Annotated in this window: 50 protein-coding genes, 3 pseudogenes and 1 riboswitch (1 of these 54 running past the window's edge); of the genes and pseudogenes, 48 read left to right on the forward strand and 5 right to left on the reverse strand. The window is 40.8% G+C overall.

All coding sequences use genetic code 11. The features are described from left to right. Window positions 1–144: 144 nt before the first annotated feature. Window positions 145–189: riboswitch (PreQ1 riboswitch) on the forward strand. Between the two features lie 112 nt (window positions 190–301). The 7 genes from LJE11_RS09080 (at window position 302) to LJE11_RS09110 (ending at window position 6180) form a co-directional block, all read left to right on the forward strand. Further along, window positions 302–1291, forward strand: coding sequence for a nucleoside hydrolase (locus LJE11_RS09080; RefSeq protein ID WP_008706070.1), 990 nt, complete (start codon window positions 302–304; stop codon window positions 1289–1291). Continuing rightward, window positions 1288–1845, forward strand: a complete 558-nt coding sequence (locus LJE11_RS09085) for an ECF transporter S component (RefSeq protein WP_008706068.1) — start codon at window positions 1288–1290, stop codon at window positions 1843–1845. Before LJE11_RS09080 ends, LJE11_RS09085 begins: the two co-directional genes overlap by 4 nt. Continuing rightward, window positions 1845–2495 (forward strand): SDR family NAD(P)-dependent oxidoreductase, encoded by a 651-nt coding sequence (locus LJE11_RS09090; protein WP_008706066.1) that lies wholly within the window; start codon window positions 1845–1847, stop codon window positions 2493–2495. Before LJE11_RS09085 ends, LJE11_RS09090 begins: the two co-directional genes overlap by 1 nt. A 124-nt stretch (window positions 2496–2619) precedes the next feature. Next, the gene (locus LJE11_RS09095; RefSeq protein ID WP_008706063.1) at window positions 2620–3978 is read left to right on the forward strand and encodes a M20 family metallopeptidase; all 1359 of its coding nucleotides are present in this window, start codon (window positions 2620–2622) and stop codon (window positions 3976–3978) included. A gap of 39 nt (window positions 3979–4017) precedes the next feature. After that, a complete protein-coding gene (locus LJE11_RS09100; RefSeq protein WP_008706061.1) occupies window positions 4018–4572 on the forward strand; it encodes an alpha/beta hydrolase in 555 nt (184 codons plus the stop codon). Window positions 4573–4728: 156 nt separating this feature from the next. After that, on the forward strand, window positions 4729–5352 hold the full coding sequence (locus tag LJE11_RS09105; protein ID WP_008706060.1) for a helix-turn-helix domain-containing protein: 624 nt from the start codon (window positions 4729–4731) through the stop codon (window positions 5350–5352). A gap of 6 nt (window positions 5353–5358) precedes the next feature. Further along, window positions 5359–6180 carry a hypothetical protein gene (locus tag LJE11_RS09110; RefSeq protein ID WP_008706058.1) on the forward strand — a complete coding sequence of 274 codons (822 nt, stop codon included), beginning with the start codon at window positions 5359–5361 and terminating at the stop codon, window positions 6178–6180. A 106-nt stretch (window positions 6181–6286) separates the two neighbouring features. On the opposite strand, the gene LJE11_RS09115 is transcribed toward LJE11_RS09110, so the two are convergent. Beyond that, window positions 6287–6460: a hypothetical protein gene (locus LJE11_RS09115; protein WP_008706056.1), complete on the reverse strand. Its 174-nt coding sequence runs from the start codon at window positions 6458–6460 to the stop codon at window positions 6287–6289. 197 nt (window positions 6461–6657) lie between these two features. On the opposite strand from LJE11_RS09115, the gene LJE11_RS09120 reads away from it, so the two are divergent. From LJE11_RS09120 to LJE11_RS09205, 18 genes are all read left to right on the forward strand, one after another. Continuing rightward, window positions 6658–6873: a hypothetical protein gene (locus LJE11_RS09120; RefSeq protein ID WP_020993478.1), complete on the forward strand. Its 216-nt coding sequence runs from the start codon at window positions 6658–6660 to the stop codon at window positions 6871–6873. Next, window positions 6873–7772 (forward strand): hypothetical protein, encoded by a 900-nt coding sequence (locus LJE11_RS09125; protein ID WP_008706053.1) that lies wholly within the window; start codon window positions 6873–6875, stop codon window positions 7770–7772. The genes LJE11_RS09120 and LJE11_RS09125 overlap by 1 nt, the downstream gene beginning before the upstream one ends. Before the next feature lie 238 nt (window positions 7773–8010). Next, on the forward strand, window positions 8011–10830 hold the full coding sequence (locus LJE11_RS09130) for an endo-beta-N-acetylglucosaminidase (RefSeq protein ID WP_144137267.1): 2820 nt from the start codon (window positions 8011–8013) through the stop codon (window positions 10828–10830). 50 nt (window positions 10831–10880) lie between these two features. After that, entirely contained in the window at window positions 10881–12176 is a 1296-nt protein-coding gene (locus tag LJE11_RS09135; protein ID WP_008706048.1) for a glycoside hydrolase family 125 protein, read from the forward strand. A gap of 105 nt (window positions 12177–12281) precedes the next feature. Further along, the gene (locus LJE11_RS09140; RefSeq protein ID WP_008706046.1) at window positions 12282–15401 is read left to right on the forward strand and encodes an alpha-mannosidase; all 3120 of its coding nucleotides are present in this window, start codon (window positions 12282–12284) and stop codon (window positions 15399–15401) included. A gap of 272 nt (window positions 15402–15673) precedes the next feature. Further along, window positions 15674–17263 (forward strand): sensor histidine kinase, encoded by a 1590-nt coding sequence (locus LJE11_RS09145; RefSeq protein WP_165858255.1) that lies wholly within the window; start codon window positions 15674–15676, stop codon window positions 17261–17263. Next, the gene (locus tag LJE11_RS09150; RefSeq protein ID WP_020993476.1) at window positions 17241–18758 is read left to right on the forward strand and encodes a response regulator transcription factor; all 1518 of its coding nucleotides are present in this window, start codon (window positions 17241–17243) and stop codon (window positions 18756–18758) included. Before LJE11_RS09145 ends, LJE11_RS09150 begins: the two co-directional genes overlap by 23 nt. 147 nt (window positions 18759–18905) lie before the next feature. Beyond that, window positions 18906–20399, forward strand: a complete 1494-nt coding sequence (locus LJE11_RS09155) for an ABC transporter substrate-binding protein (RefSeq protein ID WP_020993475.1) — start codon at window positions 18906–18908, stop codon at window positions 20397–20399. 95 nt (window positions 20400–20494) lie between these two features. Next, window positions 20495–21466 (forward strand): ABC transporter permease, encoded by a 972-nt coding sequence (locus LJE11_RS09160; protein ID WP_020993474.1) that lies wholly within the window; start codon window positions 20495–20497, stop codon window positions 21464–21466. A 17-nt stretch (window positions 21467–21483) separates the two neighbouring features. Further along, complete coding sequence (locus LJE11_RS09165) at window positions 21484–22401, forward strand: carbohydrate ABC transporter permease (protein ID WP_008706039.1); 918 nt, start codon at window positions 21484–21486, stop codon at window positions 22399–22401. Between the two features lie 26 nt (window positions 22402–22427). Further along, window positions 22428–23894, forward strand: a complete 1467-nt coding sequence (locus LJE11_RS09170; protein ID WP_008706038.1) for an ABC transporter substrate-binding protein — start codon at window positions 22428–22430, stop codon at window positions 23892–23894. Between the two features lie 44 nt (window positions 23895–23938). Further along, the gene (locus LJE11_RS09175; protein WP_020993473.1) at window positions 23939–26185 is read left to right on the forward strand and encodes a hypothetical protein; all 2247 of its coding nucleotides are present in this window, start codon (window positions 23939–23941) and stop codon (window positions 26183–26185) included. Next, window positions 26163–28613, forward strand: a complete 2451-nt coding sequence (locus tag LJE11_RS09180; protein WP_020993472.1) for a beta-mannosidase — start codon at window positions 26163–26165, stop codon at window positions 28611–28613. Before LJE11_RS09175 ends, LJE11_RS09180 begins: the two co-directional genes overlap by 23 nt. Before the next feature lie 24 nt (window positions 28614–28637). After that, window positions 28638–29741, forward strand: a complete 1104-nt coding sequence (locus LJE11_RS09185) for an aldose 1-epimerase family protein (RefSeq protein ID WP_008706034.1) — start codon at window positions 28638–28640, stop codon at window positions 29739–29741. Next, on the forward strand, window positions 29722–30402 hold the full coding sequence (locus tag LJE11_RS09190) for a D-lyxose/D-mannose family sugar isomerase (protein WP_008706032.1): 681 nt from the start codon (window positions 29722–29724) through the stop codon (window positions 30400–30402). Before LJE11_RS09185 ends, LJE11_RS09190 begins: the two co-directional genes overlap by 20 nt. 3 nt (window positions 30403–30405) lie before the next feature. After that, on the forward strand, window positions 30406–30693 hold the full coding sequence (locus LJE11_RS09195) for a hypothetical protein (protein ID WP_008706030.1): 288 nt from the start codon (window positions 30406–30408) through the stop codon (window positions 30691–30693). A gap of 176 nt (window positions 30694–30869) precedes the next feature. Further along, window positions 30870–31199, forward strand: a complete 330-nt coding sequence (locus tag LJE11_RS09200; RefSeq protein WP_020993470.1) for a PadR family transcriptional regulator — start codon at window positions 30870–30872, stop codon at window positions 31197–31199. Between the two features lie 3 nt (window positions 31200–31202). Further along, window positions 31203–32540 carry an FtsW/RodA/SpoVE family cell cycle protein gene (locus LJE11_RS09205; protein WP_008706026.1) on the forward strand — a complete coding sequence of 446 codons (1338 nt, stop codon included), beginning with the start codon at window positions 31203–31205 and terminating at the stop codon, window positions 32538–32540. A gap of 68 nt (window positions 32541–32608) precedes the next feature. Here LJE11_RS09205 and LJE11_RS09210 read toward each other — a convergent pair whose 3' ends face one another. After that, a complete protein-coding gene (locus tag LJE11_RS09210; RefSeq protein WP_008706024.1) occupies window positions 32609–33436 on the reverse strand; it encodes a hypothetical protein in 828 nt (275 codons plus the stop codon). Window positions 33437–33730: 294 nt separating this feature from the next. On the opposite strand from LJE11_RS09210, the gene LJE11_RS09215 reads away from it, so the two are divergent. The 8 genes from LJE11_RS09215 (at window position 33731) to LJE11_RS09250 (ending at window position 40473) form a co-directional block, all read left to right on the forward strand. Further along, entirely contained in the window at window positions 33731–34297 is a 567-nt protein-coding gene (locus tag LJE11_RS09215) for an RNA polymerase sigma factor (RefSeq protein WP_020993469.1), read from the forward strand. Continuing rightward, on the forward strand, window positions 34281–35474 hold the full coding sequence (locus LJE11_RS09220) for a DUF4179 domain-containing protein (RefSeq protein ID WP_008706020.1): 1194 nt from the start codon (window positions 34281–34283) through the stop codon (window positions 35472–35474). The genes LJE11_RS09215 and LJE11_RS09220 overlap by 17 nt, the downstream gene beginning before the upstream one ends. Window positions 35475–35563: 89 nt before the next feature. Next, window positions 35564–35824, forward strand: coding sequence for a DUF4160 domain-containing protein (locus LJE11_RS09225; RefSeq protein WP_008706016.1), 261 nt, complete (start codon window positions 35564–35566; stop codon window positions 35822–35824). Between the two features lie 17 nt (window positions 35825–35841). Beyond that, window positions 35842–36117 (forward strand): DUF2442 domain-containing protein, encoded by a 276-nt coding sequence (locus LJE11_RS09230; RefSeq protein ID WP_008706014.1) that lies wholly within the window; start codon window positions 35842–35844, stop codon window positions 36115–36117. 134 nt (window positions 36118–36251) lie between these two features. Then, the gene (locus LJE11_RS09235) at window positions 36252–36911 is read left to right on the forward strand and encodes a response regulator transcription factor (protein WP_008706013.1); all 660 of its coding nucleotides are present in this window, start codon (window positions 36252–36254) and stop codon (window positions 36909–36911) included. Window positions 36912–36916: 5 nt separating this feature from the next. Continuing rightward, window positions 36917–38200 (forward strand): sensor histidine kinase, encoded by a 1284-nt coding sequence (locus LJE11_RS09240; RefSeq protein ID WP_008706012.1) that lies wholly within the window; start codon window positions 36917–36919, stop codon window positions 38198–38200. A 123-nt stretch (window positions 38201–38323) separates the two neighbouring features. Next, window positions 38324–39697: a DUF6034 family protein gene (locus LJE11_RS09245; protein ID WP_044952349.1), complete on the forward strand. Its 1374-nt coding sequence runs from the start codon at window positions 38324–38326 to the stop codon at window positions 39695–39697. A 149-nt stretch (window positions 39698–39846) separates the two neighbouring features. Beyond that, a complete protein-coding gene (locus LJE11_RS09250; protein ID WP_022380870.1) occupies window positions 39847–40473 on the forward strand; it encodes a lactate utilization protein in 627 nt (208 codons plus the stop codon). A 152-nt stretch (window positions 40474–40625) separates the two neighbouring features. Here the strand turns inward: LJE11_RS09250 and LJE11_RS20335 are convergent. Next, window positions 40626–40832 (reverse strand): annotated as a pseudogene (locus tag LJE11_RS20335) (DUF6783 domain-containing protein). Between LJE11_RS20335 and LJE11_RS20340 the strand changes: the two are divergent. Continuing rightward, window positions 40782–40892 (forward strand): annotated as a pseudogene (locus tag LJE11_RS20340) (DUF6783 domain-containing protein); the annotation flags it as partial. The pseudogenes LJE11_RS20335 and LJE11_RS20340 overlap by 51 nt on opposite strands. Here LJE11_RS20340 and LJE11_RS09255 read toward each other — a convergent pair. Continuing rightward, window positions 40873–41778, reverse strand: a complete 906-nt coding sequence (locus LJE11_RS09255; RefSeq protein WP_022380869.1) for an AraC family transcriptional regulator — start codon at window positions 41776–41778, stop codon at window positions 40873–40875. The pseudogene LJE11_RS20340 and the gene LJE11_RS09255 sit on opposite strands and share 20 nt — an antisense overlap. A 168-nt stretch (window positions 41779–41946) precedes the next feature. Between LJE11_RS09255 and LJE11_RS09260 the strand changes: the two genes are divergently transcribed. The 3 genes from LJE11_RS09260 (at window position 41947) to proC (ending at window position 44955) form a co-directional block, all read left to right on the forward strand. Next, window positions 41947–43305 carry an MATE family efflux transporter gene (locus tag LJE11_RS09260; protein ID WP_022380868.1) on the forward strand — a complete coding sequence of 453 codons (1359 nt, stop codon included), beginning with the start codon at window positions 41947–41949 and terminating at the stop codon, window positions 43303–43305. Window positions 43306–43581: 276 nt separating this feature from the next. Further along, on the forward strand, window positions 43582–44028 hold the full coding sequence (gene dtd, locus LJE11_RS09265; protein WP_008706007.1) for a D-aminoacyl-tRNA deacylase: 447 nt from the start codon (window positions 43582–43584) through the stop codon (window positions 44026–44028). A gap of 132 nt (window positions 44029–44160) precedes the next feature. Then, a complete protein-coding gene (gene proC / locus LJE11_RS09270; protein WP_022380867.1) occupies window positions 44161–44955 on the forward strand; it encodes a pyrroline-5-carboxylate reductase in 795 nt (264 codons plus the stop codon). A 181-nt stretch (window positions 44956–45136) separates the two neighbouring features. Here the strand turns inward: proC and LJE11_RS09275 are convergent, their stop codons facing one another. Beyond that, window positions 45137–45592: a CYTH domain-containing protein gene (locus LJE11_RS09275; RefSeq protein ID WP_022380866.1), complete on the reverse strand. Its 456-nt coding sequence runs from the start codon at window positions 45590–45592 to the stop codon at window positions 45137–45139. 313 nt (window positions 45593–45905) lie between these two features. Between LJE11_RS09275 and LJE11_RS09280 the strand changes: the two genes are divergently transcribed. The 11 genes and pseudogenes from LJE11_RS09280 to truA all read left to right on the forward strand — a co-directional run. Beyond that, window positions 45906–47402 carry a M20 family metallopeptidase gene (locus LJE11_RS09280; protein ID WP_118521340.1) on the forward strand — a complete coding sequence of 499 codons (1497 nt, stop codon included), beginning with the start codon at window positions 45906–45908 and terminating at the stop codon, window positions 47400–47402. 150 nt (window positions 47403–47552) lie between these two features. Further along, window positions 47553–48113 carry a DJ-1 family glyoxalase III gene (locus LJE11_RS09285; protein ID WP_008705995.1) on the forward strand — a complete coding sequence of 187 codons (561 nt, stop codon included), beginning with the start codon at window positions 47553–47555 and terminating at the stop codon, window positions 48111–48113. Between the two features lie 274 nt (window positions 48114–48387). After that, entirely contained in the window at window positions 48388–49674 is a 1287-nt protein-coding gene (gene tig, locus LJE11_RS09290) for a trigger factor (protein ID WP_008705993.1), read from the forward strand. Window positions 49675–49769: 95 nt separating this feature from the next. Next, entirely contained in the window at window positions 49770–50351 is a 582-nt protein-coding gene (clpP, locus tag LJE11_RS09295; RefSeq protein WP_008705991.1) for an ATP-dependent Clp endopeptidase proteolytic subunit ClpP, read from the forward strand. A gap of 75 nt (window positions 50352–50426) precedes the next feature. After that, window positions 50427–51743, forward strand: coding sequence for an ATP-dependent Clp protease ATP-binding subunit ClpX (clpX, locus tag LJE11_RS09300; RefSeq protein WP_008705989.1), 1317 nt, complete (start codon window positions 50427–50429; stop codon window positions 51741–51743). A gap of 20 nt (window positions 51744–51763) precedes the next feature. After that, complete coding sequence (gene lon, locus LJE11_RS09305; protein WP_008705987.1) at window positions 51764–54076, forward strand: endopeptidase La; 2313 nt, start codon at window positions 51764–51766, stop codon at window positions 54074–54076. A gap of 57 nt (window positions 54077–54133) precedes the next feature. Continuing rightward, window positions 54134–54739 carry a ribosome biogenesis GTP-binding protein YihA/YsxC gene (gene yihA / locus LJE11_RS09310; protein WP_008705985.1) on the forward strand — a complete coding sequence of 202 codons (606 nt, stop codon included), beginning with the start codon at window positions 54134–54136 and terminating at the stop codon, window positions 54737–54739. 87 nt (window positions 54740–54826) lie between these two features. Continuing rightward, window positions 54827–55672 carry an energy-coupling factor transporter ATPase gene (locus LJE11_RS09315; RefSeq protein WP_008705983.1) on the forward strand — a complete coding sequence of 282 codons (846 nt, stop codon included), beginning with the start codon at window positions 54827–54829 and terminating at the stop codon, window positions 55670–55672. Continuing rightward, window positions 55663–56508, forward strand: a pseudogene (locus LJE11_RS09320) (energy-coupling factor transporter ATPase); the annotation flags it as partial. The gene LJE11_RS09315 and the pseudogene LJE11_RS09320, both read left to right, overlap by 10 nt. Before the next feature lie 227 nt (window positions 56509–56735). Then, entirely contained in the window at window positions 56736–57539 is an 804-nt protein-coding gene (locus tag LJE11_RS09325) for an energy-coupling factor transporter transmembrane component T family protein (RefSeq protein WP_008705979.1), read from the forward strand. Window positions 57540–57657: 118 nt separating this feature from the next. Continuing rightward, window positions 57658–57671: the 5' end (the start) of a tRNA pseudouridine(38-40) synthase TruA gene (gene truA, locus LJE11_RS09330; protein ID WP_008705977.1), read on the forward strand. Its footprint extends 727 nt past the window's final position; the window shows 14 of its 741 coding nt (coding positions 1–14); the start codon lies at window positions 57658–57660; the stop codon falls past the right edge of the window.

Below are 57671 nucleotides of genomic sequence, written 5' to 3' on the forward strand. Positions count from 1 at the left end.
AGCAGGAAGCCCCCACTTCAAAATCTGTAAGATTTAAGTGGCGGGAGCATGTCACGAGATTTCTGCTCTTAGAATATGCTGCAAATCTCAAATGGTGTATGCGCTAACTGTTGTCATGCATAAAAATATGTGTTAAAATAACCACCGAAACTGGTTCGAAACCCTCCCAGTATAAAAAACTAGGCAAAGTAAAAAATATTGCGGTCGCTTATGAGTTATCATAAGCGGTCTGTTTGCTGATGCTTTTGTTTATTGAGGGATAAACAAAAGTATTTTTTTTGCTTTGACAGAAAGGAATTAAATGAAAAAAAGAAAAGTAATTATTGATTGTGATCCGGGGATTGATGACAGTCTTGCGATTATGCTTGCACTGAAATCACCGGAGATCGAAGTGATCGGAATCACCATTGTGTGCGGAAATTCACCGGTGGAGATGGGATTTGGAAATGCAAAGAAAATCCTGAAGCAGATGAATCGTCTGGACGTTCCCGTGTACATTGGGGAAAGCACTCCCTTAAGGCGGGATTACGTGAATGCTCTGGATACTCACGGAGAAGACGGGCTTGGCGAAAGCTTTCTGCCGGAAGTAATCGGTTATCAGCAGCAGATCAGTGCTGTGGATTTTCTTGCTGATGTGCTGAAAAAAGAGAAAGTATCCATAATCGAACTGGCACCTATGACCAATCTTGCCAGACTGATCCAGAAGGATAAAGAAGCATTTTCCTGTATTGAGGAGATTGTTTCCATGGGCGGCAGCTTTAAAAGTCATGGAAACTGTTCACCTGTTGCAGAATACAATTACTGGTGTGACCCGGACGGCGCTTCTCTGGTATATGAGACACTCCATCAGAATGGCCAGAAAATCCATATGGTGGGGCTGGATGTGACGAGAAAGATTGTGCTCACGCCTGATCTGCTGGAGTATATGTGCCGTCTGAACAAGGAAACAGGGGAATTTGTAAAGAAGATTACGAAATTCTATTTTGATTTCCACTGGGAATGGGAGCATATCATTGGCTGTGTGATCAATGATCCCCTGGCAGTGGCATATTTTATCAATCCGGAACTCTGCAAAGGCTTTGATTCCTATGTACAGATTGAAACAGAGGGGATTTCTCTTGGGCAGTCTGTTGTGGACTCTATGAATTTCTATCGGAAAGCATCGAATGCGAGGGTGCTGACTGAGGTAGATGTGTATGGATTCTTTCAGATGTTTCTTTCAAGGATCCTTGATCAGGAACCGGAAAAACTGGATATTTTACAAGATTTAATACGAGGAGATTTAAAATGAAAACTGAAAAAATAAGTGTACAGAAAATCTGTATGATTGCTTTTGCTATCTGCATTAATTTTGTGGGAGGACAGATTGCTTTATTTCTGAAACTTCCTATTTATCTGGACAGTATCGGAACTGTATTTGTGGCTGCTGTCCTGGGACCCTTTTATGGAATGCTGCCCAATCTGCTCAGCGGCCTGCTGATGGGAATGACTGTAGATATTTATTCCCTGTATTATGCTCCGGTAGGAATTCTTCTTGGTTTTGTGACAGGTCTTGTGTACAGAAAATTCCAGCCGAAAAAGTGGCAGATATTTCCGGCTGCTCTTGTGATCACACTTCCATCTACCATAATCAGTTCCTGTATTACGGCATTTTTATTTGGAGGAATCACTTCTTCCGGATCCACTGTTCTTGTACAGCTTCTGGCAAAAACACCTCTGGGAATGGTAGGAAGCTGTTTTGTAGTTCAGTTTATCACAGATTACATTGACAGGGTTCTGTGTATTGCAGTAGCAGCAGTTCTTATTACAGCATTGCGTAAAAGTATGAAGGAGAATTTTGCCTGATGAAAGTCCTGATTACAGGCACAGCATCTGGGATCGGGAAAGGCTGTGCAGAATTTTTCCTGAAAGAAAATCATGAAGTCTATGGATTTGATAAAAATATATCCTCGATCCAACATCCGAAATATACTCATTTCTGTCTGGATATCAGAGACAAAAGCTCTTATCCGGAAATCGGACAGGTAGATATTCTGATCAATAATGCAGGGGTTCAGAATGGTGATGATATTGATGTAAATCTGAAAGGAACTATTTCTGTTACAGAACATTACGGCATTCATCCCAATATTTATTCCATTATTATGATTGGATCAGCAAGCGGGCATACAGGTTCTGAATTTCCGGAGTATGCAGCAAGTAAAGGAGGAGTCCTTGCCTATACGAAAAACGTGGCCATGAGGATAGCTCCTTATCAGGCGACATGCAACAGTCTGGATTTCGGTGGGGTTATGACTGAACTGAACCGGCCGGTGATGGAGGATGAAAAGCTCTGGGATCAGATCATGGAACTCACACCTCTGAAACGATGGATGTCTGTGGAAGAGGCAGCAGAGTGGATTTACTTTATGGCGGTAAAAAACCGCTTCTGTACAGGCCAGAACATTCTAATTGACGGTCTGGAGGCCGGAAACTGCAATTTTATCTGGCCATAGAGTGGGTCTGAAAAATCATTCCTGCAATCTGCTGTTATTTTGTGCCCGAATATGATAAAATGAGAAAATAGTGATAAAGATATTTCAAAGATAGAGAAAGTATTTAACAGGAGGCACAAAAATTATGGATATCAAAGAACAGATTCATGGATTAACAGAGGAGATGCTTACCAATTTGGGAAGGCTGGTTGCCATTGATTCTCAGCTTGGCACTCCCGCAGAGGGGAAACCTTTTGGAGAAGGACCTGCCAAAGCACTGGAAGAAGGTCTTAAGATTGCACAGGAGCTTGGATTTAAGACAGTCAATCTGGACAATTACTGTGGTTATGCAGAGATGGGTGAGGGTGATGAGATTGTTGGTATTGCCGGACATCTGGATATTGTACCTGTAGGCGGCGACTGGAGTTATGATCCTTTTAAACTGACACGCGAGGGTGATTATGTTTACGGTCGTGGAACAACAGATGACAAGGGACCTGTTCTGGAAGCTCTTTATGCAATGAAGCTTCTCCGCGATTCAGGTGTGAAGCTGAATAAGAGAGTACGTCTCATTATGGGATGTAACGAGGAAACAGGTTCCAAATGTATGGAACATTATAATGAAGTGGCAGAAGAATTATCCTGTGGCTTTACCCCGGATGCCAGCTTCCCGTGTATCCATGGGGAAAAGGGACTTCTGCAGATGATGGCTTATTCCAAGAACACGAAAATCATCTCTGCAGATGGTGGTTTTGTTTTTAACGCAGTGTGTGATTCCTCCACAATAGTTGTTCCTGCCGAAGAGGGACTGAAGGAGAGACTGGAAGCTGTACTTGCAGAGACAAAGCTTCAGGAATATAAGGTAACAGAGGAAAATGGACAGATCAGTATTTATGCAAAGGGAGTTCCGGCACATGCCAGTACTCCGACTCTTGGTGTCAATGCAATAGGTGTTACTTTTGAATGTCTCGAGAAAGCAGGATTTAAGGACGATTTTGTGGAATTCTATAATACACATATCGGCACATCCTGCGATGGTGAAGGCATTGGACTGAAATTTGCAGATGAGTATGGCGAACTTACTCTTTGCAACGGTATGATCAAAACAGAGAATGATGTGATCTCCTGTACAATTGATATCAGAGTACCTGTAACACTGAAATCAGATGAAGTCCGCAGGATGTGTGAGAGCAGACTTGATGATGAGAATGGACGTATAGAGATCCTGGGAATTGGTGATGCCTTATTCTTCCCAAGAGAATCTCCGCTGGTAAATGCTTTATACAAAGCTTACACAGATGTAACAGGCGATACAGAGAACAAGCCGATGGTGATCGGTGGCGGCACTTATGCAAAATCTCTTAAAAATATCATTGCATTTGGACCTGAGAAGCCGGGAATTGATTATCGTATCCACAGTGCAGATGAATTTATTCTCGTATCCGGTATGGAAGAGGCAGTTCTGGTTTATATGGAAGCAATCAAGAATCTTCTGGCAATCTGATGAAAAATGATAGAGCAGTTATTAAATGGAGAGCAGAACATGAAGGCAGCAGTATTTTTCCCTGGTATCGGGTATCATTGTGACAAGCCGCTTTTATATTATTCACGAAAGCTGGCGCAGGAATGTGGCTATGAAGAAACAATTGCATTAAGCTATACTTATGATGGCGGAAATATCCGGGGAAATGAAGAAAAAATGCAGCAGGCATTCGAAAGCCTTTATGAACAGGCAGAGAAAAGTCTTTCTGCCATTGACTTTGACAAATATGATGAAATATTATTTGTCGCAAAAAGCGTAGGCACGATCATAGCATCCGCATATGCAGAGAAACACAGCATCAGATGCCGGCAGATACTATACACACCATTGAAATACACCTACAATTTTGCTCACAGAGAAGCCATTGCCTTTATCGGAACTTCAGATCCATGGAGTATTGTTTCTGAAATACAGGCTCTTTCCAAGAAACAGCAGGTGCCAATGTATATTTATGAAAACGCAAACCATTCACTGGAAACAACAGATACACTGGAAAACCTGAAAATTCTCCAGGATGTTATGGGGAAAACCAAGGGATTTTTGGAGCGGAAATAAGAAAAAGCATATAATCATATTGAGTAGATGCGTGCAGAGAAGTGTCAAGAAATTATTTCTTGACACTTCTTTTTGCTCCATGCTATACTCGATTACACAAACTGTTCTGTGTGAAAGTGGTTTCCATAATGTCTCTTTGAAGGTGGTGATATTAATATGAATTTTAAAGACCAGATACAGCAGATTTTTGGAACAACAGATATTCATGAACTGAAGCAGATATCCAGAGATGCCGACAATTACAGATGCTTGAATGCTGATATGAATAACAGCATTATTTCTGAAAAGAAAAAAAATACCGGAAGGAAAAATTCGTTTACAGAAGAACAGCTGGCACATATTTTGGCACTGCAGGACCGGGGAGAAAAAATTACAGATATTGCCAGACAGTATCATGTTTCTCGCCAGACGATTTACAGTCAGATAAAGCGAGCCTATAATTTTTCTGATGATCCGGATGTGAAAATGCGTATGAATTTCATGAATCATGATGATCTGTGTACAACGATAGATATTGATTTCAGGCATGAAAAAATTAAGATTAAAAACTATACAGATCAGATTATTTTCCGGGCATTTGGAGTTGTAACTGATCCGGATTGGGCTGATTTTGAATATTTTCTGGAAGAACGCTGTTTTCCTAGAACACGCGATCACAGGAAAGATATTCTGAGAGAGATGGGGCTTCCATTTTATGATCCGTTATTAATTATTGAAAAAACACAGGGGCGCATGTCAGATGATCATCAATGGATTATGATTCTAAAAAAGGAGGGCTGATCAAAAATGGAAATTCGCAATTTTGATGCATATTCTCCCTTGCATAAGAGCGGTCATACTTCCAAGGGAGATCAGCTCAAATGGAAAATTGATGACAGGTGGTATAAGGCTGATTATATGGGATATGAAGGTTTATCTCAAGTTCTTGTATCTGACCTTTTGCAGAAGAGTACCTGTCCTTTTCCTTTTGTTGAGTATGATGCAGCTGTAATTGAGTATAATGGGAAAATATTTCAGGGCTGTTCCAGTTTGGATTTTCTGAAAGCAAATCAGGTTCTGATTCCGCTGGAAAAATTGTATCGTCGATATACAGGTGAAAGTCTGGCAGTAAAGCTCTCAGATTTTGCGGATGTTTCAGAACGCATTCAGTACCTGGTAACTCAGGTGGAAGAAATTACTAAAATAGATAATTTTGGAGCGTATCTGACTGCAATGCTGGAAATAGATGCGTTTTTCATGAATGAGGACAGACATACCAACAATATTGCGGTCATTTATAATGAAAAAACACAGAAATATGAACTGAGTCCTTTTTTTGATCAGGGACTTTGTATGTTTGCCGACATAAATCAGGATTATCCTATTGATCAGTCATTGGAATATTGTCTGGAAAAAATTGAGGCGAAGCCATTTAGCTCTGATTTCGACATACAGTTGGATGCAGCAGAAGAACTGTATGGCGTTCAGATTGGTTTTCAATTTACATTCAAAGATATTCAGATATACTTACAGAAGAATTCGGAAAATTATCCCAGGGAAGTAATAAGACGCGTGGAGCAGCTGTTAAGAGGGCAGATGCGTAAGTATGGGTATCTGATGAAAAAATGATATTACAGAGAGAAAGTAAAGTTACAGGCAGGTAAAGGATAAAAAAGTCATTTACCTGCCTTTGCTGATAAATTTTTGTAACGGCTGTGAGTCGGAGACTGTCAAATCAGTCAATGATACTATACTGCATCATTTCATAATGTAATCTGCATCCTTCTGTGATGTCAAAGGGCAGAAGTGCCCGTGCTACGAGCTTCAGTTCTTCTTCAGGCAGATCTGTTCTGCGAAGATGTGCATAGTCGCCGTCAATAGATTCTACAATATAATCACAAACTAACATAAAAATCCTCCATTTTACATTTGGTGTAACACAATGATCATATGATGTTAGGGTCAAAAGGCATTTTGCCCCTAACTTGATATCTATAGAATACCACAGAGAAAACAGATATCACAAGTGTCTTCGAACCATATAGACATAAAAAGAGGGCAGTGTTATAATTTTTCCTAAAGAAAATGCATATGGGAGGTATCGCAATGTCTAAAGTTGTAAAGCTTTCATCCGTAATGGAACGGGAAGAAAAATTAAAGGAAATCTATGAAGGTCTGGAAGAAATAAAAGATCAGCTGACAGCACTGATTGATGAATATGAAGAAGAGGAATCACATACAGGAAAGGCAGAGGAACTGATCGAAGCTCTGGATGCTCTTGAAGATGCTTCGGAAACCATAGAGGATGTGCTGGAAGATTAATGAGGGAGAAAGCATATTTTCACCTGCCCGGGCTGTTTGAGTTTTATGAGCTGTACCGGATGTTCCTGCCTTTATTCCGGGAACACAGGGAATATTTTTATGACTGGTGTGAAATAGGTTCCATATATGGTGCTCCGGCAGACTGTATCTGGGGTGGAGGCAGGGCTGGCTTCGGAGAGAATGACCCGGAGGAGGTTCTTGAACTGATGCAGGAATATGGGATTTCTGACCGATTGACTTTCAGCAATTCCCTGCTTCGCCAGGAGCACCTTTCAGACAGAAAATGCAATGCACTGTGCCGGTTGCTTGAGAGATACAGAAAACCGCAAAACGGCGTGATCATTTATTCAGAACTGCTTTTGGAATATCTTAAGGAGCAGTATCCGGGGCTCTATTTCGTTTCCTCCACTACCAAGGTTCTGACAGATTTTACACAGTTTGAAGAAGAAATCCGGAGAAAAGATTTCCGTTATGTTGTGCCGGATTTCCGGCTAAACAAGGCTTTTGATAAGTTAAATACATTGTCTCAGGCTGAGAAGGACAAGGTAGAATTTCTCTGCAATGAATGCTGTTGGTTTGGCTGCAGGGACAGAAAAGCTTGCTATGAAACGGTCAGCCGCAAGAATCTGGGTGAAAACTGTCCGGAGCATCACTGCAAGGCACCGGAAGGAGAGAGAGGCTATCTTTTTTCAAAAGCTATGGAGAATCCGGGGTTTATTGGAATCAATGATATCCGGGATATCTATCTGCCAATGGGATTTTCAAATTTTAAAATCGAAGGCAGAGGACTCGGCAGTGCCCTGATACTGGAATTTCTGCTCTATTACATGACCAGACCGGAATACCAGATACATGTCAGAGAAAAAATCTATCTGGACAGTATGCTGGATCTGTTTTGAGAGAATTTGAAGATGATTTTCTTAGCAGTTAAAAAATATGTTGGATAATTAAAAAAATAGATGAAATGGGGATTAGGGCGATTGAATAGTTATTCAATAGGAAAAAGGAAAGTATCTGCCTGATTGAACTGACGGAATATAAAATTTGTACAGAAATTCTAGTATCTTTACACTGTTTTTCTTAATGAACTTTCCAGTATACTATTTATTAATAAAATAGTATTGGGGAGGAAAAAGAATGCGAAGAAAAGAATTTTTAAGGAGAGCTTCTGCAATCAGTGTAGCAGCGCTGCTTACCATGAATCTTTGTGCCTGCCAAAAAGAGGAGGCTGTGATTTCTGAGGAAGAAAAGGCCAGTAACTATCAGGTTACGGAAGAAAATGAGAATAAGGAACTGGTAATGAACCGACAGCCGGAGTCCTCTTATTGGTTTCCGGAGGAGTTGCTGGAATGGAATCCGGAAGAAGATCAGGATTTGATTTACAATATCAGTAAGATACCATTGGCAAAGAGGGTGGATCATGAATATCTTACTCCGGTAAATGAAACGCAGAATAAAGATACAAGAGTAATGGCGATTTCGATCATGAATTCCAGCACCAGTGGTAATGCCCCTCATGGATTGAATTCTGCAAATTGCAATGTTTTTACATACTGGCAATATGTGGATGAACTTGTATATTGGGGCGGTTCATCAGGAGAGGGATTGATTGTTCCTCCAAGTCCGGATGTAACAGATTTAGGACATAAAAATGGTGTACCGGTAATAGGAACTGTATTTTTTCCACAAGGTGTAGCTGGTGGAAAAATGGAATGGCTGGATACGTTCCTGAGTCAGGAGAAGGACGGAAGCTTCCCACTGGCAGATAAGTTGATTGAGGTTGCAGAGATCTACGGGTTTGACGGCTGGTTTATTAATCAGGAGACAGAGGGAACAGAGGAGCAGCCTTTAACGAAGGACTATGCGGATCAAATGCAGGCGTTTATCAAATACTTCAAGGAAAAGGCACCGGAGCTTCGGGTGATTTATTATGATTCCATGACCGCCGATGGTGAAATGGACTGGCAGAATGCACTTACTGATCAGAATGAGATGTTCTTGCAGGATGAAGACGGAAATGCTGTTGCCGATGAGATGTTTTTAAATTTCTGGTGGACAGAAGAAGAACTGGCGGATCAGAAACTTCTGGAACAATCTGCTGAAAAGGCGGAAACTATGGGAATTGATCCTTATCAAGTTTATGCGGGAATAGATATCCAGGCAAATGGCTATAATACTCCGATTCGTTGGGATTTATTTGAGTCCGGTGAAAACAGTACACACACTTCTCTTGGAATTTACTGTCCGAGTTGGGCCTATGCATCGGCGTCTACATTAGATGAATTCCATCAGAAAGAAAATACAATCTGGGTAAACAGTAAAGCTGATCCGTCAGAAAAAATGGAATATTCCAAAGCAGAGCAATGGCGTGGAGTTTCTGCATTTGCCATAGAAAAATCTGTATTGACTTCTGTTCCTTTTGTTACGAATTTTAATACAGGAAGCGGATATAGTTTCTTTAAGGAAGGAGAACAGATTTCTAAGCTCGATTGGAATAACAGAAGCATTGGAGATGTTCTGCCCACTTATCGTTGGATGATTGACGATGGGGAAGGAAATGCGCTCACAGCAGCTTTTGATGTAGGAAATGCATGGTATGGTGGTAATTCTCTGAAACTTTATGGAAATATGGAAGAAGGAAGATCTTCTATAATTCATCTTTACAGCGCAGACTTACCGGTAGAAGAAACTACATACTTCTCTACCACTGTAATGGCTAACACAGAGACGGAACTGAATGCAATATTATTATTTGATGATGGAAGCCAGGAGACAATTAAAGGAGATCATAAGGTAGGTGACCAGTGGACTGCTGTTAATTTCGATATTTCCAAATATTCGGGGAAAAATATAAGAGCGATTTCTTATGAATTGAAGCCAACAGAGCAGAGTACGTTCTATCAATTCAATTTTGGAAATATTACAATTGCTGATTCTGCAGAGGAAAAGATTGCCGAGATTACAAATCTTACAGTGGATGATGCAGAATTTGATGAGGATGGTATGTATGCAGGGGTACGTCTTTCCTGGGAAAGTGATTCAGAAACATCCAATTATGAGATTTACAGAATAAATCAGGATAATAGTAAGTCTCTTCTGGGGGTATCCAATACGGAATGTTTCTATATCAATACACTGCCCCGCACAGATGAAACAAATAAGTCTGAATTTAAAGTTGTACCTGTAAATAGATTCCTGAAAGAAGGAGAGGGTGTTTCTGTATCTATGGAATGGCCGGATAACAGTCTGCCCAAGGCTGGCCTGAAAGCTTCTCAGACACTGATAGGTCCTGGCAGCACAGTGAAGTTTTCAGCTGCCTGTTCACAGAATACAGAAGAAATCACATGGTCATTACCGGGATCCAGTTCAGAGAGCGCAGAAGGTGATTCTGTAAGCGTTACTTATGATAAAGAAGGTGTTTATGATGTTACAGTTATGGCAAAGAACTCATCTGGTGAAGATACCAAGACGGTAGAGGGACTTGTGTTTGTAACTTCAGAACTTGAAAAAGATGGCGAATTGTTGCTGCTGTCTCAGGATAAAGTAACAGAGGCAACTGCTTATGTAAATGAAAATGAAGCTCCTTCATTTGCAGTAGATGGAGACGTGACTAAAAAATGGTGTGCGACAGGAATGCCTCCTCATGAACTGATCATTGATCTGGGAGAAGAGGTAGCTGTCAGTCAGGTGGCAATAGCTCACGCTGAGGCTGGTGGTGAAAGTCCGGATATGAACACCAAAGCATATACAATCTCTGTAAGTACAGATGGAACCGAATATACATCTATTGTATCGGTTACAAAAAATACATTAGCAGATACTTTGGATACATTTGCACCGGTAAATGCGAGATATGTGAAACTGTCAGTTGTGAAACCTACACAGGGGTCGGATACAGCAGCACGTATCTATGAAGTGCAGATATATGGACTCGAAAAAACATTAGCGGCAGACTGATAATTGGCAGCAGGAGCAATTACTCCTGCTGTTTTTTAAGGAGGAATACTATGAAGCAAATAGAAAAAATACCGGAATCAATCAGAAACATTCTGGACAAGGTAAAGACATTTTTTCCCGAAAATCCCCAAATTTATGAGATATTTAAAAATTGTTATACCAATACATTAAATACAGCAGTACATTCAATGGAGAATGATACGGTTTATGTTGTAACAGGAGATATTCCTGCCATGTGGCTGAGAGATTCAGCAGCATCTCTTCGTCCTTATCTTATCCCAGCGAAGGAGGATAAAAATATTGCTGATATTCTGGTGGGAGTGGTGCATCGTCAGTTCCTGTATATCTGTATTGACCCCTATGCAAATGCATTTAATCAGAAACCTAATGGAAATTGCTGGGAGAAGGATGAGACAGAGATGAACGATTGGCTCTGGGAGCGGAAATACGAAGTGGACTCTCTTTGCTATCCCATTCAGTTGGCTTACTTGATCTGGAAAAATACGGGACGTACAGACCAGTTTGATCATACATTTGTAAATGGGGCATGGAAGATTCTTAATGTATTTCGCACGGAGCAGTACCATGAAGAAAAGTCTGCCTATCGGTTTATCCGCAGAAATACGTATTATACGGACACCCTGTCCAGAGACGGAAAGGGGACTCATGTTAAGTCCGGAATCGGTATGACCTGGTCAGGATTTCGGCCTAGTGATGACGCATGTACCTATGGTTATCTTGTTCCATCCAATATGTTTGCAGTGGTAGTATTGGGATATCTGGAAGAAATTGCCCGGTTGATTGTGGAATCTTCTGATTTGGCAAAAGCTGCAGCCGAGTTGAGAAAAGAGATTTATGATGGGATTGAAAATTTTGCCATCACCTGTAAGGAAGGATACGGAGAGGTCTATGCTTATGAGGTGGACGGCTATGGTCAGTTCAATCTGATGGATGATGCCAATGTTCCAAGTCTTCTTTCTATGGATTATTTGGGATATGAGGGAAAGAATCCTCAGGTGGCAGAGAACACAAGAAATCTGATTTTAAGCGAAGCCAATCCATTTTATTATAGAGGAGCCAAGGCAGAAGGAATCGGAAGTCCTCATACACCGGTAGAATATATCTGGCATATTGCCTTGTGCATGCAGGGATTAACAGCATCCACGAGGGAGGAAAAAAAGAAAATGATCGATCTTGCAGCATCTACAGATGGCGGGAAAATGCTGATGCATGAAGGTTTTTGTGTCAAGGATGATACGCAGTATACCAGAGAATGGTTCGCCTGGGCAAATGCCATGTTCAGTGAGCTTGTGATGGACTACTGTGGATACAAAATTGAAAGATAATGTGTAATTTGTACACCAAATGTAGAATTTTCCAAATTGAGACTAGGAACGTTACATAGTAAAATGTTTTTAAAACAATAGAGACATAGCCACAAGGAGGAAATTATGTTTTTAACCGATAGAAAATTGGAACGGCGAATTGCAGAATTGAAAGAACACAGATATAGAGATATTATAAATCTCAATGAATTTACAGTACAGGAAGATACTCAGGGAGTTGTGAATCCGGTACTGCCGGAAGTCTTTACAGGATGGGATACATTGCGTGTAGGGGATACATGGAAAGGACGTGATCTTTTTCTGTGGATGCATAGAGAGATTCAGGTACCGGCCGAGTGGAAAGGAAAGAAAATTGTAGGTGTTTTTGATTTTGGTAATACAGGTGCCGGTAATAATGCCGGATTTGAGTCCATGTTGTACCTGAATGGTAAGATGTATCAGGGCGTGGATGCCAATCACAAAGAAGTATTTTTCGATGATACATTTTGCGGTACAAATATGGATGTAACCTTTCGCCTTTGGTCCGGCCTGGAAGGCGGCGGGGTACCTACACCGCAGGAACATCGTATTGCCAGAGCAGATCTTGCCTGGCTGGATGAAGAAGTGGATGATTTTTACTATTTGGCTTCTATGGTCTGGGAAACCATTAAGGAACTGGATGAATTTAATCCGGTACAGCATGATCTTCGCAAGGCACTGGACACGGCCTGCCATTGTATTGACTGGGCATATCCGGGAAGTGATACCTTCTATGAGAGTGTCCATGAGGCAGATCATTTGTTGAACGAGTCGATTGACAGTATGGATAAAAAGTCATCTGTAAATATCCGCTGTGTAGGACATACACATATCGACGTGGCATGGCTCTGGCGCCTGAAACATACACGTGAGAAATGTTCCCGTTCTTTTACCACGGTTCTGCGTTTGATGGAACAATATCCGGAATATGTTTTTCTACAGACACAGCCGCAGTTATATGAATATATGAAAGAGGAGTTCCCGGATATTTATAAAAAAATAAAGGAACGTGTAGCGGAAGGCCGCTGGGAAGCAGACGGTGCTATGTGGGTGGAAGCGGACTGTAATCTTACCAGCGGAGAATCTCTTACAAGGCAGATTCTTCTTGGAAGCAAATTTATCAAGGATGAATTCGGTAAAGATGTAGAGTACCTGTGGCTTCCGGATGTGTTCGGATATTCCTGGGCACTTCCACAGATTCTGAAAAAAGCCGGGATTAATACTTTTATGACAACAAAGATCAGTTGGAATCAGTATAACCGTATGCCTCATGATACTTTCAAATGGAAAGGAATTGATGGCAGCGAGGTTCTGACACATTTTATTACTACACCAGAACCATGGAATGAACCGGGATCCTGGTTTTATACCTACAATGGAAAGCTGATTCCAAAGACTGTCAAAGGAACCTGGGATGCATACAGTGAAAAGCAGATGAACAAGGAGCTGTTGATTGCTTATGGATTTGGTGATGGCGGCGGCGGGGTCAACCGGGATATGCTGGAAAACAGACGTCGTATTGATAAGATACCGGGACTTCCGAACCTGAAAACTTCCACGGCAGCAGAATATTTCAGAGATTTGCAGGAAACTGTGAAAAATACAGACCAGTATGTGCATACATGGGATGGAGAACTGTATCTGGAGTACCATAGAGGAACCTATACAAGTCAGGCATATAATAAGCGTATGAATCGAAAAATGGAGCTTCTGTACCGCAATACAGAATGGCTGACGGTTATGAATGCTCTGAAAATGGGAGGGCTTACATATGCCAAACAGGAAGAACTGACAAAAGGCTGGAAACACATTTTGACAGATCAGTTCCATGATATTATTCCGGGCTCTTCTATTCATGAGGTATATGAAGATTCCAGAAAAGATTATGAATATATCCAGTCTGTGGCACAAAGTGTGCAGGAAGATGCTTTGTCCCATATTATCGAGGATAAAAAGGACTGCTATACGGTATTTAATGCCTCCGGATGGAAGAGAAGCGAAATTGTGACAGTTCCAAACGAGAGAGCAGGTATCTACCGGGATGAGCAGGGTAATGAGCTGGATGCACAGCAGGCGGGAACTGTTACCTATGTGGAAGTGAAAGATATTCCGGCGATGGGAACAGGAACCATTATCTTTGAAGAAAAGAAAGCAGAAGAAACTGAGGCCGAGTTTACCATTTGTGGAAAAAACATTGAAACTCCATATTACAGCATGTCCATGAACGGATACGGACAGATTACCCGTCTGTATGATAAAACATTTGCAAGAGATGTTCTGCCAAAAGGAGAGAGGGCAAATGTGTTCCAGATGTTTGAGGATAAGCCGCTGGACAATGATGCCTGGGATATTGATATTTTCTATCAGGAAAAGATGCGTGAAATCACAGACATGACCAAATTTGAGGTGATTGAATGTGGTCCGCTGCAGATGAAAATCCATATGGAATGGAACTATATGAATTCATTTATCGCACAGGATATGGTTCTCTACAGAAATACCAGAAGAATTGATTTTAGGACAACCGTGGATTATCATGAGCAGCATCAGCTTTTAAAGGTGGCATTTCCTGTGGATATTCGCTCTACTTTTGGAACATATGATGTGCAATATGGAAATGTAAGGCGCCCGAACCACTGGAATACAAGCTGGGATCAGGCAAGATTTGAGAGCGTGGCACACAGATGGGCCGATCTTTCTGAGAGAAACTATGGTGTCAGCTTATTGAATGACTGTAAGTATGGTCATGACATTAAGGATAATGTAATCCGCATGAGTCTGTTAAAGGCTGCCACCCATCCCGATCATCTGCAGGATCAGGGTATGCATGAGTTTACCTATGCATTACTTCCTCATGGCGGAGATTTTGTTGAAGGTCGTGTGGTACAGGAAGCTTATGCATTAAATGATCCGATGTTGGTAGTGCATGGTATCAGTGATCTGGGATATGAAAGTTTTGTGCGGTTTGATAATGATCAGATTGAACTGGATGCAGTGAAAAAATCAGAGGATGGAGACTATATTGTGATCCGATTCCATGAGTTTGCGGGTTCTGCACAGAATGTGACAGTATATCCGGGATTTCATTTTAAGTCTTGGGTAGAATGTGATTTGAGGGAACGTCCTGTGGGCAGTGTATCACAGGAAAAAGAAATACATCTTTCAATGCATGCTTATGAAATTAAGACTGTTTTGGTTCAATTATAAGGAAATCAGCACATCTGGATAAAGAAGAAGAGTCAGTAAGTTCTGGCTCTTCTTCTGGCATATTGGTAAAAGATTTGTTATACTTGACAATATAAAAATTCAAGCTGAAAATGTGGTGAAAAATGGAGAGAAAAGGTTCAAAACAATTGTATAATAAGCTTTTGTTTATATATACAGCAGTTATCGTCTGTGTTGTGTTGGCATTAATGTTTTATTTTTGGAATAGTACAAGAAACAGTTATCTTGAAAGAAACCAGGAATATTTACACAGAATGCATGAAGAAGCTGTAGAATATGTCAATGATTGCAGAGATATTTCAACATATTTGCATGAAGAGTTATATAAATCCAATATGGAAATGAATGACTTGCTTCATTATCTGACAGATGCTCCTGAAAAATATCAGGAATATCGTCTTGATACATATTCGCAGTATAAGTTGCTTGATTATAATGGTATTGAAGATTTTTCAGCAACGGCATTTGAGGCGTATCCATCATTGAAACGTCTGGCTTTTGTAAGTTACAGCAAGGGTGATCTGACCTCTTTTAATGGAAGCAAGAGTATTTACCGCAGAGAAGATGGAGATGTTGCCCTGGAACGGATTAAAAGCGGAAATCTGGCAGAGTCGGGTGAATTTTCTTTTCTGAAAGAGATTCGCGATCCATTAAACATGCAAAATGTTGGCGCTATGATAGTCACTTTTCATGCGAAAAGATTTGGAAACATTTTGACTGCCTATAATCTGCCAGAGCTGATTATTTATAACGAAAGCGGCACTTTAATCTATGCTTCATGCTCAGACTGCAAAGTTGAAGAGATAGAAAAGACTGAAGGAGCTGCAGAATTAGAAGAAAAGTTAAATGCATATATTCAGAGTACAAATCTAGAGAATTATCATATTATCAGTTACCTCAAAAAAGCAAAAGCAGCAGAAATACCTTTTTCAATCATGATAATGATTGCGGGGGTAGCAGTGGCTGTATTTTTGATCAGTGAATTTCTGGTGAACTATTATCTAAAGCGTGTATCTGCACGGTTAAACAGGATATTGGATGGTATGACGCAGGTTATGGGGGGAGATTTGACAGTTCGACTCGCTGCTGAAAAGAATGGAGATGAGCTGGATGTCATTGCATGTCATTTTAATGAAATGTGTGAAAAATTAGACCTGCATATACAGAAAAGCTATCTTGCAGAAATTGATCAGAAAAACGCAGAAATGTCGGCTCTTCAGAGTCAGATTAACCCGCATTTCCTGTATAATACACTGGAAGCGATTCGGATGAAAGCAATTTGTAACGGAGATTCAGAAGTAGGAAAAATGCTTTACAGTATGGCAGTCACATTTCGCAGCCAGCTGAAAGAGGCGGATATCATTACACTTGCCCAGGAACTACATTATTGTAAAAAATATCTGGAGCTTTTTGAATACCGCTATCCAAGCCAGTTTAAGTCCAGTGTAGACTGTCCGTTGGAGTATATGCAGATCCCGATTATTAAGTTTGTACTTCAGCCTATTATTGAAAATTACTTTATACATGGAATCAGAATGCGTGATAAAGATAATTTTATATGCATCAGGGTAGAAAAAACAGCAGATGACTATGAGATCATTATTGAAGACAATGGTCGTGGAATGTCGGAAAAAGACATCAGAGAAAAGAACAGACAGCTTACGGAAAATGTAATGGAAAAAAATAAATCTATTGGTATATCCAACGTAAACCGGCGAGTGAAAGCTGTATACGGTAATACATATGGTGTAAGTCTGGAGCAGGTTGAAACTGGCGGATTACGGGTTATTTTGAGATTTAAGCCGGAAGAGGATAATGAGAATGAGAAAAGTAATGATTGTTGAAGATGAAGAATTGATCCTGCAGGGTATTAAAAATATTGTTCATTGGAATGAACTGGAATTGCAATTGTTTCATATGGCACACAGCGGACAGGAAGCATTGGAAATGTGGAAAAAGGAGCCAGTTGATATTATTATTACGGATATAGAAATGCCAGAAATGAGTGGCCTGGAGCTCCTGAAAAAAATCCGCAGCGAAGAGGAACTTGTCAGGTTTATTATACTTACAGGGTATGACGATTTTGAATATGCCAGGGAGGCCATTCATCTGGATGTGGAGAATTATATATTAAAACCTATTAACGAGGAAGAGTTGGAGAAACAACTAAAAGAAGCAGCAGAGAAACTGGAAGAACTGGAGAAGAAAAAAATCAGGTATATAGATGAAAAAACAGAGTGGCTTCAGTTCCTTTCTGGTAAAATATCTGAGACGGGATATGAATATTACTGTGAGCGTTTTCAACTTTATACGGGAAGCGGTCACTTTGGGGCGGCAGTGATGAAATGGAGTACAGATAGTGTAAAAGAAAACAAAATTACAGATATGATTTTGTCACTTAAAAATACTGAAAAACAATTGCGTGTTGTTCATTTGCCACCGGACTGCCTGTTACTTTTGCTTGACGGATTTGGAAAATCTCAGGAGGTAAAGGAGTATTTCCAGATGATTCAGAATGAGATTGAAAGCCAGTTTGATATTGTAACGTATATTAGTATTGGACCTGTTTTTGATAACTACAGGAAACTCCCAGAATGTTACAGAGTGGCTATGAAGCTTCAGAAATATCTTCTGGTGGACGGTTTTGGCAGCTGTGTAGATGAAAAGCATATTCAGGACAGAAAAAGTGAAGACATAGTCATTGATCGTACACTGCTTCGTAAACTAATTTTGAAAAAAGAGAATGAAGGTGCCTTAGGTTACATAGAAGATCTATTCATTAATAATGTGAAAACAGGTGTTTCTCTTGAGTCCCTGTATCAAATGACCGTCCAGGTTGCGATGCTCCTGCAGGAGATTAAGAAAGAATATAAACTGGATAATTATGAAACTTTACATAATCTTCCGGATCTTCTGGAGACTATTTACAGGGCAGATGATATCTTTGGTATAAAAGCGTTGTTTATTTCTGAAATTAATGAAATTATACGATATTTGCATGAAGAGGATTCCCAGTATACTCCGGTTGTACGCCAGATTATGGATGAGGTTCAGAAAAATTACAAAGAGAATATGAATTTGAAGACACTGGCATATAAATATCATATGAATGCATCTTATCTGGGACAGATTTTTCAGAAGGAAGTAGGTTGTTCTTTTACACAATATTTAAGTAGCAAGAAAATCGAAATCGCAAAAGAACTTATCTTAAATACAAATATGAAAATAAGCGATATTGCAAAACAGGTAGGATATCCGGATACCAGTTATTTTTATAGAAAATTCAAGCTGCATTATGGAGTTGCGCCGGTATCTTTGCGAGAAATGAAGAAGTATTAGGGAGAGAAGTGACTGTCCGGCACGAAAGGCCGGGCAGTTTTTTTTAGGTATATTTCAATTCTAGAATTTGTACAAGGAATCTAAAAGTTTTCAACTTTTAGAAAAAATTTAGAAATGTTATAGTAGTTTTACACAAAGGGGGACAGCATGAAGAACAAAGTGCTAAAGAAATTGACGGTAATTATGGTACTTAGTGCATTAATAGTTGGAGCATGGTCGGTTATTAATGATAAAAGATCAGAAGAAAGTGAAAAGGTGGAAGATGTTATAGAGCTTACATGGTACCAGCTTGGAGAAAAGCAAAAGGATACAGATATAGTTCTGGAAAAAGTAAATGATTATCTTGCGGGAAAAATTGGTGTAAAGCTGGACATTGTCAATGTAGAAGGAGCTGACTATACAAAGAAGATGCATGTTGTCATTAATACGGGAAGTAAGTGGGATCTTTGCTTTTCAAGTTCATGGGCAAATGATTATCTTCAGAACGCTGATAAAGGTGCATTTCTGGCATTGGATGATTTGGTTCAGAACACAGAGATGTATGAAAAGATTGATTCCAGATTCTGGGAGGCGGCCAGGGTACAGGGAAAAATTTATGGTGTACCAAGCGAAAAAGAATTAGGCAATATGCAAATGTGGGTATTTACAAAAGAATATGTAGATAAATATGAGATCCCATATGAGGAATTACATACATTGGAAGATTTGGAACCGTGGTTAAAAGTAATCAGGGAAAATGAGCCAGATGTAATACCGTTGTATATTACTAAGGATTATACTGCACCAACTTATATGGACAAGATTGAGGATCCAATTGGAATTGAATATGGTGATGAAACACTGACTGTTAAGAATGTATTTGAAACAGAACGGATGAAAAATACATTGAAGACCATGAGAAAGTATTACAAAGCCGGTTACATAAATAAAGATGCAGCAACAGCATCAGATGATAAAACACAGAAGCGTTTTGTGACAAAAGGGGACGGCCAACCTTATGCAGAATTGATATGGGGAAAGGAATTGGGATATGAAGTAGTGGTATCTCCAATTATGAAAACCAGTATTACTAATATATCGGCTCGTGGCGCATTGACCGCAGTCAATGCACAAAGTGAACATCCTGACAAGGCGGTTGAGTTGTTAAATCTGATTAATACAGATGTCTATTTGAGAAATCTTTTAAATTATGGTATTGAAGGCATACATTGGGAAAAGGTAGAAGTTTCAGATGAAGAAGCAAAAAAAGTTGAAGGAAAACCTTATATTTATGACACAAAGGTAAAACTGATAAAAGATAAATTTAGAAATTATTCAGTACATTATTGGGTACAGGGCGGTTTGTTTAATACTTATGTTCTGGAGAATGAACCGATTGATAAGTGGGCAACTTTTAAAGAATTTAATGATGCATCAGAGGAAGCCTCTTCTTTCGGATTTGACTTTAATCTGGAACCGGTAAGCAGTCAGGTGGCTGGATTCCGATATATATTGGATGAATTTGGAAAAGCTCTTTATACAGGGAGTGTGGATCCGGATGAATATCTCCCGAAGCTGCTGGAAAAACTCGATGACGCTGGAGTCCAAAAAGTTATTGATGAGATGCAGAGACAGGTAGATGTGTGGAAGGAGGGAAGATAGATTGGATGATATTTATACATATTTCACCGGCTTTTGATGATGAGAATGACGGATATGTAAAAAAATGTATTTTATAAAAAGGGAGGTTTTGAAACATGGAAACAAAGAAATCACCGGGATTAATGGCGAAAGTACGCAGAAAAAGGTGGACGAAAGATGATACAGAGTTAACACTGCTGTCTCTTCCAACATTACTTTGGTACTTGATTTTTTCCTATCTTCCGATGTTTGGTGTCGTAATTGCATTTAAAGAATATAAACTGGCACCGGGAGGACATGCATTTCTGTATAATCTGTTTGCCAGTGACTGGGCAGGATTTAAGAACTTTAAGTATTTCTTTACATCTAATTCTTTTTTTATGCTGCTGCGTAATACCATTCTTTACAACATAGCGTTTATTATCATCAGTGCTACAGTTGCAGTGGGTGGTGCATTGATGCTAAGCAATATGCGAAACAAAAGAGGATCTAAGGTTTATCAGACTATGATGTTCCTGCCCTATTTTATGTCTTGGGTAGTAGTTAGTTATTTTGTATATGCTCTTCTGACACCGGAAAAGGGATATTTGAATGGTATCATTACTGCATTGGGTGGCAATCCTGTTATGTGGTATCAAGAGAAAAAATACTGGCCATTTATCCTGGTTATTCTGAACACCTGGAAAGGTATGGGATATGGAATGGTAATGTATCTGGCAAGTATTACAGGTATTGATCCTTCTCTTTATGAGGCGGCCGTTATGGATGGAGCCACGAAAAAGCAGCAGATGAGGCATATTACACTTCCAGGAATTAAGCCTGTATTTATTATGATGCTGATTCTTGACTGTGGAAAGATTTTTAATTCGGATTTTGGCCTTTTCTATCAGGTGACAGGAGGAATACCTCAGTCACTGTATACTACAGTGTCTACATTTGATACATATGTGTACAACGCAATTCAGTCTACAGCACCTATCGGGCAGACAGCAGCAGCATCCTTTTTTCAGGCAATCTGCAGCTGCGGAATGATTCTGCTTGCCAATTGGGTGGTGAGTAAGCTTGATAATGAAAACAGAATTATTTAAGAAAGGAGTGAGCAAAAGTGAGTAAAAAGGTAAAAGAACAGTCTTCCCTTAATCAGATTAAGACTTCAACAAATGTTTTATTTAATATCATTTTTTTATTATTGGGATTGATGTGTATATTCCCATTGCTGTTTGTCTTCTCCATTTCAATTACAAGTGAGGAAGCACTTCGTAGCGGGACCTATCAGATTATTCCGCAGCAGCTATCCAATGCGGCTTATATGTTTCTTTGGAATGAACGTGGCACGATTCTCAGGGCATTCTGTATGTCCGTGCTGGTAACGGTAGTTGGTACAGTTATTACAATTATACTGACCACTTCTATGGGATATGTGGCATCCAGAAGAAATTTTAAATTAAAAAAGCTTTATACATGGATTATCTTTATACCTATGGTATTTAACGGTGGTATGCTTGCTTCCTATGTAGTAGTTAATAATATTCTGAATCTGAGAAATACCATATGGGCATTGATTCTGCCACTGGCATGTTCATCTTTCAGTGTTACGATATGCAGAACATTTTTCAGGATAACTGTACCGGATGCATTGATTGAAGCTGCTAAGATTGATGGGGCAGGACAATTCAGAATATGGTCCAATATTGTACTTCCGATATCCAAACCGGTTATGGCTACAATTGGAATGTTTGCTGCATTTGGATATTGGAATGACTGGTTTCAGGCATCTTTGTATATTCAGGATAAGAACCTTCAGACACTTCAGTCTTTGCTGAATAATATTCAGAAAAATATTGAATATATTGCAAATAATCCGTATGGAGGATTATCCCTTCAGCAGTACAAAATGGGTATGCCGACAGAGTCTGTACGAATGGCGATTGCAATTATAATCATTGTTCCAATTGCTTGTACCTATCCGTTTTTCCAGAAATATTTTATTTCCGGTCTGACAATCGGTGGTGTGAAAGAATAAAAAAATATTGAAAAAAGGAGAAAACTATGAAAACAAGAAAAATAATAGCATTGGGTCTTGCAGCAGTTATGACCGCAGGTATGCTGACAGGCTGCGGTGGAAGTGAAAGTAAAGAAAACGCTTCCAATGATAAAGGCGAGGAAGTGGTTACTTTGAAATGGGTGACAATTGGAAATGGAATGCCGTCCAATTATGATTCGTGGATTGGAAAGGTGAACGATTACATCGGTGAAAAAATTGGTGTGAATCTGGAGATGGAAGTTATTCCGTGGGGTGACTGGGATAACCGCAGAAATATTACAATCAGTACCAATGAGCCTTATGATATCATCTTTGGCACTGGAAATAATTACATAGCAGATATCAAGCTGGGCGCATATGCAGACATCACAGATCTGATTGATGAGAACATGAAAGAATTTAATGAATTAATGCCAGAGAAGTATTGGGAAGCAGTTCAGGTAGGTGGAAAAATTTACGGTGTACCTTCTTATAAGGACAGTTCTATCTCCAACTATGCTATATGGGATAAAGAATTGGTAGAAGAATATGATATTGATTATAAAAATTTGACTGATCTTGAAAATCTGACACCAGTTTTTGAAATGCTGAAGAAAGAGAAAAATGACTACCCGGTATATATTAAAAATGACGGTGTATATTCTATCTTTGATGTGTATGATCAGCTTGGCGGTGGAACACAAATCCTTGGTGTAAGATATGACGATCAGGAAGGAAGAGTATGTTTCACTCTGGAAGAACCCGATATCTATGCTGCACTTGAGACCTTCTATGACTGGAATCAAAAAGGAATCATTAATCCTGATGCAGCAACTCTGACAGAAGGACGTGTCTATAATATGTGGCGTATCGCTCAGGGATGGGAATCAGCAGGTGTTACCTCCTGGGGACCGCAGATGGGCAAAGATGTTGTAGTTGCAAAGGTTGGAGATACTATTCTGTCTAATGAAACAGTTCGCGGTTCTCTGAATATGATTTCCGCAAACAGTAAATATCCGGAAAAATGCTTACAGCTTTTGAATCTGGTTAATACAGATACTACTCTTCGTGATATGTTCTATTATGGGGAGGAGGGTGTAAACTTTGAGTATGTAGATGTTGACGGAACTCAGAAAGTTCATAAGAATAATGAGGACTGGTCTATGGCTGGTTATACACAGGGTACATTCTTTACCGTTACCCCGATCGAGACAGATACAAATGATCAGTGGGGTGAGATTAGGGCACTGAATGAACAGGCCGTATCCTCCGTAATGCTTGGATTTACCTTTGATACAACAGAAGTAAATGACCAGCTTGCAAATTGCCGTGAGATCTGGCTTCGTTACCGCAGTGAGGTTATGACTGGAGTGAAGGATCCGGCAGAGGTTGTTCCTCAGATTAAAGAAGAACTGATGCAGGCAGGATGGCAGGAAGTTATGGACGCCGCACAGAAACAGGTTGACGAATTCCTGGCGGCGAAACAGAAGTAATTTCCAGAGATTTATATTTTTTCTGGGCAAGGGAGACACAATTCATGCAGCTGATAAGTAAAACAGATAACAGACCATATATGAATGTAATATTTGGTAACTTTTACAGTCCTGCCTTTGATAATGAAGAATTTGTAGATAAAACTATGGGATTAATCCGAGATCTTGGATTTAACAGCGTGATGTTTGATACGAAAGCCTGGGAGGATTTCAAAGAAAGATTCGAGACAGGAGCATTGAGTCAATATGTAAAAATGCAGGAATATATGGGAGGGTCTGCACACAGACATGGGCTTGCTTATAATTTTCTTTTGTTGTATTTAAATGGGGATAATCTGTATCCGCATATTCGTTTCAGTCCTCCGATTTTTGGCGAGGAAACGGTTTATCTTGATGGCAGACCGGGGAGATGGTACAAGTACTGGTCTAAAAAAGCACAGATTTCTATGAAAGAACATGTTGACCGTATTATGAAGCAATATGGACAAGGGTGTGAACGCTGTCTTACAGGAGAAATTGATCAGGGTAAAGATCGTCAGGATATGAATAATGGAGCAAAAGAAGTTATTCCTGTATGCAGTATGTGGGATCCGGTTGTGGCTCCAAGCTTCGATAAGGAGGGACAAAAACGATATCTTGATTATCTTCGAGAGTTGTATAAAGGAGATATTAAGAGTTTGAACCATAATTATGAGACAGAACTGGAGAAATTTGATGATCTTACCCCGAAGGAGTACTGGTATAGCGTAAGATTTGGATCTGATTCTTTTTATACAGAAGAGGATGTAAAGAAACGTTCGCCAAAGTTTTGGGTGTGGAGAGATAATGCTCTGTGGAAAATACATGAACTTACTCTTTATTTTGAAAAAATAGGCCCGATGCTGAAGGAAAATAATCCTGAACTTTTACTGTGCCCGGATATGAGTCAGTGGGGATATTTTCTTAATATTTATGGAAGAACACAGCAGGATATTGATAATGAATTCAGTGATCTTTGGGATACGGCAATGCGGGGGATTGATATCTATGCGTTGGCACCTTATGTGGATTCGTGTCATTTTATTACGGTTCCGGTAACTCCTGATGGATACCCGGACAGTTATGTTGTATCCTGTCAGCACAGTATGATGCGGGTGATGAATCAGGGCAAGCCTTTCATAGGCGGTATTTATTGGGGCAGATATATTTACAATGATCTGTATGCGCTTCTTTCACCGTCAGAGATTATCGGATCAATGACTGCGTGCGGAATAGATGGGTATACCTGTTATGGAATGAATGGGCTGGATGATGGCGGCGTGATGAACCGCATGGATACACATTTCCTGGATTCTCTCAGAATGGCAAATGAATGGTTTTCTCAGGTAATCTGTTTGCGCAAAGGTGAAAAAAAGAAGGAGATTGCCATTTTATTTCCATCAGAAATGGCACATTTGGAGCCATATGAGGTGGGGAATAATAAAATTAGACGTTTGGATTTGCTTGGCTGGTATAAGTTATGCTGTGATTTAGGGTATCAGGTAGATGTAATCAGTAACCATGAGATAGAGAAAGGAACGCTTGCAGAATACAAAGTACTGATTGTTCCGTCTAATGACTGTTATTTCGCTGTTGATCATGCAGCTATGGAGAAAGAAATCCGTTCATGGGTATGTAAAGGAGGTGTGCTGCTTCATGGTCCCAGAGATCTTTTGGCGGAGAATTGTTTTGGAATTCAGGGAGAGGAATGTGAGAAGAAGCCATACCATTATGGTAAGACGATTATTGCACAGGGAGAAGCATTCTGTCGGTATCAGGACGGAAAAGAAATTGCTTCCTATGTAGATCATGGGGGATGTTGTGTTGCAAAATATGAGAAATTGGAGCTGGCTCAGAAAATGAACACAAAATACAAGTCGGGTATGGGTGCAGTGTATTCTTTCGGTATTCAGATCGGTGCTTCTTATGCTGCAAAAAATATACCACATGTTCCGTATGAACAGGGAAACAAAGAAATGTATCCTATTATTCAGTCTGGCACTACTCTGGTGAAGGACATACTGTATCATTATATGACTCCGGTAAGCGGTATTTGTGAACGGGGTATTGAGACAGGTGTATTTGAAAATGGTATGGTAGTTGTGAACCATCGTTCTATTCCTTATGTACTGCCCGAGAAATACAAGATTGAGAAATATCAGTATTCATTTCATGCGGTACAGAATGGAAATGGTATTCTGGCTGGACATGAAGCGGTGTGGGTAAGCAATGACACAACAGGAGATGATTATGGAGAAAATAAAATTAAATGAAAACTGGAGAATGAGGTGCCTGAATAATGGTAGAATTTCTTCAGAGTGGCAAAATGCTGTTGTACCGGGAAGTGTATATACCGATTTATTGAGAAATCATCAGATTCAGGATCCTTATTGGAAGGATAATGAGGATTCTGTCTGTGCACTGATGGAAGAAGAATATGAATATGAATGCACGTTTATGAACTACGGAACAGACGGGTATACAGACATATATCTGGAATTTGAAGGACTGGATACGGTTGCAGATATCTATCTTAATGATGGTTATGTAGGACATGCCGAGAATATGCACCGTATCTGGAAATATGATGTCAAATCTATACTTCGTAAAGGTGAAAATCAACTGCGAATCATATTTCGGTCTCCTTTGAAATATATCGCCGAAGCATATAAAAAGTATGGAAATATTGGGAATGATGATACCTTTGAAGGATTCATGCATCTTAGAAAAGCTCATTATATGTTTGGCTGGGATTGGGGTGCACATCTTCCGGATGCTGGTATTTTTCGCCCAGTATGGTTGTGTAAAGAAACAGGAGGAAGAATAGAAAGTGTTTATATTTGCCAGAACCACGAAGAGGGCAGATGTACGTTGGAGTTTAAAGGCGAATATGTACTTACACAACCGGGAAATTACCGCACTTTGGTTACTCTGAAATCACCTTGCGGAGAGATTATGGAAACAGAGTTGGACGCAGACGGAGATGGACGGATTGTCATTGATCATCCTTTGCTCTGGTGGGTTAATGGTCTGGGAGAACAGCCTCTTTATGAGGTAGAAGCCGTGCTTATGCTGGAAGAAAAAACTGTTGATACCTGGAAACGGAGAATTGGTCTGCGTTCCATGACAGTAAGAAGAGAAAAAGATGAGTGGGGAGAAAGCTTTGCACATGAGATAAATGGTGTTGCTTTTTTTGCCATGGGAGGAGATTACATCCCTGAAGAACATCTTCTAGGGAGAAGAAGTGAAGAAAAGACTAGACAGCTTCTTCTGGACTGCAAGAGAGCAAATTTCAATGTGATACGTGTATGGGGAGGTGGCTTTTATCCGGATGAGTGGTTTTATGACATTTGTGATGAACTGGGACTGGCGGTATGGCAGGATTTTATGTTTGCTTGCTCCGTGTATGAACTGACGGAAGCTTTTGAAACAAATATCCGCCAGGAATTTATTGACAATATAAAACGTCTTCGCCATCATCCGTCACTGGCATTGTGGTGTGGCAATAATGAGATGGAGATGTTTGTAGATGAACGGTGTTGGGTAACGAAGCATACAGAAGTGAGAGATTATCTTCTGATGTATGAACGTATTATCCCCGAAATCCTGAAAGATCATGATCATCAGACCTTTTACTGGCCTGCAAGCCCATCCTCAGGAGGCTCTTTTGATGAACCAAATGATCCGGCAAGGGGTGATGTTCACTACTGGAAGGTATGGCATGGAAACAGACCATTTCCCGAATACAGGAAATTCTTTTTCCGGTATTTATCAGAATTTGGATTCCAATCATTTCCCTGTAAAAAGACAATTGATACATTTACAGATGATCCGGCAGACTGGAATATTTTCAGTTATGTGATGGAAAAACACCAGAGAAATTACGGCGCCAATGGAAAAATCATGAACTATATGCAACAGATGTACAGATATCCGGGAGACTTTGAGACAGTTCTTTATGCTTCCCAGCTTCTTCAGGCCGATGCCATCCGTTACGGTGTGGAACACTTTCGCAGAAACCGGGGAAGGTGCATGGGTGCCGTATACTGGCAGATCAATGACTGTTGGCCGGTGATTTCGTGGTCATCCATTGATTACTGTGGGCGATGGAAGGCGCTTCATTATTATGCGAAACGATTTTTTGCCCCTGTGATGATCTCCTGCGAGGAAGAAAGTTGGATGACTGCAGAAGCAAATATGAATCGACAGCATTTTGTTTTCCCGAAATCTATCCGTTTACATGTGGCTAATGAGACTATGGAGACTAGAAAGATACTGGTAAAATGGCAGATCAGAAATGCAAAAGCACAGATTTTACGGGAAGAGGAGAATATAGTTGTGGTTTCTCCTATGTCTGGTCAGTGGCTGGAGAAAGTAAAACTTCCGGAAATAAATGTTTTCTGTGAGTATGTCAGCTACGAAGCATGGGAAGCAGGGGAAAAGATTTCGGAGGGAACTACAATTTTTTCATATCCAAAGTACTTCCGATATGAAGATCCAAAACTGAGTTTTTCAATAAACAATGATGAAATTACGGTTACTGCTAATGCCTATGCAAAGAGTGTTGAAATCCAAAATGAAAATCAGGATCTGGTTCTTTCTGACAATTATTTTGATCTGAATAGCAATAGTAGAACGGTGAAAATTTTGAGAGGTAATTCAACGGGAATTCGTGTTAGAAGTGTTTACCAGATACGGTGACATAATTTATATGAGGATATGTTTATGGTTAGAAAAGAATTAATGAGTTATGTAGGAAGTGCTCAGCAGCTTATGTCGGTAAGACCAGTTGTATATAAAGAAGGTCGTGCAGAAGGGCTTCAGGCATATGAAGTGAAAAATGACCGATTATCATTTTCCGTTATGATTGATAAGTGCCTGGATATAGCAGAAGTTAATTGGAAAGGATATAATATTAGTTTTTTATCTAAACCTGGGCTCACAGGAAGAAATCATTATGATACTCATGGTGCAGAGGCACAGCGCAGTATCATGGGAGGAATGTTATTCACCTGTGGTCTGGAAAATATTTGTGCACCGTGTTTGGTAGATGGGAAAGAATATCCAATGCATGGAAGAATGCGGACAACACCGGCTGAACATGTTGGCGCAGATACATATTGGACAGACGGTGATGAGCCTCAATATATAATAAACATTAGTGGTGAAATGAGAGAAGCAGAATTATTTGGTGAGAATATGATTTTACGCCGTAGTATTGAAACGACTTTTGGAGTACCGGAAATTGTAATAAAAGATTGTATTACAAATGAAAGTTTTCGGGAAGAAACAATGATGCTTCTTTATCATTTTAATGTGGGATATCCTTTTTTGAACGAAGACTGTGAGATTATTCTTCCGACAAAAGAAGTAATCCCCCGTGATGATGTAGCAGAAAAACAAATCGGCCTTTGGAGTAAAATGGAGAAACCTGCCGATAATGAGCCGGAATGTGTTTTTATACATGAGCTTTCAGCAGATAAAGAGGGAAATACTTTTGCGGCAGTCATCAATGAGAGGTTGGGAATAGGAATAAAAATACAATTTAATCAGAAATATCTACCATATTTTATGCAGTGGAAATCAGTAGCTTCTGGTGATTATGTAATAGGTTTAGAGCCTGCTAATTCCAGTGTGCTTGGAAAGACATATCATTTGGAAAAAGGGGATTTACATATGTTGAATCCTTTTGAAACAGAAAATATAGAGTTGAGGCTCAGCTTTCTTGAAGGAAAAGAAATAAAAAAAGTAAAAGAAGAAGCATTACAATTAGTTACTCAATACAAACAAGATAAAAGGAGACATAAAAATGAAAAGATCAAAAATTAATTCAGAAATTAGACACATGGAAGAACTGATTCAGGAGCATGGATTCGAAATTCCACCTTTTTGCAAGTGGACTCCAGAAGAATGGAATAATAAAGGCTCTGAATATGATGAAATCCGTGATAATATGTTAGGTTGGGATATTACAGATTATGGATTGGGAAAATTTGATGAGATTGGGTTTTCATTAATTACTATCCGTAATGGTAATCTGAAAATGGACAAATATACAAAGACGTATGCAGAAAAATTGCTAGTTGTAAAAGAGGGACAAATGGCGCCTATGCATTTTCATTGGAATAAAATGGAAGATATTATCAACCGTGGAGGTGGAAATGTATTGATTACTGTGTATAATTCCACAGAAGATGGAAAGTTTGCTGACACGGATGTAACTGTTAACTGTGACGGACATGAATATACAGTTCCAGCTGGAACTCAGATAAAGTTGACTCCAGGAGAAAGCATTACCATATACCCATATATGTATCATGATTTTCATGTGGAAGAAGGAAGTGGAGATGTTCTTTTAGGAGAAGTATCTATGTGCAATGATGATGAAAATGACAATCGGTTCTATGAGCCAATTGGACGTTTTCCAGAAATTGAAGAAGATGAAAAACCTTACCGCCTGCTTTGTACTGAGTATCCAAAAGCAAAATAGAAATTGGTAGTAACTGAAAAGGAGTTTGTTGAAGAAAATGATCTCGGATATGCAAGATTTCTTGCAGAAAAAGTGTGTACATTAGCCAATGTTTTTGAAATGGGAAGTTATAATGAATGTGTACCAATGCTGAATATTGTAACTGCCGAGAAAAATGTGAAGGGCACTTTTCAGCTGGCAAAGCAATTGCTGGAAGGTTTCAGAAACGAGGAAGACTTTGATTATATGAGAGAGTATGAACCCTGGAAAAAATTATTAGCAGAGAAGGATAGTAACTTTGGAGTGTTTTAAATTACGATACCATTATATTCTCTCACATAGGTTTTTCTGTCTGAAAAAAAGTATGTAGCTACCAGTAGAGAAATTTAAATCAAAATTATCCCGGAAACAGTTGACATAGCATGCAGGTTTCTATATTATATAGATAACCGATATATAGATAACCTATACAACAGGAGGTGAATACTATGGCTATTGAAAAATCGCTGGTTTCCGGGAGTATGACAATGCTTATACTGAAATTGCTGTCAGAAAAGGACATGTATGGATATGAGATGATTGATACATTGCGGCAGAAATCTCAGAACGTGTTTGAGTTGAAGGCAGGAACTCTGTATCCGTTACTGCACAGTCTGGAGGATAAAGGATTTCTGACAGTATACGAACAGGAGGCAGCCGGAAAGACCAGAAAGTATTACAGCCTGACCAGACAGGGAAGGGGATTTCTGGAAAAGAAAGTAGAAGAATGGAAAGAGTATTCTGCAGCAGTGACCAGCGTGCTTGTAATGGAGGTGTGATCTATGGACGAATATCTGAAAACATTACTGGAACAGATTCGCTGTAAAAAAGCGCGGCCTTATGTAAAACAGGAATTTCAGGATCATATAGAAGATCAGATTGAGGCAAATATGCATGCAGGCATGGATCGTGAACAGGCAGAGAGGGAAGCTGTCCGGGATATGGGAGATCCTGTGGAAACAGGAATCTCTCTTGACAGTGTCCACAGACCTCAGATTGCATGGAAACTTCTGGGGATAATCATTCTTATCAGCATTGCAGGCGTTTTGATACATGCAGGGATTGCCGGAAAAATCAGTGAGAACGCTGCGGCCGGTTCGGACAGATATGTGTTCCATGTTGTGATCGGACTTGCAGTTATGATGATTTTATATCTTCTGGATTACACTGTACTGGCAAGATTTTCGAAAATAATTGCCGTCGTTTTACTGTCTGCCTGCCTGGTTACCTTGTTGGGTGGCTATCAGTTGAATGGAGCGAGATACTTCATTGTACTGCCAGGTGGAAGAGGAATATCCATGCAGACTCTGATGATGTTTTATGTTCCCATATATGGAGCAATTTTGTATAAATATCATGGATGGGGATATAAGGGCTTGATGAGAGCAATCATATGGATGATTGCACCGGTTATATTGGTCTATGCCATGCCGGCGTTTATGACGGCTTGTATGATGCTGGCATCTATGCTGGTTATGCTGACAATCGCAATTCAAAAGAACTGGTTCACTGTGAGAAAAAAGAGGGCCATGTGCGGAATCTGGGCTGGTTTTCTGGCTATGCCTGTGGCTGCTTTTCTGATCAGGTATCTGAGCAGCAGCCTGACAGAATATCAGATTGCACGTTTACAGGCTGTTTTTTCAGGTGGTGGAGAAGAGGATTATTTCACCGAAATGCTGCATTCATTCTGGCAGCAGAATAAATGGATAGGGAAAAGTGGATCAGATGTAATGGGAAATCTGCCGGCCTTTAATGCAGATTATATTCTGACTTATCTGTCATCTGTATATGGAACAATTGCAGCCATACTTTTATGCTGTGTTCTGGCAGTTTTGATTTTCGCAGTTTTTAATACTGCCATGAGACAGAAGAATCAGCTTGGCATGATGATGGGATGTGGATGTGGAATTGTATTCCTTATAAACTTTTTTATAAATATCCTGGAAAATCTGGGCATATTTCCACAATCAGTAACATTTCTTCCCTTTTTATCAGCAGGAGGAAGCTGCATTATAGTTTCCTATGGACTGATGGGGATTGTACTGAGTACATACAGATATAAAAATATCTATCCACGGCATCTGAATAACTGCGTATTGCGTTCTCGTTACTTTCAGTGATATTTAAAATGATAAAAATCCCGCCGCATTGACTTGAAATGAGACAATGCAACGGGATTTTTTATCAATCAATTGTCAGGAGTAATTGTCTTGCGGTATTTTTCACGTTTATCTTCTGGAACTTCCAAAGCGTTCATTGCCTGGTCAATAGTCAGGTTCATATTTTTCATAAGTTTTTTGATAGAGTCGGTTTGGTTGAGTTCGATACCCTTTTCCATGCCCTCATCCATTAACATCTGTCCAAGTCTGGTCATTCTGATTACCTCCTTAATTTCGTCTAACTCTGCCCTATCTAAGAATTTGTCAGCCAATGTATACAACATCGCAGTTGTCTTTTCAGCACTCAGCTCAATATTGGGTTTTGCCAGACGAATAGCTTCTTTAAACATATCCTTGCGGCTCATTTTTCCGGACATCAATGGTGTCAGGGAAAGAGCTGCGTAATCATCTTCAGTAAAAGCTTCACCGTTATCCTGCTTCTGCTTTAATTTCCGGAATACTTCATCTGCATTTTTGTCTTTCAGATAAATCGGTTGCACTCTGTAAGTATATAACCCACAGTCCAGTTCAGATTTCACATTTGTAATCCCTCCGGAATAAATGACGTAAGTAATAACTTTCTTCCCTGTCTTGTTGGAATATACTGCATCATATGCATGGAATCTTCGCAAATCCGCTTCTTTTTTATCCGTAGTCTGAAACTCTGTATGTATATAGAACCCACCCGTAGTCAGAAAGGTAAAGTCCATATACAAAGACTGAATAGTCAGTTCCACCAACTCTGTTGGTCCGATTTCTTCATATTGGTAATCAATTCCCAGAGTCTTAAGAATCGTATTCCGAAAATAGTCGAAGCCCATTTTCATAACAGCATCTTCGTGTTTAGCGTTTGCCATAAGGTACTCCCTTATTCGTTAAGTATAGTCCTCATTTGTGCTTTGAAAATGTTTTCGGCTGTTCTTTTGGCTTTTATCATTTGTAAGGATTTTCGCTTATCCTCCTTTATATGCTCATTTTATCAGAATATACTTCATTTCTCTAGTCGAAATTGTGAAAAGACAGGTTGACTTTTCGACAGTGTATTGTTTACTCTGAAAAAAGAAAATTATTTTTATTAAAACTGCAACTTTACCATCTAAAATCCGTCTTATTTTATGAAGGCAAAATAAAAGAAACGTGAGGTGAAAAAAGTGGAAGATGCAGTAATTATCAATCTGTATTTTGACAGATCAGAAAAAGCCATACAGGCGACCGAAGAAAAGTATAGCAGGTACTGCTTCAGCATTGCCTGGAATATTCTGTATGATAAGGAAGACTCCGATGAATGTGTCAATGATACATGGTTGGCTGCATGGAGTTCCATACCACCCAGAAAACCGGCAATTCTGTCTGCTTTTCTTGGAAAAATAACCCGAAACCTGGCAATTGACTGTTTTCGCAGGAAAAAAGCTGCAAAACGGTCAACAGAGCACATATTAGAATTATGCAAAGAACTGGAAGAGATAGAGGATGTAACAGCATATTCTTTGAATGATGAAATCCAGAGAAAAGAGATTCTGGAAATTCTTGAAAAATTTCTGGAATCCCTGAAAAAAGGTGACCGTGACATTTTCATACGACGCTACTGGTATATGGACAGCATCAGTGAAATTTCAGCCCGGCATGGAATTTCAGAAAGCAGAATCAAATCCAGCCTCTATCGAAGCAGAAAGAAACTATGGGAAAGGGTGAAACATTTATATGGAAAAAGGATTTAAGACATTAGAACTGATTGGTGATCTGGATGATAAATATATTTACGAAGCTTCCAGACCATGGAAAAAACAGCATCGTTTTTTCCATATACAAAGGAGTTGGAAAACAGTAGCCGCCGGGGTTATATTGCTTATTATGGTTGGAGGCACATTAAGGTATCAGGAAGAGGTCAAAGCGGCATTACAGAGAGTAACCTCCTGGATCGGACAGGCACTGGGAATCGAGAATGGTGACACTGATTTTTATACAAATGTTGTGGGAAAAAGCATTTCAAGAGATGGAATCACCATAACATTGAATGAGATTGTAATGGACAGCAAGAATCTATGGATCGCATATTCAGACAGCGAAGATTTAAACAACAAGAATCACATTGGAAAAGAACAAAAAGACCTGATCGCCCAGAATACAGACTCAGATACACAGGATACAATAGAGGACAAAATCTTATTTACAGAAGTACGAATTAACGGTCAGGAAATCCAGCAGGGCCTGGGCCAAAGAACAGTCAATAACAATGATCTGTCAGAAAATTCAATAACAGTAGAAGACTTCACAATCGGAGAAGAAATCAACACAGAGGGAACTGTAAACATAGAGTTTAAAGTATGGCCGATTGCAATGGCCGATGCCGAAACATGGGAAAACATTCAGAAAATACAGGCCGATACAGAACCTTATGCATTCAAACTCACAACATCAAAAGAAGAACTGGAGAAAAACACCGTAGACATAAATCTGGATCAGAACATTAAATTTGATTCCAACATTCTGAATCTCACAGAATTCAGATGGAATCCATTCGAAAGTACAATTTACGGAACATATCATGGAACAGTGTATATTGACAGTGACTATTATCTGATCGGAACAGACGATCAGGGAAACAAAATCTGCTATCAGGAAACCGGAAGAAATGGTGAGGAAACTGTATTCCAACAAACCATAGACCCTGAATTCACCGGCTACAAAGAAATCTCCCCGGAAGCAAAATCAATCACATTACAATTATATGAAGTAAAAAATGATACAGCCCATCAGGTATTCGAAGAAAAAACTGATAAAGATTCCTCAGATGATGTCTACGAAGAATTTGCAGGCTACGTATATGACGATGGTGAAAACCCCACAGACGCCGGAGTACCAATAGGAGATAGATTTACACTACAGATAAGATAGGAATGCAGATAGTTACAAAATATAAAAATATATGATGTTCAAAATCATGTGTAATTGGTATAATGGTTTATATAAAGGAGGAATGCGAAATGCCGGAAATTTCATTATTTTACGGAATACGAATTACAATGTATTATGAAGACCATAATCCACCACATTTTCATGCTGAGTATAATGGGAATAAAGCAGTGATTGATATAGACAAAGCAAGAGTAATAAAAGGAGCATTACCATCCAGACAACTGAAACTGATTCTTGCATGGTGTGTAATTCATCAGGACGAATTGATGCAGAACTGGGAGCTTTCTAAAGATGGTCTTCCACTTAATAGAATTAACCCATTAGTATAATTGAGGAGGCATCTAGTATGTTATATGATATTGTTCAGGTAATTCCATATGAAGATTATACAGTATATGTATATTTTGAAGATGGAAAAATAGTATGTTACGATGCAAAGCCATTGTTAGATAAAAAAGTATTTGCTCCATTAAAAAATATAGATTTTTTTATGAACGCATGTACTATTTTAAATGATACTCTAGCATGGGATGTATCCGGGGACAGGGATTGCAGTAAATGTCTGGATATTGATCCGGATATGCTGTACAGTTTGGAAAATGTTGAAGAAAAAATAGCATAATCCTTATACTGTTTATATAAAAAAATGAAACAAAGTTAAGCCATTATATTCATGGTATGAGCGGACAAAATCATTCGCATTCACTTAAAACATGAATGTAGTGGCTTATAGTAATTATTCGAGGTAATCTCCAAATGAAAAACAAAATCCTGGTAATCGAAGATGACAGAGCGATTTCTGAATTACTATGTATGAATCTGACCATAGCCGGATACGAAACAGTAGCTGCTTACGACGGAATAGAAGCCCAGCGTTTATTGCTATGGAACGAAGATGCAGACCTTGCAGTCGTCGATATTATGCTTCCCGGCAGAGACGGCTTTGCTTTGATGGAAGATTTCCGCGCAAAGAATCTCCCGGTGATCTACCTTACTGCAAAAGATGACGTAGCATCCAAAGTAAAAGGCCTGAAACTCGGTGCAGAAGATTATATGGTAAAGCCTTTCGAAATGCTGGAACTTCTTGTACGGATTGAAAAGATCCTTGAAAGAACCGGCCGTGCAAAGAGAATTCTCACAATCAAAAATATTCAGGCAGATCTCCAGAGTCATCAGATCCTGAAAGATGGGATTCCCGTAAACCTGAAACCACTGGAATACGATCTCTTTATCCTGCTCTTACAGAACAAAAACATCGCACTTGGAAGAGAAGAACTATTAAAACGTGTCTGGGGCGAAGAATATCTGGGAGAGAGCAGAACTGTAGACGTGCATATCGGCCAGCTCCGCAAGAAACTGGAGTTGTACGATGAAATAAAAACAATCCCAAAACTTGGCTATCGACTGGAGGACTAACCGCTATGAAGTTGTGGAAACGGACAGTAGCACTTATGCTGATAACACTTTTGTGCTCTCTGATACCGGTCGGTGTCCTGAGCCTGTATGTCACAGGAAAAAGAAGCCTGAATAATGCTGCTGAAACCTATGGACGACAGCTTGCAAATGGAAAAAATCTCCTGGAACAATTCTGGGACAACAGCAAATATGAGCAGATGTCAGAAACAGGAAAAAAATCTTATCTGGAATTCCAGTTTCTGAGATGCTGCGGTGAGAAAATGCTCCTCATTAATTCCGAAAGTAAAGAAGCCGTAGTAAACCGCACAGATTATGAGATTGTCAGCATGGATAATCTCGGTTTAAACAACAAAACGGATTCCTATGAGTACAAAATCCAGAAACTGAATCACAAATACTTACTTTTACAGCATGCGCTGCTTACAAATCCAGAGGGTTACGAAATACTTTCAGTTCGTGATGTTACTTCTATGTTTACTGAACTGAGACAGACGGCAGTCTGGTTCCTGGGAATCTATCTGGCAGTATTTTGCATTGCTGGTCTGTTTATCTATCTAATGATGAAGCGGACCGTACAGCAAATGGAAAAACTGCAGGAAGTAGCCGGAAAACAGGAAATGCTTATGGGAGCACTTGCCCACGAAATGAAAACACCTCTTACTTCTATTATTGGATATTCAGACACTCTGCGGCATGTAAAACTAAACGATGAACAAAAAGACTGCGCTCTGGAACATATCAGCCGCGAGGGAAAAAGACTTGAAAAACTTTCCGGCAAAATGCTTCAGATGCTGGGACTCCATCAGAATGACTCGATAAAAATGGAGTCACACGCTATAGGAGAACTGCTGAAACAGGTAGCTCAACTGGAAGCAGAACAGGCAGCGCAGAAACAGATACAATTACAGACAGAATACGAAGATTTTTCTTTGAAAATGGATGAAGAATTAATGGAAAGCCTGATCGTAAATCTGACAGACAACGCTCTGCATGCTACAGAACCAGGAGGTTATATTATTCTGAAAGCATATAAAGAATCAGGCAAAAAAATTCTGGAAGTCGCAGATAACGGTCGGGGAATCCCACAGGAAGAAATGGGAAAAATCACAGAAGCTTTTTACATGGTAGACAAATCCAGAAGCCGCCAGGAGGGCGGAGCAGGGCTTGGACTGGCACTATGTGTTAAGATTGCAGAAGTCCATGGAGCCAGACTGGACATCGTAAGTCAGATTGGCGCGGGAACAAAAGTAAGAGTGATATTTGATAAAAAAGATAAAGAATTAACCTGATCAAGCAGATGGAATTTACAACTTGTTTACATCTTGATGAATACATTGGAAAGACAGTATGGTACTCTTTTCTCATATGAAGAGGGTACCTTTTTTGAAAAATTAAGAAAGGATGAGAAAGAAATGAAGAAAGTAAAAATATTTCTGGGAGCTTTTTTGTGTATGAATTTTTTGACAATGTCAGGATGTGACAAGGTTGTATATTCTGCTGTTGTAGAAGAAAAGGATAAGACTGATTCAAAAACAGAGGAACATAAAGAGAAAGAAACAGTTCAGAAGACAGTTGCCGAACAGGTACAGGCTCCGGAAAAATACCAGACAATAATACAGTCTGACTTAAGAACAGCAGAACGGACAGATCAGAAGAATCCTATGAAATTTACTTTGACAGCCAATGCTCCGGTCGAAGTGCCGGATGTGGATGCTATATGCCTGAAAAATGTAAAAAAAGTCGCAATTTCAGAAGAAGAGCCACAGAAAGTACTGGATACTTTTGTCAAAGGGCAATTGCTGAAACAAAATGATGATGGATTGGTAGAAACATATGAGGTGAATGGACTGACGTATCAATATACCGGTACATTTCAAAATTTAGAAGTACTTAGCCTTTGGGAAAAATATTCTGCGTTTGATGACGTGAAAGAAGAAAACCTGTCTCAGGACGAGAAAGAACAAAGAGCAGAACGATTCCAGAATTATATAAAAGCAGGAAACCAGAATATGACTGAAGAAGATGCAGAAAATTATGTAAAGGATATTGTTTCCGGAGAATGGTGCCTGTTTGACAGTGCATCAAAAGAACTCACAGAAGAAAACAGCACTTTGGAAAAGGACACTTTTTTCTTTGAAAGAATGGTCAATGGCGTACCTGTTAATTATATACGGAATTCTTATTTGCCATATGATGAATTATCTCGTCCCTGGATAGATGAAGACGATAATTTTCATGAATCGCAGTGCAAGGGATGGGATAATGAATCGCTGACAATGGTTTTCTGCAGCGGAACACTTCAGAGTTTTGACCACAGTGATCCGATTGAGGTATCAGATGCTTCGGACGAAGCAGTGTTTCTTCTGCCATTTGATGAAATCAAAGACATTTTTGAAAAAACAATCACCATGCAGATTATGACAGAGCAGGAAAACCGTCTGCTGGCAGTAGATGGCACAAGTTTCTTCGCACGTTATCCCTCTATTGATGCACAGACAGTTGAAATGACGATAACAAAAGTTCAGCTTGGATATATGCGTGTGCGAGAGGGCAACAGCAACACAGAGGGAAGCTTGATCCCGGTATGGGATTTCTATGGAACCTGGAATTCCCAAGAACCGGTGGCTTACACAGATAGCGGTGATGAAATGGTTATAGACAGCGTTACTATGGATCGCATCGGTGTACCGCTTCTCACAATCGATGCACGAGATGGCAGTGTCGTACAAAGAGTACAGAGCGGATCATCTACTACGTTTTCTGGTGGTATTGGAGAATGTGAATAAATCGTAATAAAAAAAAGTACAGTGTTTATCCGGTTAAAATAGAAATGAAACCGGAAATATGGTATGATTGGGACAACAATTAAAACCAGAGCGTGTTTGAAAATAATTTCTACAATCTGCATGCTCCAGACATTAGGGAGGATACAACAATGGATGCAAACATGAAAAAAAGAAACGAACTTTTGGCAAAAACAGTGATCAAGGGACTGGAATCCCGCAATATGTCCGGGTATTATGCACAAGATAAAGAAGCAGCATTAAAGCAGGCCCTGGAACTGATCCCAAACGGAAGCACAATCGCCATGGGCGGATGCATGAGTGCACATGAGATCGGTCTGGTCAAAGCTTTGCAGGATGGAGATTATAATTATATTGACCGCGCAAAGCTTGAACCTCGTGAGGGACTTATGGCAGCCTATGATGCAGATTTCTTTTTATCCAGTGCCAATGCAGTCACAGATGATGGTGTCCTTGTCAATATTGATGGCAATTCCAACCGTGTATCCTGCATTGCCCAGGGTCCGAAAAAAGTAATCTTTATTGTAGGTATAAACAAAGTCTGTCCGGATCTTGACAGCGCAATGAAGCGTGCCAGAAATGTAGCAGCTACAGCTAATGCACAGAGATTTGATATCAAAACTCCATGTAAGGAAACCGGAAAATGCTTTAACTGCAAATCCCCGGATACCATCTGCTGTCAGTTCCTGATCACCAGATATTCCAGACATAAAGACAGAATCCATGTGATTCTGGTAAATGATACGCTGGGACTTTAACCGAATCAAGTAAGTTCCCTGCCTCGATTACGAATATCGGATTGCCCCCGAATAATAAAAAGAACAGTCTCATTGACGTATAATAAGTCAGAGGGGCTGTTCTTTTTTTGAAAATAATAGGTCTGAAAAAGTCAATATCTGTATCATGTAAATCAATTCCGGAATGGTTTCTGATATAGAATTCTAATATAATATCCATGAGGCAGAAGGATAACCATATAAAAGAACAGATACAGGTTAGAGCGTGTCTGAAAAATCATTCCCGCAATCTGCACGCCCCACTTTGCGGGATATTTCACCCGAATTCAGTTGCCGTAGCCCGCTACGGCGCCCTCATCCGGGCAAAATATCCCACAAATTGTGACGCACATCTTGCAGAAAGCATTTTTCAGACACGCTCTAGCACTTTTGCAGCTTAAGAGAATTGTATTCACCGGGATTGCATCCGAATTGTCTGCGGAATGCCCGGGCAAAACGGCTGGCATTGCTGAAGCCTGTCATATCTGCAATCTGGATCATAGAATATTGGGAGCTCTGAACCAGTGGCAGACTTTGGTTGACACGATATTCTTCCAGATAGCCGGTAATTGTTTTGCCGGTCATTTTTTTGAACAGGCGGCAGCAGACCTCTTTGGACAGATGAACCTGGTCTGCCAGCTCCTGCAGAGAGATTACGGATTCAAAATGCGTATTAAGATAATCCAGCATCTGTTCCAGCCTTTCCAGTTCCAGCTGGTTGGCTGGAACAAATTTTGCAAGATCATTCTGGTGTTCGCAGAGAATCATACCGAAAATTTCACAGAGAAGCCCCTTGATCTTCAACTCATAACAGAAGGTCTTCTGATCAAAGAGGGCTTCTGTTTCATTGAGCTTTTGGATCACAGTCCGGGTACATGAGTTTCCGGAAGCAAGAAGGATGCAGGGAACAGAAGAATTCTGGAGGAAAGGACGAAAACATCTGCGTTCCACATCACTTCCGTATTCGCCATATATGAAATCCGGACGTGCCAGAAAGGTACTGTATCTGGCATGACTGTTATTAGATGAATGACAGCTATGAGGTACATTACGGTTCAGAAGAAGAACATCTCCAGGTCTTACAGTGTAGCTTTTCTGATACACCTGATAGATAGCTTCTCCTTCTCTGGGAAGACTGATCTCCAGGTCATTGTGCCAGTGGATAGGTACACTTTTTCCCTCAAATGCCCACAGGTCATCATGATTAACGGTCATGGGAAAACCGACAGTTCCATGTTCACAAAGTTCGCGGTTGGTTTCATCTACAAGAATTTTACGCATAGCCATATTACAGTTCTCCGATTTTATTATATGTACGCTGTGATGAATTGCTCACAGAAGCATGATCATCAACACGATCTGACAATTTATCACAGGATATATTCATTACAATGCTTGTTATAACCACAATTATAACGTTGGTATGCACATCGTGCAAGGAGAGGAGTAGGAAACATGGCAAGATCAAAAGAAATGGATCTGACTACAGGTAATCCGTTCCGGTCACTGCTGAAATTTGCGATTCCTGTAATTCTGGGAAATCTGTTTCAGCTTTTTTATACACTGGCGGACTCTGTGATCGTAGGAAAAACGCTGGGAGCAGACTCCCTGGCAGCAGTAGGTTCCACCAGTATTATTATTTATTTTGTATTCTGTTTTATCAATGGATTTACAGGTGGGTTTGGTATCTGTCTGGGACAGAAATGCGGGGCAAAGGATGAAAAAGGAATGCGCAAGAGCGTTGCGGTTTCCACACTTCTGAGTATTGCCTTTACAGTAGTACTGACACTGACCTGCTGTCTGCTTTCTCATCAGATTCTGCGCTGGATGCAGATTCCTGCTGATATTTCCGGTGAAGCATACGACTATATGTTTGTAGTTTTGCTTGGTACAGGTGCTACCGTTTTCTACAACATGATCTCAAATATGCTCCGCGCATTGGGAGACAGTAAAACACCATTGTATTTCCTGGTATTTTCATCTGTATTAAATATTTTTCTTGATATTCTGTTTATTGTACCGTTTCATATGGGGGTGGCCGGTGCTGCATGGGCGACTATTCTGTCACAGTTTTTTTCGGCAGTGCTGAGTCTGGTAGTGGGATTAAAAAATTTCCCAATCCTGCATCTGCACAGAGAAGATTTTACAGATTTAAAGGATACCGCAATTTTGCATTTAAAGACCGGATTTCCTATGGGATTCCAGATGTCTGTCATGTGTATCGGACAGCTTGCCATGCAGGCAGTGGTAAACTCACTGGGTACTGCAGCAGTTGCAGGATATACCGCAGCATCGAAAGCAGACCAGCTTTCTGTACTGGTAAACAATGCAATGATGACCGCAATTTCCAACTATGTGGCTCAGAATTTTGGTGCAGGCAGATGGGACCGTATCCGTCAGGGCGTGCGCGCATGTCTGATTCAGACAGAAGCATTTAACCTGATCATGTGTATTGGAATTCTGCTGCTGAGACATCCGATCGTAAGAATGTTTCTCTCAGATCCCACAAAAGAAATCTATCACTATTCAGATATGTATCTGACGATCGTAGCTCCCTTTTACTTTGTGCTTGGACTGCTGGCAGTATACCGTACATCCATCCAGAGCATGCAGAATGGCAAAGCACCTTTTGCTGCCTGTATGATTGAACTGGTTATGCGAATTGCTGCAACAGTAGGTCTTTCCGGAATTATCGGATATACATCTGTATGTATTGCCAGCCCAATGGCGTGGATCGGAGCCTGTGCACTTCTGATCCCGGTTTACTATAAGATGATGAAAGGAAATTGTGCAGCATTACTGAGAATGGAGTGACGAGTGCAAGTAACAAAATTGTTACTGTTCACATACCACTATCCCGCGAGGTGTTTTGGCATGAATATGCCAAAATCCCGAGACATACAAGCCAAAATTCCATTGCCGCAGGCAATCTGGAATGAATTTTGGCTAAGTTACTGTGAACGGAGTGAACAGTAACACAAGATTTTGAGATAACAGCTGCAAGGTGACACTTTACAATGGAAAAACGGATAAAAATGTGCTATGCTATCTATCAACAGACAGAAATCCGTTGATTAAGGAGAGTGAATTATGCGTTTTGTAATTCAGAGAGTAATGCATTCAAAAGTGACAATTAATGGTGAAGTACGAGGCCAGATAGGCAAGGGCTTTATGGTTCTTATCGGAGTAGGAGAAGAAGATACCGTTGAAATCGCAGATAAAATGATCCATAAAATGGTTAATATGCGTATTTTCGAAGATGAAAACGGTAAGACAAACCTTGGCCTGAAGGAGGTGGGCGGAAGTCTTCTGCTTATTTCCCAGTTCACATTATATGCTGACTGTAAAAGAGGAAACAGACCTTCCTTTATAAGAGCAGGGGCCCCTGATATGGCTGAAAATCTGTACAAATACATAATTGCCAGATGCAAAGAACACATTGATATTGTCGAGCAGGGAGAATTTGGGGCAGATATGAAAGTGGAGCTTGTGAATGACGGTCCCTTTACAGTCATATTGGACAGTAATGAATTATAATTATCTGTAACTGTTCAGTATTTTACGGCAGATTGCTGGATGATTATCATTATCTATAACAAGAAAAAGATATGAAAAAAGCAGTTATAAATTATCAGAAAACAACAGGAATTGCAAGAGAGGAGCAGATTTATGAAAATCGGATTTATCGGATGCGGAAATATGGCTTCTGCCATGATCAGTGGTATGCTGAAAAAAGGACTTTATAAAAAAGATGAGATTATTGTTTCCAATCTTACAGAAGAAGGAAGCAAACGAAGCAGAGAAAAGCTGGGAGTGGTTACAACCCTGGATAACCATGAAGTGGTAAAAAACACAAAACTGGTTTTCCTGGCCGTGAAACCGCAGTTTTATGAAGAAGTGCTGAATGAAGTAAAAGATGAACTGACACCGGAACACACAGTTGTAGGCATTGCGCCGGGGAAAACTCTTGCCTGGTTAGAAGAAAAATGTGGACAGCCTCTGAAAGTGGTAAGAATGATGCCGAATACTCCTGCTCAGGTTGGGGAGGGTATGACTGGTGTATGTGCCAATGAGAAAGTATCGGCAGAAGAACTGGCTCAGATCTGTGAGATCACAGACAGCTTTGGACGTACAGAAGTAGTTCCGGAGCGTCTGATGGACGCAGTAAGTGCTGTAAGCGGATGTTCACCTGCATATGTTTTTATGTTCATAGAAGCAATGGCAGATGCTGCGGTAGCCCAGGGAATGCCAAGAAAACAGGCTTATCAGTTTGCTGCACAGGCTTTACTTGGAAGCGCAAAAATGGTACTGGAAACAGGCATGCATCCGGGAGAACTGAAGGATATGGTATGTTCACCGGCCGGAAGTACCATCGAGGGAGTAAGAATCCTGGAACAGAAGGGATTCAGAAGTGCTGTCTTTGAAGCTCTGAATGGAGCTGCTGAAAAAGGTAAAAAGATGTAATCTCAGTAACTCTAAGGCTCTGAAAATCCGCTAAAACCATAAAAAATCCGCTCAAACTCGCCGCAAAGCGGCTCAGACAGTGAGCGGATTTTTTATAACGCGAATTTCCAGAACCTAAGAGTTACTACAATTCCTGCAAATACATATTAACAGAACAATATTTCGGAGCTGTTTTATTTTATTATAAATTTCCCTGACTCAGACGACTGTTATGATATTTACCGGAGTTCGTAACATCTTTGCCAAACCATACGGGTGGATTATAACTGAGCGCCTGTTCTTCAGAAGAAAATTCCACTTCTGCGAGATAGAGTCCTTCATAAGGAGCATCAAATACATCCAGTTCAATGGTGAGTCTATCTTTTTCCGGGATAAGATAGCGGGTTTTGGAAATGAGGATTCCGTCAGCTTTTGGACGCATATGTTCATAGGATTCTTTGGTAAGTGGAAGATTATATTCCTCGCGGGTCATAAGACCTTTGGATTTATAGGTAAGATAGTAGTTATCATCCTCTTTGCGGATACGGACTACCGGTGCAGTGGATAAATAGCCCTGTTCGAGTTTATGATGTGGATAAGCATCAAGATCTGCTGGCAGATTTTCTTTGGATATTAAAAATTTACGTTCGATTTCCATTTAAATTTCCTCCATTGAGTTAAAATGTGTCAATCCTTTAGTTTGTGCTATAATGATAATAGCATATATGAAAAATAATGAAAACGCATATTTTACTTAAATCAAACGGTGATATCGTTACTGTTCACTCCGTTCACAGTAACGTAGACAAAATTCATTCCAGATTGCCTGCGGCAATGGAATTTTGGCTTGTATGTCTCGGGATAGTGGTGTGTGAACAGTAACATGATATCTGCTTAATGTAAAATAGATAAAAATGTTGTGGGGAATGAAGAAGAAAGTAGGAAACAGCATGGGACAAGAGGAAAAATATATGGATGAATACATAAAAGAAATATCAGAAAAAATTGAAGATAAAAAAGAATATTATGCCAAAATCAGCGATAAAATCTGGGAGTATGCGGAGCCGAGATTTCAAGAATATAAATCTTCTGAATTACTTCAGCAGACATTAAAGAAAGAGGGATTTTCCATAAAATCAAATCTGGCAGGAGAGGAAACAGCATTTATTGCAGAATACGGTTCCGGAAAACCGGTTATAGGATTTCTTGGCGAATTTGATGCCCTGCCGGGACTCTCGCAGAAAGCAGATACTACCGAGAGAATCCCGGAAGAAAAAACATCAGATTCAAAATATGAAAGCGTGCCGGAAAGAGAAAAGAAACAAAATCCAGATTCAGGACATACTGATAATTGTGGTCATGGCTGCGGTCATCAGCTTATCGGAACAGGCACCCTTGCTTCCGTCATCGCATTAAAAGACTTCATGAAAGAACACAACCTGAAAGGAACAATCCGCTACTACGGCTGCCCAGCCGAAGAAAACGCAGGCGGCAAAGCGTTTCTCGTACGCGACGGCTATTTCGATGACTGTGACCTCGCCCTCTGCTGGCACCCGGAACAGGGACGACGCGCATGCTACGGAAGCACCAAAGCAAACTTCAGAGTCTTCTTCACATTCCACGGAACCCCGGCACACGCCTCCATGTGCCCGGAATTAGGCCGTTCCGCACTGGATGCAGTAGAATTAATGGACGTAGGCGTAAACTACATGCGTGAACACATGATAGACGAAGCCAGAATCCACTATGCCATCACCGACACAGGCGGAGATGCCCCAAACGTAGTCCAGTCCAGAGCCCAAGTACTCTACGCCATCCGCGCCCCGAAGATCACTCAGGTAAAAGAACTCTACAACCGTGTATGTAATATAGCCAAAGGCGCCGCCCTCATGACCGAAACTACCGTAGAAATCCGTCAGGTGGCTGCCTATTCCAATTTAATCTCCAGTAAAATCCTTGCAGACCATATGAACACCTACTTGGAAAAACTTGGCCCGATTCCATATACAGAGCAGGAATATGCCTACGCACAAAAATTCCAGCAGTCCCTCTCGGATCAGGACAAAAACCAACTTCCTACAATTGCCCGGGACTACTTTGGTCCCAAAGCACCGGAAGCAATGAAAACCCCAATCTTCGAACCAATCGCCTGTCAAAATCTGTACAGCGACCTCAAATACTCCACCGATGTAGGAGACGTAAGCTGGATCGTTCCAACCGTCCACCTCAACATCCCCACATTCGCCGCAGGAACCGCTCTCCACTCCTGGCAGGCAGTAGCCCAGGGCAAATCCTCAATAGCTCACAAAGGAATGCTCTACGCCGCCAAAATCATGGCTCTCACTGCCCTGGATTTTTTACAAAATCCAGAACTGGCAAATCAAGCCAGAAAAGAACTGACGGAAACCCTAAACGGCGAAACATATCCAGATCCATTGCCGAAAGACTTGAAACCAGAGATATGGTAAAAGTAACACTTTGCCAGTTCCCAGCGCGAAGCCATCTGTCTCTATGCAACTCAAACAAACATTGTAACTATCCATAAAAAATGCTATAATCCATTTCAGAAAAACAAGATAAAAATCTTAAAAAATACAACAATCAGGAGGCACAAAAAAATGAGTAAAAAAGCATACATCTTCCTCGCCGACGGATTCGAAGACATTGAAGGCTTAACCGTAGTAGACCTTCTTCGCCGCGCCGGAATCGACATCAAAACCATATCTATCAAAGAAACCACCCGGATCCAGACATCCCACGGCATCACCATGCTCACCGACGCCATATTCGCTGAAACCGACTTCGCCGACGCCGACATGCTCGTTCTTCCTGGAGGAATGCCGGGAACCAAATACCTTGCCGGTTACAAACCACTCATCGACCTCCTGACAGACTTCAACAATAAAGGCAAAAAAATCGCAGCCATCTGCGCAGCTCCAAGCGTATTTTCCGGACTGGGATTCCTCAAAGGCCGCAAAGCAACTTCCTATCCGTCATTCATGGAAGTTCTCTCCAAAGATGGCGCAGTAACAAGTGAAGACAGCGTAGTAGTAGACGGAAACATAACCACCAGCCGCGGCCTGGGAACGGCTGTAGACTTCGCACTCTCCCTGATTTCACAGCTCGAAAATGAAGAAAAAGCAAAAGAAATCGCAGAATCTGTAGTTTACACACGTTAAAACATCCCAAAACCCTTATTTTTATGCGAAAAAACACTAGCACTTTTGGATTTTTTGTGCTATACTGCTACAATGACTGTAAATATATAATTGAGTTATAAACAGACTTCTTGCGTTACTGACACAGAGTGAACAGTAACTCTCCCGCTTCTGCAATGGTGGGAGCGGAGCTCAGACTTGAATATATAGAAATAGGTAAAAACTGTGAATGATATAACGCAGCTGAAAAACCAGTCGCAAAATATAACCTGAATTTAAGGAGGAACATTGTAACATGAGTTTACAGGTGGAAAAAATGGAAAAAAACATGGCTAAACTTACTATCGAAGTTGCCGCTGAAGATTTAGAAAAAGCAATGCAGAATGCATACCAGAAAGCAAAAGGAAGAATTTCCATCCCTGGATTCCGTAAAGGAAAAGCTCCAAGAAAAATGATCGAGCAGATGTATGGCAAAGGAGTATTCCTTGAAGATGCTGTTAACGCTCTGATTCCGGAACACTACAGCAAAGCATTAGCTGAATGCGAACTTGAGATCGTTTCCCAGCCGACAATCGACATTACACAGGCTGAGCCTGGAAAAGCATTCATCTTCACAGCAGAAGTTGCTGTTAAACCGGAAGTTACATTAGGTGATTACAAAGGTGTAGAAGTACCGAAAACTGAAATCACAGTAACAGACGAAGACGTAGAAGCTGAACTCAAGAAAGAGCAGGAGAAAAACTCCAGAACAATCAGCGTAGAAGACCGCGCAGCTCAGTTAAATGATATCGTAACAATCGACTTCGAAGGATCTGTAGACGGAGTACCTTTCGATGGCGGACAGGCTACAGAGTATCCTCTGACACTTGGTTCCAACACATTTATCCCGGGATTCGAGGAACAGCTTGTTGGTGCTAAAGTTGGCGATGATGTAGACGTAAAAGTTACATTCCCTGAAGAATATCAGGCAAAAGAACTTGCAGGTAAAGAAGCAATCTTCAAATGCGCAGTTAAGAAGATCGAAGCAAAAGAACTTCCTGAACTGGATGATGATTTTGCAAAAGATGTTTCTGAGTTCGATACACTTGCAGAGTACAAAGAGCATGTAAAAACAAACCTTGAAGATAAAAAAGCAGACGAAGCAAAACGTGCAAAAGAAGATGCAGCAGTAGATAAAGCAATCGAAAATGCACAGATGGATATTCCGGAAGCTATGCTTATGACACAGTGTCGTCAGATGCTTGATGATTTCAGCAGAAGAATGCAGTCTCAGGGATTATCCATGGATCAGTACTTCCAGTTCACAGGCATGACTGCTGACAAGATGATGGAAGACATGAAACCACAGGCATTAAAGAGAATCCAGACAAGACTGGTTCTTGAGAAAGTAGCAGAAGTTGAGAACATTCAGCCAACAGAGGAAGAAGTAAATGAAGAGATCTCCAAGATGGCTGAAGCATACAAAATGGAAGCTGACAAGTTAAAAGAATTACTTGGAGAGCGTGAACTTGAGCAGATGAAGAAAGACATGGCTGTACAGAAAGCAGTTACTGTTATCGCTGACGCTGCTAAGGAAGTTTAATTTTAAAGTAATCGAATTTTAAGAACCGGAAAGAGACAGGCTCAGATGTCTGCCTCTTTCGGAAAAAAGTCAGCCGCGTAAATGGAGGCGTTTATATGAGTTTAGTACCTTATGTCATTGAACAGACAAGCAGGGGAGAGAGAAGTTATGATATCTATTCAAGGCTTCTGAAGGACAGAATCATTTTTCTTGGTGAGGAAGTAAATGATGTGAGTGCAGGACTGATCGTATCACAGCTTCTTTTCCTGGAAGCAGAAGATCCTGGTAAAGATATTCAGCTGTATATCAACAGCCCGGGCGGTTCCGTAACAGCCGGCATGGCAATCTATGATACCATGCAGTATATTAAATGCGATGTTTCTACCATTTGTCTTGGAATGGCTGCCAGCATGGGTGCCTTTCTTCTGGCAGGCGGTGCAAAAGGAAAGAGATTTGCTCTTCCGCATTCCACTATCATGATCCATCAGCCATCCGGCGGTGCGCAGGGACAGGCAACAGAGATCCAGATCGTGGCAGATCATATCGCACAGACAAAGAGAACTTTAAATGAGTTATTGGCTGCAAATACCGGTCAGCCGATAGAAGTTGTTGAGCGTGATACAGACCGGGACAACTATATGACTGCTGAAGAAGCAAAGGCATATGGACTGATTGACGGTGTAGTCATGCATAAATAATGCGAAAGATAAGACTCCTGTGAATCGTCACAGGAGTCTTATTAGTTAGTATAGAGAAAGGACAGACATAAATTCATGGCAGAAAAAATGAGAGAAGGAAAAGTAAGATGCTCCTTTTGCCAGAAGACAGAAGATCAGGTAAGAAAACTGATCGCAGGTCCGGATGGTAAAGTATTTATATGCGACGAGTGCATTGGCATCTGCTCAGAGATCATGGAGGAAGAATTAAATCCTTATGATGACGAGGTTTTGAATTCTGATATTAATCTGTTAAAACCGGAAGAGATCCATGCAGTTCTGGATGATTATGTAATTGGTCAGGATGCAGCAAAAAAGGCTCTTTCCGTTGCTGTTTATAATCACTATAAAAGAATTCTTGCGTCAAAAAATTCTGATGTAGAGCTTCAGAAGAGTAATATTCTGATGCTTGGACCTACAGGTTCAGGTAAAACTCTGCTGGCTCAGACACTTGCCAGACTTCTGAATGTACCGTTTGCTATTGCAGATGCTACCACACTGACAGAAGCCGGATATGTAGGAGAGGATGTTGAGAATATTCTTCTCAAGATCATTCAGGCAGCAGATTATGATATTGAACGTGCACAGTACGGAATTATCTATATTGATGAGATTGATAAGATCACAAGAAAATCTGAGAATCCATCCATAACCCGCGATGTTTCCGGTGAAGGCGTACAGCAGGCACTTCTGAAGATTCTGGAAGGTACAGTGGCAAGTGTTCCGCCTCAGGGCGGCCGCAAGCATCCTCATCAGGAGTTTCTTCAGATTGATACAACAAATATTCTGTTTATCTGCGGCGGTGCTTTTGACGGAATCGAGAAGATCATTGAGTCCAGACAGGATACCAAGTCCATCGGTTTCGGTGCAGAGGTTTCTGTTAAGGAAGACAGAAATGTAGGTGAGATCCTGAAGGATGTAATGCCGGAAGACTTTATCAAATTCGGTCTGATTCCTGAGTTTATCGGTCGTGTGCCGGTAGTTGTAACTCTGGATGCGCTGGATGAGAATGCGCTGATCAGTATTCTGAAAGAGCCGAAGAACTCACTTACCAAACAGTATCACAGATTATTTGAACTGGATGGTGTTGAACTTGATTTTGAAGATGATGCACTTGAACTGGTCGCAAAGAAATCTCTGGAACGTAAGACAGGAGCCAGAGGTTTGCGTGCGATCATGGAAGGTTCACTGATGGATCTGATGTATAAGATTCCGTCAGATGACACGATCCGCAAGTGTACAATTACCAAAGATGTAGTAGATGGCACCGGTGAGCCGGAGATCGTCCGCGGAGAAACTCCTGCACAGGCGAAGACAGCCGGAAGCAGAAGAACGTCCCGGACACACAAGAAGGATAAACCGGAAACAGCCTGATGAAAGGGACTGAACAATAAATGACAAATCAGAATATAGTGCTGCCTGCGATCGCTCTCAGGGGGACTACCATCCTTCCCGGGATGATCGTTCATTTTGATGTGAGCAGGGAGCGTTCTGTCAAGGCGATTGAAGCTGCCATGCTTCATGACCAGAAGATTTTTCTGGTTACTCAGATTGATCCTGAGGTGGAATCACCGGATCTGGCAGGTGTATATCATGTAGGAACCATTGCCTATATCAAACAGGTTGTGAAACTTCCGCAGAATCTTTTGCGGGTACTTGTAGAGGGAACGGGAAGAGCCACACTTGTGAAATTTGAGCAGGAGTTTCCGTTTATCAGAAGTGAGATCACACCTGTTGATGAAGAAGAAATGCAGATGCCGGAACCAGTGATGGAAGCCATGCACAGAAGCCTTAAGGAATTATTCCACAGATACTGCATGGAAAATGGAAAAGTCAGCAAAGAGCTGGTAGCACAGATTTTAAATATAGATAATGTTGAGGAACTGGTTGAGCAGATTGCCGTAAATATTCCTTTATCTTATCAGAATAAGCAGAAGATTCTGGAGGCACTTACACTGGAGGAACGTTATGAAGTTCTGGGTGCAATCCTTGGAAATGAGATTGAGATCATGCAGATTGGCAGAGATCTCCAGAAAAAAGTGAAGGCCAGAATTGATAAGAATCAGAGAGAATATATTCTCAGAGAGCAGCTGAAACTGATACGTGAGGAACTGGGTGAGGATAATACTGCGGATGACGCAGAGGAGTTTAAGAAGAAACTCCAGGAACTTCAGGCCGGCGATGAGGTAAAAGAGAAGATCAGCAAAGAAATCGAGAGATTTAAGAATACCAACAGCAATGTATCTGAGAATGCAGTACTGCGTGGTTATATTGAGACCATGCTGGCACTTCCGTGGGAGAAGAAATCCACAGATTCTGATGATCTGAAAGAAGCATGGAAAGTACTTCAGGAAGGTCATTACGGTCTGAAAGATGTGAAGGAGCGTGTGATGGAGTTCCTTTCCGTCCGCAAACTGACACATAAGGGAAAAAGTCCGATCCTTTGTCTGGTAGGACCTCCCGGAACAGGTAAAACCTCCATTGCCCGATCGATTGCAGAAGCAATGCATAAGAAATATGTACGTATCTGTCTGGGCGGTGTGAGAGATGAGGCTGAGATCCGGGGCCACAGAAAGACTTATGTAGGAGCAATGCCGGGAAGGATCACTGCAGCATTACAGCAGGCAGGAGTGAGCAATCCTCTGATGCTTCTGGATGAGATTGACAAGACCAGCAGTGATTATAAAGGAGATACTTCTGCGGCACTTCTTGAGGTGCTTGATCCGGAACAGAACAGCAGATTTATGGATCATTATATAGAGGTTCCACAGGATCTTTCAGAAGTACTGTTTATTGCAACTGCAAACGATGTTCAGGGCATTCCGAGACCACTTCTTGACCGTATGGAACTGATCGAGATCGCAGGTTATACTGAGAATGAGAAGGAACATATTGCAAAGGAACATCTGATTCCGAAGCAGATGGAAGAGAACGGTATCGAGAAAGGTAAACTGACAATCCAGTCAGCGGCTCTTAAGAAGATCATCAACAATTATACAAAAGAAGCCGGAGTTCGAAACCTGGAGAGAACCATCGGACAGATATGCAGAAAAACTGCACGTCTGATCATGGAAGAAGATAAAAAGAAAGTTACAGTGACTTCAAAGAATCTGTCAGATTTTCTTGGAAAAGAGCATTTTAACTATCTTATGGCAAATAAGAAAGATGAGATTGGTATTTCCCGTGGGCTTGCCTGGACACAGGTGGGCGGCGATACACTGCAGATTGAAGTCAATGTAATGCCCGGCAAGGGTGAGCTGATGCTTACCGGACAGTTGGGAGATGTTATGAAAGAGTCTGCACAGGCAGGTATTACTTATATTCGTTCCATTGCTTCTGACTATAAAGTTGAGCCGGAATTTTTCCAGGAAAACGATATTCATGTGCATATTCCGGAGGGGGCAGTACCAAAAGACGGACCATCCGCAGGTATTACCATGGCAACTGCAATCCTTTCCGCAATTATTAAGAAGCCGGTAAGGGCAGACCTTGCAATGACCGGTGAGATCACACTGAGAGGAAGAGTTCTTCCGATCGGCGGTTTGAAAGAAAAACTTCTTGCGGCAAAATATGCTAAGATCAAAGAGGTGTTAGTGCCGGCAGAAAACAAACCGGATATTCAGGAATTAGATAAGGAAATCACAGACGGACTTACCATTACCTTTGTAAGTTCGATGAAGGAAGTGCTTAATAAGGCACTGGTATAAAATAAATGGTCAGTCAGTAAAGATTGACCATTTGTTGTGAAAAAAGAGAGGAAATCAATGGTTATTAAGAATGTATCATTAGATATCGTATGCGGTATTACCAGCAAACTCCCGGACACCAACAGACCGGAGGTTGCATTTGCAGGAAAATCAAATGTGGGAAAATCATCTCTGATCAACGGGCTGATGAACCGGAAATCTCTTGCCAGAACAAGTGCACAGCCGGGAAAAACACAGACCATTAACTTTTATAATATCAATGAAGCCATGTATCTGGTAGACCTCCCTGGTTACGGATACGCAAAGGTTTCACAGTCTGAGAAGGAAAAATGGGGCAAGATGATCGAAAGATATCTTCATACATCCAAAAACCTGAAGGCGGTTTTCCTTCTTATTGATATCCGTCATGATCCATCTGCAAATGACAAGATGATGTATGACTGGATTCTGAACAATGGCTATGAGCCGATCATTATTGCAACGAAGCTTGACAAGCTCAAACGAAGCCAGGTTCAGAAAAATATCAAAGCAATCAAAGAAGGGCTGAAGCTGAGCAAAGATGGCATTATTATTCCTTTCTCTGCTGAGACGAAGCAGGGAAGAGATGAGATCTGGGCTCTGATTGACGAGTTGACCGGACTGGCAGCTACTGAAGAAGCCTGAAAAAATAAATATTCGCTGTTTACTGACGGGATTCTTTTCCTGTGAAAATAAGCAGCAGACAGACAAAATACGAGGACAAAAAATATTATGGGAATTATCAAGGCATTCAAGCTGGGATTTGACTATCTCAAGTATGATGAAGATGGTAACGTGCAGGATACGCAGCGTGCTGTCAATGATGTAAACCTGGACATTGAAGCCGGACAATTCGTGGCTGTTCTGGGACATAATGGTTCCGGAAAATCTACTCTTGCAAAGCACCTGAATGCGCTGTTGCTTCCGACGGAAGGAACTTTGTGGGTAGATGGGATTGACACGTCTAAAGAGCCGGAATTATGGAAAGTCCGACAGAAAGCGGGCATGGTTTTTCAGAATCCTGACAATCAGATCATAGGAACTGTAGTAGAAGAAGACGTAGGGTTCGGACCGGAGAATATGGGTGTGCCCACAGAGAAAATCTGGGAGCGTGTAGATGAGAGCCTGAAAAAAACAGGAATGACATCCTATCGTTATCATTCTCCGAATAAACTTTCCGGCGGACAGAAGCAGAGAGTTGCAATTGCCGGTGTCATGGCAATGCGTCCGAAATGCATCATTTTGGATGAGCCAACTGCAATGCTGGATCCGAATGGACGAAAGGAAGTTCTTGAGGCAGTCAGTGACCTTAACAGACGGGAAGGAGTGACAGTCATTCTGATCACTCACTATATGGAAGAAGTTGTTCATGCGGACAAGGTATATGTTATGGACAACGGAGAAGTGGTGATGCAGGGAACACCCAGAGAGATTTTCTCACAGGTGGAAACTCTGAAAGAATACAGACTGGATGTGCCGCAGGTAACACTTCTGGCACACGAACTTCATAAAGCCGGAGTGGATGTTTCGGAGGGAATACTGACTACAGAGGAGCTGGTGAATGCCTTATGTCAATAGAATTAAAAAATGTAACTTATACCTACAGTCCGGGAACTGCCTATGAGATCCATGCGCTGAAAGATATCAATCTTTCTATTCCGGACGGACAGTTTATCGGAATTATCGGACATACAGGAAGTGGGAAATCTACACTGATCCAGCATTTCAATGCGCTGATCCGTCCAACTTCCGGTACGATCACTTATAATGGAGAGGATATCTGGGGAGAGAAATATGATCGTCGTGCCCTGCGAAGCGAGGTTGGTCTTGTATTTCAGTATCCGGAGCATCAGCTCTTTGAGAATGATGTGCTTTCTGATGTATGCTTTGGTCCCATGAATCAGGGATTATCCAGGGAAGAGGCAGAAGTAGAAGCAAAGAAAGCACTGCAGCACGTAGGTTTCAAGGAGAAAAATTTCAGTAAATCCCCTTTTGAGCTTTCCGGCGGACAGAAGAAAAGAGTTGCTATTGCCGGTGTACTGGCAATGAATCCGAAAATTCTTATTTTGGATGAGCCAACTGCAGGTCTGGATCCGAAAGGACGAGATGATATCCTTGACCAGATCGCAGAGCTTCATAAAGTAAGAGGGATTACCATTATCCTTGTATCCCACAGCATGGAGGATATTGCAAAATATGCGGAGAGACTGATCGTAGTCAATGACGGAGAAATCGCATATGACGATGCTCCCAAAGCAGTATTTGCTCATTACAGAGAGCTGGAAGCCATGGGACTTGCAGCACCGCAGATTACTTATATCATGCATGCGTTGAAGGAAAAAGGCCTGGATGTAGATGTAACTGCTACAACGGTGGATGAGGCAAAAGAGAATATCCTTGCAGTTTTAAGAAAATGTAATCTCGGGAAATTGTCCGGTAACAGACAATCTGTTTCAGACAGTCAGTCGAAAAAAGAAAATGCCAAAGCAGAAACCTTAATTAGTGAGATGGAAGCTGATCTGACTAAGGATGGGACGAAAGAGTCTCATTCAGATGTGCCTGATGAAGATTTAAGCATTCAGAAGGAAACAATGGATAAAAAGTCTGCAGAACAAGAAGAGAATGAGGGAGGGCAGGAAGTATGATCCGAGACATTACAATAGGACAGTATTATCCTGCAGATTCCGTTCTGCACAAAATGGATCCGAGAGCAAAGCTGGTGGGTACGCTGGTGTTCATCATCTCTGTCTTTGTATTCCATACATTTCCGGGATATGCAGTGGCAACTATATTTCTGGCAGCGATGATCATTCTTTCCAAAGTTCCTGTGAAATTTATGTTCAAGGGACTGAAGGCAATCGTGATGCTTCTTATGATCACAGTGGTATTTAATATATTTCTGACACCCGGAAAGGTTCTCTGGCAGTGGGGAATCCTGCATGTGACAGAGGAGGGCCTGAAGCTGGCCGGAAGAATGGCCATCCGCCTGACGTATCTGGTGATCGGTTCTTCTCTTATGACGCTGACTACCACACCCAATCAGCTTACAGATGGTCTGGAACGACTTCTCAGGCCGTTAAATAAACTTCATGTGCCAATCCACGAGATTGCCATGATGATGTCTATTGCGCTGCGTTTTATCCCAATCCTTATGGAGGAAACCGATAAGATCATGAAAGCACAGATTGCACGTGGCGCAGATTTTGAAACCGGAAATATAATTCAGAAGGCAAAAAATATGATTCCGCTTCTGGTTCCGCTGTTTATTTCTGCGTTCAGAAGAGCAAATGATCTGGCCATGGCCATGGAAGCAAGGTGCTATCATGGAGGGGATAACAGAACCCAGATGAAGCCATTGCGTTATGAGTCCAGAGACTACATTTCCTATGTGGTGATGTGGGCTTATCTGGGAATCGCCATTGTTTTCAGAATTGTGGGAATCTGAGAAAGTACTGATATAATTTATAAAGATATTTTATATGCTGTAATCCGGTAGGAAAGGATTACAGCATATTGTTTATTTTGTTATAACAAAAGTTTTCAATTTTTATGGAGGAAAACAGATGAAAAGAATTGG

It is taken from the genome of Blautia sp. DFI.1.216 (assembly GCF_020594215.1).
Classification (GTDB): Bacteria; Bacillota; Clostridia; order Lachnospirales; family Lachnospiraceae; genus Blautia_A; species Blautia_A wexlerae.

What these genes read in the sequence shown, in the direction of transcription:
- LJE11_RS09080 (WP_008706070.1), top strand. Translation starts at nt 302, where the DNA reads ATGAAAAAAAGAAAAGTAATTATTGATTGTGATCCGGGGATTGATGAC.
- LJE11_RS09085 (WP_008706068.1), top strand. Translation starts at nt 1,288, where the DNA reads ATGAAAACTGAAAAAATAAGTGTACAGAAAATCTGTATGATTGCTTTT.
- LJE11_RS09090 (WP_008706066.1), top strand. Translation starts at nt 1,845, where the DNA reads ATGAAAGTCCTGATTACAGGCACAGCATCTGGGATCGGGAAAGGCTGT.
- LJE11_RS09095 (WP_008706063.1), top strand. Translation starts at nt 2,620, where the DNA reads ATGGATATCAAAGAACAGATTCATGGATTAACAGAGGAGATGCTTACC.
- LJE11_RS09100 (WP_008706061.1), top strand. Translation starts at nt 4,018, where the DNA reads ATGAAGGCAGCAGTATTTTTCCCTGGTATCGGGTATCATTGTGACAAG.
- LJE11_RS09105 (WP_008706060.1), top strand. Translation starts at nt 4,729, where the DNA reads ATGAATTTTAAAGACCAGATACAGCAGATTTTTGGAACAACAGATATT.
- LJE11_RS09110 (WP_008706058.1), top strand. Translation starts at nt 5,359, where the DNA reads ATGGAAATTCGCAATTTTGATGCATATTCTCCCTTGCATAAGAGCGGT.
- LJE11_RS09115 (WP_008706056.1), bottom strand. Translation starts at nt 6,460, where the DNA reads ATGTTAGTTTGTGATTATATTGTAGAATCTATTGACGGCGACTATGCA.
- LJE11_RS09120 (WP_020993478.1), top strand. Translation starts at nt 6,658, where the DNA reads ATGTCTAAAGTTGTAAAGCTTTCATCCGTAATGGAACGGGAAGAAAAA.
- LJE11_RS09125 (WP_008706053.1), top strand. Translation starts at nt 6,873, where the DNA reads ATGAGGGAGAAAGCATATTTTCACCTGCCCGGGCTGTTTGAGTTTTAT.
- LJE11_RS09130 (WP_144137267.1), top strand. Translation starts at nt 8,011, where the DNA reads ATGCGAAGAAAAGAATTTTTAAGGAGAGCTTCTGCAATCAGTGTAGCA.
- LJE11_RS09135 (WP_008706048.1), top strand. Translation starts at nt 10,881, where the DNA reads ATGAAGCAAATAGAAAAAATACCGGAATCAATCAGAAACATTCTGGAC.
- LJE11_RS09140 (WP_008706046.1), top strand. Translation starts at nt 12,282, where the DNA reads ATGTTTTTAACCGATAGAAAATTGGAACGGCGAATTGCAGAATTGAAA.
- LJE11_RS09145 (WP_165858255.1), top strand. Translation starts at nt 15,674, where the DNA reads ATGCATGAAGAAGCTGTAGAATATGTCAATGATTGCAGAGATATTTCA.
- LJE11_RS09150 (WP_020993476.1), top strand. Translation starts at nt 17,241, where the DNA reads ATGAGAAAAGTAATGATTGTTGAAGATGAAGAATTGATCCTGCAGGGT.
- LJE11_RS09155 (WP_020993475.1), top strand. Translation starts at nt 18,906, where the DNA reads ATGAAGAACAAAGTGCTAAAGAAATTGACGGTAATTATGGTACTTAGT.
- LJE11_RS09160 (WP_020993474.1), top strand. Translation starts at nt 20,495, where the DNA reads ATGGAAACAAAGAAATCACCGGGATTAATGGCGAAAGTACGCAGAAAA.
- LJE11_RS09170 (WP_008706038.1), top strand. Translation starts at nt 22,428, where the DNA reads ATGAAAACAAGAAAAATAATAGCATTGGGTCTTGCAGCAGTTATGACC.
- LJE11_RS09175 (WP_020993473.1), top strand. Translation starts at nt 23,939, where the DNA reads ATGCAGCTGATAAGTAAAACAGATAACAGACCATATATGAATGTAATA.
- LJE11_RS09180 (WP_020993472.1), top strand. Translation starts at nt 26,163, where the DNA reads ATGGAGAAAATAAAATTAAATGAAAACTGGAGAATGAGGTGCCTGAAT.
- LJE11_RS09185 (WP_008706034.1), top strand. Translation starts at nt 28,638, where the DNA reads ATGGTTAGAAAAGAATTAATGAGTTATGTAGGAAGTGCTCAGCAGCTT.
- LJE11_RS09190 (WP_008706032.1), top strand. Translation starts at nt 29,722, where the DNA reads ATGAAAAGATCAAAAATTAATTCAGAAATTAGACACATGGAAGAACTG.
- LJE11_RS09200 (WP_020993470.1), top strand. Translation starts at nt 30,870, where the DNA reads ATGGCTATTGAAAAATCGCTGGTTTCCGGGAGTATGACAATGCTTATA.
- LJE11_RS09205 (WP_008706026.1), top strand. Translation starts at nt 31,203, where the DNA reads ATGGACGAATATCTGAAAACATTACTGGAACAGATTCGCTGTAAAAAA.
- LJE11_RS09210 (WP_008706024.1), bottom strand. Translation starts at nt 33,436, where the DNA reads ATGGCAAACGCTAAACACGAAGATGCTGTTATGAAAATGGGCTTCGAC.
- LJE11_RS09220 (WP_008706020.1), top strand. Translation starts at nt 34,281, where the DNA reads ATGGAAAAAGGATTTAAGACATTAGAACTGATTGGTGATCTGGATGAT.
- LJE11_RS09225 (WP_008706016.1), top strand. Translation starts at nt 35,564, where the DNA reads ATGCCGGAAATTTCATTATTTTACGGAATACGAATTACAATGTATTAT.
- LJE11_RS09230 (WP_008706014.1), top strand. Translation starts at nt 35,842, where the DNA reads ATGTTATATGATATTGTTCAGGTAATTCCATATGAAGATTATACAGTA.
- LJE11_RS09235 (WP_008706013.1), top strand. Translation starts at nt 36,252, where the DNA reads ATGAAAAACAAAATCCTGGTAATCGAAGATGACAGAGCGATTTCTGAA.
- LJE11_RS09240 (WP_008706012.1), top strand. Translation starts at nt 36,917, where the DNA reads ATGAAGTTGTGGAAACGGACAGTAGCACTTATGCTGATAACACTTTTG.
- LJE11_RS09245 (WP_044952349.1), top strand. Translation starts at nt 38,324, where the DNA reads ATGAAGAAAGTAAAAATATTTCTGGGAGCTTTTTTGTGTATGAATTTT.
- LJE11_RS09250 (WP_022380870.1), top strand. Translation starts at nt 39,847, where the DNA reads ATGGATGCAAACATGAAAAAAAGAAACGAACTTTTGGCAAAAACAGTG.
- LJE11_RS09255 (WP_022380869.1), bottom strand. Translation starts at nt 41,778, where the DNA reads ATGGCTATGCGTAAAATTCTTGTAGATGAAACCAACCGCGAACTTTGT.
- LJE11_RS09260 (WP_022380868.1), top strand. Translation starts at nt 41,947, where the DNA reads ATGGCAAGATCAAAAGAAATGGATCTGACTACAGGTAATCCGTTCCGG.
- dtd (WP_008706007.1), top strand. Translation starts at nt 43,582, where the DNA reads ATGCGTTTTGTAATTCAGAGAGTAATGCATTCAAAAGTGACAATTAAT.
- proC (WP_022380867.1), top strand. Translation starts at nt 44,161, where the DNA reads ATGAAAATCGGATTTATCGGATGCGGAAATATGGCTTCTGCCATGATC.
- LJE11_RS09275 (WP_022380866.1), bottom strand. Translation starts at nt 45,592, where the DNA reads ATGGAAATCGAACGTAAATTTTTAATATCCAAAGAAAATCTGCCAGCA.
- LJE11_RS09280 (WP_118521340.1), top strand. Translation starts at nt 45,906, where the DNA reads ATGGATGAATACATAAAAGAAATATCAGAAAAAATTGAAGATAAAAAA.
- LJE11_RS09285 (WP_008705995.1), top strand. Translation starts at nt 47,553, where the DNA reads ATGAGTAAAAAAGCATACATCTTCCTCGCCGACGGATTCGAAGACATT.
- tig (WP_008705993.1), top strand. Translation starts at nt 48,388, where the DNA reads ATGAGTTTACAGGTGGAAAAAATGGAAAAAAACATGGCTAAACTTACT.
- clpP (WP_008705991.1), top strand. Translation starts at nt 49,770, where the DNA reads ATGAGTTTAGTACCTTATGTCATTGAACAGACAAGCAGGGGAGAGAGA.
- clpX (WP_008705989.1), top strand. Translation starts at nt 50,427, where the DNA reads ATGGCAGAAAAAATGAGAGAAGGAAAAGTAAGATGCTCCTTTTGCCAG.
- lon (WP_008705987.1), top strand. Translation starts at nt 51,764, where the DNA reads ATGACAAATCAGAATATAGTGCTGCCTGCGATCGCTCTCAGGGGGACT.
- yihA (WP_008705985.1), top strand. Translation starts at nt 54,134, where the DNA reads ATGGTTATTAAGAATGTATCATTAGATATCGTATGCGGTATTACCAGC.
- LJE11_RS09315 (WP_008705983.1), top strand. Translation starts at nt 54,827, where the DNA reads ATGGGAATTATCAAGGCATTCAAGCTGGGATTTGACTATCTCAAGTAT.
- LJE11_RS09325 (WP_008705979.1), top strand. Translation starts at nt 56,736, where the DNA reads ATGATCCGAGACATTACAATAGGACAGTATTATCCTGCAGATTCCGTT.